Origin of the sequence: Marinomonas sp. UCMA 3892 (assembly GCF_012726345.1) — a bacterium.
GTDB lineage: Bacteria > Pseudomonadota > Gammaproteobacteria > Pseudomonadales > Marinomonadaceae > Marinomonas.
In genome coordinates, this window is the sequence record NZ_PTXN01000002.1 from 288,357 (window position 1) to 346,027 (window position 57,671).

The 57,671-nt window shown below is 41.5% G+C and carries 56 protein-coding genes (1 of these 56 only partly in view); 21 read left to right on the forward strand and 35 right to left on the reverse strand.

All coding sequences use genetic code 11. The features are described from left to right. Positions 1-425, forward strand: the 3' portion of a protein-coding gene (locus B6N13_RS04205) for a GNAT family N-acetyltransferase (RefSeq protein ID WP_169458587.1). 31 nt of this gene lie to the left of the window's left edge; only the last 425 of its 456 coding nucleotides appear in the window; its start codon lies beyond the left edge, outside the window; the stop codon is at positions 423-425. 316 nt (positions 426-741) lie between these two features. Next, positions 742-1,326 (forward strand): DUF6151 family protein, encoded by a 585-nt coding sequence (locus B6N13_RS04210; protein ID WP_169458588.1) that lies wholly within the window; start codon positions 742-744, stop codon positions 1,324-1,326. A gap of 1 nt (position 1,327) precedes the next feature. On the opposite strand, the gene B6N13_RS04215 is transcribed toward B6N13_RS04210, so the two are convergent. Next, positions 1,328-2,254, reverse strand: a complete 927-nt coding sequence (locus B6N13_RS04215) for a histone deacetylase (RefSeq protein ID WP_169458589.1) — start codon at positions 2,252-2,254, stop codon at positions 1,328-1,330. A gap of 88 nt (positions 2,255-2,342) precedes the next feature. Further along, complete coding sequence (locus B6N13_RS04220; RefSeq protein ID WP_169458590.1) at positions 2,343-3,443, reverse strand: HD domain-containing phosphohydrolase; 1,101 nt, start codon at positions 3,441-3,443, stop codon at positions 2,343-2,345. A gap of 150 nt (positions 3,444-3,593) precedes the next feature. On the opposite strand from B6N13_RS04220, the gene B6N13_RS04225 reads away from it, so the two are divergent. Further along, positions 3,594-4,052, forward strand: a complete 459-nt coding sequence (locus B6N13_RS04225) for an EVE domain-containing protein (RefSeq protein WP_169458591.1) — start codon at positions 3,594-3,596, stop codon at positions 4,050-4,052. An 85-nt stretch (positions 4,053-4,137) separates the two neighbouring features. On the opposite strand, the gene B6N13_RS04230 is transcribed toward B6N13_RS04225, so the two are convergent. Next, entirely contained in the window at positions 4,138-4,824 is a 687-nt protein-coding gene (locus tag B6N13_RS04230; RefSeq protein WP_012070595.1) for a hypothetical protein, read from the reverse strand. Between the two features lie 217 nt (positions 4,825-5,041). Here B6N13_RS04230 and miaB point away from each other — a divergent pair, with 217 nt between their 5' ends. From miaB to lnt, 5 genes are read left to right on the forward strand one after another with little or no spacing between them, the layout of a single operon-like run. Further along, a complete protein-coding gene (miaB, locus tag B6N13_RS04235) occupies positions 5,042-6,397 on the forward strand; it encodes a tRNA (N6-isopentenyl adenosine(37)-C2)-methylthiotransferase MiaB (protein WP_012070596.1) in 1,356 nt (451 codons plus the stop codon). A gap of 13 nt (positions 6,398-6,410) precedes the next feature. Next, entirely contained in the window at positions 6,411-7,457 is a 1,047-nt protein-coding gene (locus B6N13_RS04240) for a PhoH family protein (protein ID WP_012070597.1), read from the forward strand. Further along, positions 7,457-7,921: an rRNA maturation RNase YbeY gene (ybeY, locus tag B6N13_RS04245; protein ID WP_012070598.1), complete on the forward strand. Its 465-nt coding sequence runs from the start codon at positions 7,457-7,459 to the stop codon at positions 7,919-7,921. The genes B6N13_RS04240 and ybeY overlap by 1 nt, the downstream gene beginning before the upstream one ends. 12 nt (positions 7,922-7,933) lie before the next feature. After that, positions 7,934-8,800: a transporter associated domain-containing protein gene (locus B6N13_RS04250; RefSeq protein ID WP_169458592.1), complete on the forward strand. Its 867-nt coding sequence runs from the start codon at positions 7,934-7,936 to the stop codon at positions 8,798-8,800. Further along, positions 8,742-10,373 carry an apolipoprotein N-acyltransferase gene (lnt, locus tag B6N13_RS04255; protein WP_248280223.1) on the forward strand — a complete coding sequence of 544 codons (1,632 nt, stop codon included), beginning with the start codon at positions 8,742-8,744 and terminating at the stop codon, positions 10,371-10,373. The genes B6N13_RS04250 and lnt overlap by 59 nt, the downstream gene beginning before the upstream one ends. A 326-nt stretch (positions 10,374-10,699) precedes the next feature. Here the strand turns inward: lnt and B6N13_RS04260 are convergent, their stop codons facing one another. Beyond that, a complete protein-coding gene (locus tag B6N13_RS04260) occupies positions 10,700-11,146 on the reverse strand; it encodes a hypothetical protein (protein ID WP_169458593.1) in 447 nt (148 codons plus the stop codon). A 176-nt stretch (positions 11,147-11,322) separates the two neighbouring features. On the opposite strand from B6N13_RS04260, the gene leuS reads away from it, so the two are divergent. The 7 genes from leuS (at position 11,323) to B6N13_RS04295 (ending at position 21,745) form a co-directional block, all read left to right on the forward strand. Continuing rightward, on the forward strand, positions 11,323-13,770 hold the full coding sequence (gene leuS, locus B6N13_RS04265) for a leucine--tRNA ligase (protein ID WP_169458594.1): 2,448 nt from the start codon (positions 11,323-11,325) through the stop codon (positions 13,768-13,770). A 64-nt stretch (positions 13,771-13,834) separates the two neighbouring features. After that, positions 13,835-14,350, forward strand: a complete 516-nt coding sequence (locus B6N13_RS04270; RefSeq protein WP_169458595.1) for a hypothetical protein — start codon at positions 13,835-13,837, stop codon at positions 14,348-14,350. Between the two features lie 25 nt (positions 14,351-14,375). Then, positions 14,376-15,404 (forward strand): DNA polymerase III subunit delta, encoded by a 1,029-nt coding sequence (gene holA / locus B6N13_RS04275; protein ID WP_169458596.1) that lies wholly within the window; start codon positions 14,376-14,378, stop codon positions 15,402-15,404. Positions 15,405-15,535: 131 nt separating this feature from the next. Then, positions 15,536-17,545: a methyl-accepting chemotaxis protein gene (locus B6N13_RS04280; RefSeq protein ID WP_169458597.1), complete on the forward strand. Its 2,010-nt coding sequence runs from the start codon at positions 15,536-15,538 to the stop codon at positions 17,543-17,545. Positions 17,546-17,635: 90 nt separating this feature from the next. Beyond that, positions 17,636-18,295, forward strand: a complete 660-nt coding sequence (locus B6N13_RS04285; RefSeq protein WP_169458598.1) for a putative 2OG-Fe(II) oxygenase — start codon at positions 17,636-17,638, stop codon at positions 18,293-18,295. 197 nt (positions 18,296-18,492) lie between these two features. Then, on the forward strand, positions 18,493-19,101 hold the full coding sequence (locus B6N13_RS04290; protein ID WP_169458599.1) for a flavin reductase family protein: 609 nt from the start codon (positions 18,493-18,495) through the stop codon (positions 19,099-19,101). A gap of 28 nt (positions 19,102-19,129) precedes the next feature. Further along, positions 19,130-21,745 carry a cyclic nucleotide-binding domain-containing protein gene (locus B6N13_RS04295; protein ID WP_012070608.1) on the forward strand — a complete coding sequence of 872 codons (2,616 nt, stop codon included), beginning with the start codon at positions 19,130-19,132 and terminating at the stop codon, positions 21,743-21,745. 55 nt (positions 21,746-21,800) lie between these two features. Here B6N13_RS04295 and B6N13_RS04300 read toward each other — a convergent pair whose 3' ends face one another. Beyond that, a complete protein-coding gene (locus tag B6N13_RS04300) occupies positions 21,801-22,421 on the reverse strand; it encodes a LysE family translocator (RefSeq protein WP_012070609.1) in 621 nt (206 codons plus the stop codon). 367 nt (positions 22,422-22,788) lie between these two features. Between B6N13_RS04300 and dapA the strand changes: the two genes are divergently transcribed. Beyond that, entirely contained in the window at positions 22,789-23,661 is an 873-nt protein-coding gene (gene dapA, locus B6N13_RS04305) for a 4-hydroxy-tetrahydrodipicolinate synthase (RefSeq protein WP_012070610.1), read from the forward strand. A 70-nt stretch (positions 23,662-23,731) separates the two neighbouring features. On the opposite strand, the gene B6N13_RS04310 is transcribed toward dapA, so the two are convergent. Next, positions 23,732-23,971 (reverse strand): GlsB/YeaQ/YmgE family stress response membrane protein, encoded by a 240-nt coding sequence (locus B6N13_RS04310; protein ID WP_012070611.1) that lies wholly within the window; start codon positions 23,969-23,971, stop codon positions 23,732-23,734. A 237-nt stretch (positions 23,972-24,208) separates the two neighbouring features. On the opposite strand from B6N13_RS04310, the gene B6N13_RS04315 reads away from it, so the two are divergent. Further along, the gene (locus B6N13_RS04315) at positions 24,209-24,892 is read left to right on the forward strand and encodes a mobilization protein (RefSeq protein ID WP_012070612.1); all 684 of its coding nucleotides are present in this window, start codon (positions 24,209-24,211) and stop codon (positions 24,890-24,892) included. A 95-nt stretch (positions 24,893-24,987) separates the two neighbouring features. Here B6N13_RS04315 and B6N13_RS04320 read toward each other — a convergent pair whose 3' ends face one another. Both B6N13_RS04320 and B6N13_RS04325 read right to left on the reverse strand, forming a co-directional pair. Continuing rightward, entirely contained in the window at positions 24,988-25,851 is an 864-nt protein-coding gene (locus tag B6N13_RS04320) for an oxaloacetate decarboxylase (protein ID WP_012070613.1), read from the reverse strand. 285 nt (positions 25,852-26,136) lie between these two features. Beyond that, positions 26,137-27,876 (reverse strand): tannase/feruloyl esterase family alpha/beta hydrolase, encoded by a 1,740-nt coding sequence (locus B6N13_RS04325; protein ID WP_169458600.1) that lies wholly within the window; start codon positions 27,874-27,876, stop codon positions 26,137-26,139. A 342-nt stretch (positions 27,877-28,218) separates the two neighbouring features. Here B6N13_RS04325 and B6N13_RS04330 point away from each other — a divergent pair, with 342 nt between their 5' ends. The 3 genes from B6N13_RS04330 to B6N13_RS04340 all read left to right on the forward strand — a co-directional run bounded on the left by B6N13_RS04330 (position 28,219) and on the right by B6N13_RS04340 (position 31,961). Beyond that, positions 28,219-29,505, forward strand: coding sequence for a sodium:proton antiporter (locus tag B6N13_RS04330; RefSeq protein WP_169458601.1), 1,287 nt, complete (start codon positions 28,219-28,221; stop codon positions 29,503-29,505). 246 nt (positions 29,506-29,751) lie between these two features. Beyond that, the gene (locus B6N13_RS04335) at positions 29,752-30,615 is read left to right on the forward strand and encodes an alpha/beta hydrolase (RefSeq protein WP_012070616.1); all 864 of its coding nucleotides are present in this window, start codon (positions 29,752-29,754) and stop codon (positions 30,613-30,615) included. Between the two features lie 434 nt (positions 30,616-31,049). Then, on the forward strand, positions 31,050-31,961 hold the full coding sequence (locus B6N13_RS04340; protein WP_211172767.1) for a homocysteine S-methyltransferase family protein: 912 nt from the start codon (positions 31,050-31,052) through the stop codon (positions 31,959-31,961). A gap of 80 nt (positions 31,962-32,041) precedes the next feature. On the opposite strand, the gene B6N13_RS04345 is transcribed toward B6N13_RS04340, so the two are convergent. The 8 genes from B6N13_RS04345 to rluF all read right to left on the reverse strand — a co-directional run bounded on the left by B6N13_RS04345 (position 32,042) and on the right by rluF (position 40,245). Beyond that, positions 32,042-32,638, reverse strand: coding sequence for an ABC-type transport auxiliary lipoprotein family protein (locus B6N13_RS04345; protein ID WP_012070618.1), 597 nt, complete (start codon positions 32,636-32,638; stop codon positions 32,042-32,044). A gap of 20 nt (positions 32,639-32,658) precedes the next feature. After that, positions 32,659-34,305, reverse strand: coding sequence for an intermembrane transport protein PqiB (gene pqiB, locus B6N13_RS04350; RefSeq protein ID WP_169458602.1), 1,647 nt, complete (start codon positions 34,303-34,305; stop codon positions 32,659-32,661). Continuing rightward, positions 34,302-35,573 carry a paraquat-inducible protein A gene (locus B6N13_RS04355; protein WP_169458733.1) on the reverse strand — a complete coding sequence of 424 codons (1,272 nt, stop codon included), beginning with the start codon at positions 35,571-35,573 and terminating at the stop codon, positions 34,302-34,304. The genes pqiB and B6N13_RS04355 overlap by 4 nt, the downstream gene beginning before the upstream one ends. Before the next feature lie 181 nt (positions 35,574-35,754). Next, positions 35,755-36,255, reverse strand: coding sequence for a DUF2867 domain-containing protein (locus B6N13_RS04360; RefSeq protein ID WP_012070621.1), 501 nt, complete (start codon positions 36,253-36,255; stop codon positions 35,755-35,757). A gap of 113 nt (positions 36,256-36,368) precedes the next feature. Beyond that, positions 36,369-37,211 (reverse strand): LEA type 2 family protein, encoded by an 843-nt coding sequence (locus B6N13_RS04365; RefSeq protein WP_169458603.1) that lies wholly within the window; start codon positions 37,209-37,211, stop codon positions 36,369-36,371. 6 nt (positions 37,212-37,217) lie between these two features. After that, complete coding sequence (locus tag B6N13_RS04370) at positions 37,218-38,219, reverse strand: hypothetical protein (protein WP_012070623.1); 1,002 nt, start codon at positions 38,217-38,219, stop codon at positions 37,218-37,220. Positions 38,220-38,245: 26 nt separating this feature from the next. After that, positions 38,246-38,599: a DMT family protein gene (locus B6N13_RS04375; protein ID WP_012070624.1), complete on the reverse strand. Its 354-nt coding sequence runs from the start codon at positions 38,597-38,599 to the stop codon at positions 38,246-38,248. 575 nt (positions 38,600-39,174) lie between these two features. Beyond that, complete coding sequence (gene rluF, locus B6N13_RS04380) at positions 39,175-40,245, reverse strand: 23S rRNA pseudouridine(2604) synthase RluF (protein WP_169458604.1); 1,071 nt, start codon at positions 40,243-40,245, stop codon at positions 39,175-39,177. A gap of 246 nt (positions 40,246-40,491) precedes the next feature. Between rluF and B6N13_RS04385 the strand changes: the two genes are divergently transcribed. After that, entirely contained in the window at positions 40,492-40,977 is a 486-nt protein-coding gene (locus B6N13_RS04385) for a cytochrome b/b6 domain-containing protein (RefSeq protein ID WP_169458605.1), read from the forward strand. Between the two features lie 14 nt (positions 40,978-40,991). Here B6N13_RS04385 and B6N13_RS04390 read toward each other — a convergent pair whose 3' ends face one another. From B6N13_RS04390 to B6N13_RS04475, 19 genes are all read right to left on the reverse strand, one after another. Beyond that, positions 40,992-41,351 (reverse strand): ribbon-helix-helix domain-containing protein, encoded by a 360-nt coding sequence (locus B6N13_RS04390; protein ID WP_169458606.1) that lies wholly within the window; start codon positions 41,349-41,351, stop codon positions 40,992-40,994. Positions 41,352-41,499: 148 nt separating this feature from the next. Then, complete coding sequence (locus B6N13_RS04395; RefSeq protein WP_169458607.1) at positions 41,500-42,069, reverse strand: DJ-1/PfpI family protein; 570 nt, start codon at positions 42,067-42,069, stop codon at positions 41,500-41,502. Positions 42,070-42,446: 377 nt separating this feature from the next. Further along, positions 42,447-43,361, reverse strand: coding sequence for a mechanosensitive ion channel family protein (locus B6N13_RS04400; protein ID WP_169458608.1), 915 nt, complete (start codon positions 43,359-43,361; stop codon positions 42,447-42,449). Positions 43,362-43,803: 442 nt separating this feature from the next. Further along, on the reverse strand, positions 43,804-44,421 hold the full coding sequence (locus tag B6N13_RS04405; RefSeq protein WP_012070630.1) for a MarC family protein: 618 nt from the start codon (positions 44,419-44,421) through the stop codon (positions 43,804-43,806). Positions 44,422-44,745: 324 nt separating this feature from the next. Beyond that, positions 44,746-45,357: a LysE family translocator gene (locus B6N13_RS04410; RefSeq protein ID WP_012070631.1), complete on the reverse strand. Its 612-nt coding sequence runs from the start codon at positions 45,355-45,357 to the stop codon at positions 44,746-44,748. Positions 45,358-45,746: 389 nt separating this feature from the next. Then, positions 45,747-46,526: an alpha/beta hydrolase gene (locus B6N13_RS04415; RefSeq protein ID WP_169458609.1), complete on the reverse strand. Its 780-nt coding sequence runs from the start codon at positions 46,524-46,526 to the stop codon at positions 45,747-45,749. 153 nt (positions 46,527-46,679) lie between these two features. Then, positions 46,680-46,985, reverse strand: a complete 306-nt coding sequence (locus tag B6N13_RS04420; RefSeq protein WP_169458610.1) for an NIPSNAP family protein — start codon at positions 46,983-46,985, stop codon at positions 46,680-46,682. Between the two features lie 160 nt (positions 46,986-47,145). Then, positions 47,146-47,595, reverse strand: a complete 450-nt coding sequence (locus tag B6N13_RS04425; RefSeq protein WP_169458611.1) for a GNAT family N-acetyltransferase — start codon at positions 47,593-47,595, stop codon at positions 47,146-47,148. Between the two features lie 93 nt (positions 47,596-47,688). Further along, positions 47,689-48,120: an acetyltransferase gene (locus tag B6N13_RS04430; RefSeq protein ID WP_169458612.1), complete on the reverse strand. Its 432-nt coding sequence runs from the start codon at positions 48,118-48,120 to the stop codon at positions 47,689-47,691. A gap of 325 nt (positions 48,121-48,445) precedes the next feature. Beyond that, complete coding sequence (locus tag B6N13_RS04435; RefSeq protein ID WP_169458613.1) at positions 48,446-49,135, reverse strand: hypothetical protein; 690 nt, start codon at positions 49,133-49,135, stop codon at positions 48,446-48,448. A 223-nt stretch (positions 49,136-49,358) separates the two neighbouring features. Beyond that, a complete protein-coding gene (gene catB, locus B6N13_RS04440) occupies positions 49,359-49,991 on the reverse strand; it encodes a type B chloramphenicol O-acetyltransferase (RefSeq protein WP_012070637.1) in 633 nt (210 codons plus the stop codon). 103 nt (positions 49,992-50,094) lie between these two features. Further along, positions 50,095-50,544, reverse strand: coding sequence for a hypothetical protein (locus tag B6N13_RS23170; protein ID WP_211172768.1), 450 nt, complete (start codon positions 50,542-50,544; stop codon positions 50,095-50,097). 55 nt (positions 50,545-50,599) lie between these two features. After that, entirely contained in the window at positions 50,600-50,749 is a 150-nt protein-coding gene (locus tag B6N13_RS23175; RefSeq protein ID WP_211172769.1) for a hypothetical protein, read from the reverse strand. A 221-nt stretch (positions 50,750-50,970) separates the two neighbouring features. Further along, positions 50,971-51,543: a hypothetical protein gene (locus B6N13_RS04450; protein WP_012070639.1), complete on the reverse strand. Its 573-nt coding sequence runs from the start codon at positions 51,541-51,543 to the stop codon at positions 50,971-50,973. 168 nt (positions 51,544-51,711) lie between these two features. After that, complete coding sequence (locus B6N13_RS04455; RefSeq protein ID WP_169458614.1) at positions 51,712-52,092, reverse strand: VOC family protein; 381 nt, start codon at positions 52,090-52,092, stop codon at positions 51,712-51,714. Positions 52,093-52,206: 114 nt separating this feature from the next. Further along, positions 52,207-52,797, reverse strand: a complete 591-nt coding sequence (locus B6N13_RS04460; RefSeq protein WP_169458615.1) for a LysE family transporter — start codon at positions 52,795-52,797, stop codon at positions 52,207-52,209. Positions 52,798-52,931: 134 nt separating this feature from the next. Further along, positions 52,932-53,489: a hypothetical protein gene (locus tag B6N13_RS04465; RefSeq protein WP_169458616.1), complete on the reverse strand. Its 558-nt coding sequence runs from the start codon at positions 53,487-53,489 to the stop codon at positions 52,932-52,934. Between the two features lie 110 nt (positions 53,490-53,599). After that, the gene (locus tag B6N13_RS04470; RefSeq protein ID WP_169458617.1) at positions 53,600-54,073 is read right to left on the reverse strand and encodes a hypothetical protein; all 474 of its coding nucleotides are present in this window, start codon (positions 54,071-54,073) and stop codon (positions 53,600-53,602) included. A gap of 1,890 nt (positions 54,074-55,963) precedes the next feature. Next, positions 55,964-57,601, reverse strand: a complete 1,638-nt coding sequence (locus tag B6N13_RS04475; protein WP_169458618.1) for an NAD+ synthase — start codon at positions 57,599-57,601, stop codon at positions 55,964-55,966. Positions 57,602-57,671 lie beyond the last annotated feature (70 nt).

Genomic DNA, 57,671 nt, shown 5'->3' on the forward strand with positions numbered 1-57,671 from the left:
GCGTTAAACCGGAAGACTATACCCAATGGCTACCCTATTGGCTGAGCTACCAAGAATTTTACCAGGTCCAATTAGCTGATGAAGTGACTGCAGCTACTTGGAAACGCTTCTTTGATGAAAACGTGCCGGTGTATTGCGCAGTAGCAAGGGAAGGGGAAAAAATTCTCGGCTTTGCCCATTATTTATTCCACGATTCAACTTGGGGAATAAATAACTTCTGCTACCTCGAAGATCTATTCGTAGATCCAGCCACCCGTGGGAAGCACATTGGGAAAAAACTAATTCAATATGTAAAAGAAAAGGCACGGGCTAAAAACAGCGACCGCTTCTACTGGCATACCCAAGAAAGCAATAAAGTCGCGCAACGGCTTTATAATTGGGTTGCTGAAGAACCAGGCGTTATTGAATACAGAATGACATTGTAAGAGTCCATTACAGTAACAACTCAATAACACTTTTTAAATAAAGAGCCTCGGCTGAGTCTCTTTATTACTTAAAAACTCAATCTTATATATTAGAAACTACTTTCATGCTTCTCATAAAAAACTGACTTAAATTACACCTAACACTCATTAGATAATCTAGCTTGTTCGAAAAGCCCATTTAACTAACACAATTGTTAAATCAAAAATCATGATAATCCCAAATCGAGTCCTATTCACTCACTCGCATTTCCCATTTATTTTTAAAACGCTGCTAAACTGTGAACAATGCGTTTTCACAGCAAGGAGACTTAACCCAATGACTGAAATAAATTTGAAATGTGCCTGCGGAACCATAAAAGGCAAAGCCTCTGCGGAAAGTGCAAAAATTGGCACAAGGATTACTTGCTGTTGTGACGACTGCCAAGCATTTGCTCAATTTTTAGATCAGGAAGACAGTGTATTAGATCAATATGGCGGAACAGATATATTTCAAATACCGATCTCTTTCCTCACGATTAGCGAAGGAAAAGCAGAAATAGCCTGTATCAGGCTTAGTTCTAAAGGCATGTATCGCTGGTATGCGAAATGCTGCAATACCCCAATTGGCAATACGTTTGGCGTTGGTGGCCCATTTATTGGGGTGATTCATAGCTTCATGGACAATACGCAAACACGTGACGCTGATTTAGGAAAAAGCAGAGGTTACGTTCTTACTAAGTATGCCAAAACACCTATTCCAGAGAATCTCAAAGCTTCTTCGTTGAGCATTAACTTTAGAATGGTGACCAAAATCCTTTCATGGAAATTAAAAGGTCTAAATAAGCCCTCCGAGCTTTTTAATAACAATGGCACGCCAATTTGCTCCGCTCAAGTCCTAGAGAAAAAGCATCTTAAGATTTAGCCTACAGGAAGTATTTTTTCCATATTTGATTGGCCGCTTGGTGTAACAAGCTATGCCGCCAGGCAACTTTTTCTTCTTGCCTATCGTATCCACCACCAATAACACAAGCGGTGGGCAGTTTCAGGTTGACGCAGGTTTCTATCACGTAGCTATCTCGCTCTAAAATCCCTTGATCGGTAAGATTGACGTAGCCGAGCCGATCGTCTTGATGGACATCTACACCAGCATCGTAAAAGACGAAATCAGGTTGCTGTTCAGCCAGAATCGCTGGCAAGGTGCTTTTTAGGATGGAGAGGTATTCTTGGTCATTTGCACCTTTGGGGATGGCGATGTTGATGCCAGCAGTTTGTTTGATTGGCGGATAGTTTTCTTCGCAATGCCAAGAAACCGGAATAATGTCGACTCTGTCTTTGAAGAAAGCAATAGTTCCGTCGCCTTGGTGTACATCGCAGTCTAGAATAAGGATTTTTTTCGCCCTGCCCGATTCAATCAGGGCAAGTGCAGCGACGGCTAAATCATTGAAAATACAAAAACCAGAACCATGGGAAGGATGTGCATGATGCGTACCACCAGCAAGGTGACAAGCCAAGCCATGTTCGAACGCGAGTTCCGTGGTGAGCATGGTGCCAGAGACGGCGCGCAAGGTCCGTTCGACTAGCCATTCAGACCAAGGCAAGCCAATTTCTTTTTCTTCTCGTTTGCTCAGCTCACCACGAATAAAGCGTTGTACGTATTCTTTATGATGAGCAGCCATTAATACTTTAAGAGAAAGCGGCGCAGGCGTGTATTCATTTTCGTCCGTCAGGATCCCCTGCTCTCTTAATGACTCCGCTAATAAACCAAACTTACGCATGGGAAAACGATGCCCTGCGGGAAATGGAATGCTGTAATTAGGATGGAAAACGAGTGGTAACAAAGCGGCATTCATAAAACAGATTACTTAACTCTTAAGAAAGAGAGCCATGCTAGCAAGGGTTGCTTGGGGGATGCTACTACCTTTTACTATTCGATATTAGCTATTTGCTTTTTGCCACAAGAACTTTTCGAATTGCACCATTAAAAGACTCAATAAGATGTGGCGGGAAACCTTTGCCACTTTCGAAGTTCACCATTTGTACGGCGCGCATGGCACTTTTGTTGTAATCACTACCAGATTTACCCCAAACAGCATCAATAAACATAACAGCCATTGATAAAATAAAAGCACCTTGAGGAATCAAAGAGCCCACCAAACCTTCGGGGAAACCCGTACCATCAAAACGTTCTTTATGCGCCTGAACCATAGCAACCGCATCTTCCCAGCCTTCATGTTTGGAAAGAAGTTTAGCGCCAACCATTGGATGGTTGTGCTCTGCTTGGCGTTTTGCAGCTTCATCGTCTTTGCAGTTTAGAATCAGCGCCATACCCATATTATGCATATAAGCCGCTGCACTTAATTGAGCTGGATCTATAGAGCTTTTACATTCAGCATTGATCAATTGACAAAGCTTGAGGATACGCTCGCTCCGTTCTGATGAATAACCAAGTAAGCGGTTTAATTTTTGGCTAAACCCAATAAATGACTCAATGTCAGCCTTTTGTTCATCGGTATATTCAACTTTAACAATCACAGAAGTGACTGCCGGTTCTTCTTTTACTTCTTCTGTTATTTGGTTGCATTGCCTGAGTAAGGTTGCTGCCATTTCGGGGCGTTTACTATCATCTTCTTCAGCGTAAATCGCATCCAAGCCTACTTGTAATTGATCACGCACCGCTATTTCAGCAACATGAGATTGATAAACTTGTTTAAGCAAGTCATAAACTTTTTCAATAACCACAATGATCAGCTCACCCAAATTAGAGTGATATTGAATGTATCCACCACGCATACCATCAACGATCTCTTCTAGTTTGTGCAAAACGCCAACCAGAGGATCAAGAAAACAAACAGAGCAATTGCCTTTCATACTATGCAAAGAGCGAAAGAGCTTGTCTAATTTATCAAATGAAAACCCATCACTTTCAATGCTATTAATGCTTTCTTCAATTTCTTGCTGTGCTTCTACATAGCATTCTAGCAAATCATCCTTAAGCTCTTTTTCCAACGCTGAAAAGGCTTTACACGCAAAGTGGCTCATTTTTTTCTTCCATTACAAGGAACTTACAACCCTGACATATACTTAAGTTTGCCCAAAAAAATGGCAATTTATAGCATCACCCTCTTATTGTAGTTAGAATAATTGTAAGCGTGCACATAGAGTATGTTTCATTATGCAAACGAGGTATCCATGCCAAACTACTGGCTTATGAAATCTGAACCCGATGCGTTTTCAATAGATGACTTAAAACGACTAAAAAACTCACCTTGGGATGGTGTAAGAAATTACCAAGCACGAAATTTCATGAAAGAAATGAACGAAGGTGATTTGGTATTTTTTTACCATTCAAGTTGTTCTCCCGCTGGCATTGTCGGCGTAGCTAAAGTCTGTAAAAGCGCCTACCCAGACCATACTAGCTGGGACGCAAGCAGCCCATACTTTGACGCAAAGTCCACGCCAGAAAACCCGCGTTGGTATATGGTCGATGTGGAATTTGTTGAAAAGTGGCCGTCCATTCTGACGTTAGCAGAATTAAAGCAGAACCCTGAATTGACAGAGATGTTATTAACCAAAAAAGGCAGCCGTCTGTCTGTAATGCCTATTACACAAAGTGAATGGGAATACATCTCCACCATACTGAAAAAATAAATGATGACCTTTGCACAACTACTACGTTAGTAATTTTGTGAAAAGGTCTCAAATATTTAGAAAAAGTCCATGCTAAATTGGTGTTTTAATGGAACTCTCGATCCCGCTGCTTTAATGACACAGCATAATCAAAGTAATATTGAACAACCACACCTAAATAATCGTAATCATCCCCTGTTCTTGCAATAACACCAACACTTCCCACTCGACGATATTTTTTGGGTTGAAAATAGGTTTCAAGACGCCAACCCACTTCATCTTGATTGTACTTTTCCCGATACAGTGAAGTTCGTAGATCTTCATTGAAATAATAACCTATCCCGATACGGGAGCTAGTTACATTACTCAATGTTGTATCAGTGGATATATAGTTAGTCGTCAACGAAAAGGATCCTAAAAATGCCTCCCCAATAAACTGCCCGATAACATCCCGCTCACTTTCTAACTCCTCATCCCTTGGCTCTAGTTCAGAAATGCCAACTCCAAGCCCCAAACGACCATATTCGTTATGGAGAAACCAGTTCGAAGAAAGCTCGGATTGGGCAAAGCTACTTTTTGATGAGCCAGTGATAAGATAGTTGCTGTTTAACAATACTTGGGTGGATAAATAATCGTTAATAGGAATATTCACTTTAAAGTCAATATTCATCAAAGACTTCTCATCCAAAAGACCATAACCTAAACCAAAAGCAAAGTTAGGCGGCTCTCTCTCTGCATGAGCTGCACTACTAACAAGAAGACATGAGACAAAAATACGGGCTAATACAGTCAAAACACTCTCTCAATAAAAAGACGCTCGTAAAAACAAATTGTGCAATTATTGTGGCTGATGTTTCACAAAAGCTCCAGTAAGAAAACACGACTATTTCAACTTACTTTTTTACGTTAAATTACAGGGAATTCAGAACAGCTATGGGATTCGGACGCAAAGCCCAATATAATAGCTCCAAAGTCGATTAGACGAACACATTTTTAGGTTAATACGTTACATGGCAAAAAAACTTTTTATCCAGACTCATGGCTGTCAAATGAACGAATACGATTCCTCTCGTATGGCAGATTTACTTGGCGAAAGTCATGAAATGGAACTCACAGACAATGCAGAAGAAGCAGACGTTCTGCTGCTTAACACTTGCTCAATTCGTGAAAAGGCGCAAGACAAGGTCTATCACCAATTAGGTCGTTGGAAAAAACTCAAGCAGAAAAACCCAAACCTAGTTATTGGTGTAGGTGGTTGCGTAGCAAGCCAAGAAGGCGATGCGATTCGTAAACGAGCTAAACACGTGGATATGATTTTTGGCCCTCAAACTCTGCATAAATTACCAGAGATGGTCAACGCGGCCGGAAAACACATTCCGATCACTGACGTAACCTTCCCTGAGATCGAAAAATTTGATCACTTGCCAGCTCCACGCGTGGAAGGCGCAGAAGCCTTTGTTTCCATCATGGAAGGCTGTAGTAAATACTGTACCTTCTGTGTTGTACCCTACACTCGTGGTGAAGAAGTAAGCCGCCCATTCGACAGCATTTTGAAAGAAGTTGTACAACTTGCTGAGCAAGGCGTACGTGAAATTCACTTGCTAGGACAAAACGTTAACGCTTATCGTGGCGATACCGCTGAAGGCGATGAAGCCGATCTTGCAGACATCATTCATGCAGTTGCACAAATCGATGGTGTTGAGCGTATTCGCTTTACTACGTCGCACCCAGTTGAATTCAGCGATAGCTTGATTGAAGCCTTCCGCAATGAGCCTAAATTGGTCAGTCATTTACATCTACCCGTCCAAAGCGGTGCAGATAACATTTTGAGCGCAATGAAACGTGGTCATGACCGCCAATATTACATTGATAAGATCAATCGTATTAAAGAAGCGCGTCCAGGAATTAGCTTATCTTCTGACTTTATCATTGGCTTCCCTGGCGAAACGGATGATGACTTTGTTGATACCATGAATCTAATTCAGGAAATCGGCTTTGATCACTCGTTCAGTTTTGTATACAGTCAACGACCAGGTACGCCAGCGTCTAATCTAGAAGATGACACGCCAGAAGACGTTAAAAAAGAACGTCTTGCTATTTTACAACGTCGTATCAGCCAACAAGCCTATGACATTAGCTTGTCTATGGTCGGTGAAGTACAACGTATTTTGATAAGCGGTTATTCACCTCGCGATCCTGGACAACTTCAAGGTCGAACTGAAAACAATCGGATTGTAAATTTCCGTGCGTTCGATCCACAATTGATTGGTAAATTCGCAGATGTTGTTATCACAGACGCTTACCCTAACTCCCTACTTGGAGAGTTAGTAGGCTCTGAACTCGACTCTGACTTTGTACTACAATAATCAAAGGTAAATCTTGGAAATCACACAGACAACTCAACAAATCCGTTTAGTTCCAGCCGAAGCCGATGCTTTGGTTGAACTATGCGGTCAACTCGACGAAAACATCAAACTCATAGAAAAGAGACTTGATGTTTCTATTAAATACCGTGGCGAGCTATTCGACATTTCCGGTGAAGATTCTGAACATGTAGCTGCGACAAAAAAACTACTAGAAAGCCTCTACCGTGAAGCATTGGCGAATACAGAAATTACACCTGAAATGATTCATCTTTACCTGCAAGAGTCAGCGATAGAATCGTTGACGAGCAGTAAAAGAGAGAAAGCTGACCAGCTAGTGATTAAAACTCGCAAGGCATTTATCAAGCCAAAAGGTAAAAACCAGCAAGGTTACGTCAAACAAATTCGCAAACACGATATCAACTTTGGTATCGGGCCGGCAGGTACAGGTAAAACTTACTTGGCTGTGGCTTGTGCGGTCGAAGCACTAGAAGCGGACCGTGTTGAGCGTATTATGTTAGTTCGCCCTGCTGTGGAAGCAGGCGAAAAACTGGGGTTCTTGCCGGGAGATTTGTCACAAAAAATTGATCCATATTTGCGCCCTCTTTATGATGCCTTGTACGAAATGCTTGGTTTCGAGTTAGTCGATAAGTTAATAGAAAAAAATGTTATCGAAATCGCACCGCTTGCTTTCATGCGTGGCCGCACCTTGAACAACGCCTTCATAATTTTGGATGAAAGCCAAAATACCACGCGAGAGCAAATGAAAATGTTTTTGACGCGTATCGGCTTTGGTTCAACTGCAGTTATCACCGGCGATACCACTCAGGTCGATTTACCTCGCGGCACAACATCTGGCTTAGCGCAAGCAATGCACGTTTTGAAAGACGTAAATGGAATAAGTATGACTCTGTTTAGCTCCTCAGACGTTGTCCGTCATCCGCTGGTTCAGCGTATTGTTGAAGCTTATGATAAATTTGACGTTGAAGTGGAAGCTGAAAAAAAAGCACGCACTGAAGCGCGTCTAACTGCACAAGCAGAACAGTCTGCAGGTAGCAAATAATGGCGTATTTAGAACTTGATCTACAAATAGCAACAGAAGAAACAGCAAACTTACCAAGCGAAGCGGATTTTAGACTTTGGGTCGAAAAAGCCCTTCCAGAAGTAGATGAAGAGTTTGAAGTTACCATTCGCATCGTCGATGAAGAAGAAAGCCATGCGCTTAATCACGAGTATCGCGGTAAAGACAAACCTACCAACGTCCTATCTTTCCCATTCGAGGCACCTCCTGGGTTAGAACTCCCATTATTAGGCGATTTGGTCATCTGCGCTCAAATTGTGGCAAAAGAAGCCGCAGAACAAAATAAAGAGTTATTCCATCATTGGGCTCATATGACTATTCATGGCATCTTGCATTTACGCGGCTATGATCATATAAATGATGATGAAGCAGATGAAATGGAATCGATAGAAACAGAGCTACTAGCTTCCCTATCTATTTCTGATCCTTATTTGATTAAAGAGTGAGCTAATACCCTAATGAGTGACGACCGATCGAGTTTATCCAACGATCAACAAAAATCTTGGTTTGAACGTTTAACCCAAGCATTCAACGATGAACCACGCAGCCGTGGTGACATCGTTAAACTTCTAGAAGCTGCAGTGAAATCCGATGTTATTGATCGCGATGCTTTCACTATTGTTGAAGGCGCACTAGAAGTTTCTGAAGTTCAGGCACGTGACATCATGATTCCACCATCTCAAATGGTGGTCATTAAGTCCGAAGATGACCCCAAAACGTCAATCCGCAAAATAATAGATTCTTCTCACTCACGGTTCCCAGTTGTAGGTGAGGACTCCGATGAAATTCTCGGCGTCCTACTTGCCAAAGACTTATTGCCTTTATTATTTAAAGAAAGCGATATCACAATAGAAGATATCTTAGCGCGTTTACGCCCTGCTAATTTCATTCCTGAAAGCAAACGCCTAAACGTATTGTTGAATGATTTTCGCACCAAGCGTTATCACATGGCATTAGTTCTAGATGAATACGGCAGCGTGTCTGGCTTAGTGACGATTGAAGACGTATTAGAACAAATCGTTGGTGAAATCGAAGACGAAACCGATAAACTTGATGACGAAGGCATTCAAGTAACCACCGAACCCGGTGTTTATCTTGTGCCAGCATTATGCCCAGTTGAAGACTTTAATGAGTTCTTCAAAGTCGAACTAAACGAAGAAGAGTTCGACACCATTGGCGGAATACTTGTGCAACAGTTTGGCCATGTGCCATTGCGTGATGAAGAGCTTTTCTTCAACAACTTCCATTTCCGCGTGGTGAAATCGGATGGACGCCGTATTAAAACCATTCAAGTCACCAAACCTTCCATCAACACACCAGATTAATATGACCATGCCTCACCCCGACTTAACCAATACCAAGACGGGGTGGGAGCCTCTCTTAGTAGCAAAAATATCCAAACTCCCTCCCGCTTTTACTGGCCTTATAGGTATTATAGCTGGTGCTTTAGGCGTAACCAGTTTCTCACCTTTTCATTTTTGGCCAGGCTATTTTATTAGCTTAATCGTCTTTAGCCTACTCGTTTTAACAAGTACAACAGCAAAATCTGCCTGCTGGCGTGGTACAGCTGTCGCGTTAGGCTTTTTTGGCGCGGGCGTTTCTTGGGTTTATGTCAGTATTGCTGAATACGGGCAAGTTGGTAGCATAATAGCCGGACTTATCACCTTTGCATTTGTTGCTGTGCTCTGCATTTTTTGGGCTCTTTCAGCTTGGGCATCATGGAAACTCATTCAGCGCTTCCAGAAAATACCTGCGAGCCTATGGATCACACTAGGTTTATTGATTGGAGAGTTCGCCCGTAGCACTCTTTTTACTGGCTTTCCTTGGCTATTACCCGGCTATTCGATTGAAAACACTTGGTTATTTGAGCTTTTGCCCATTGGAGGAATTTGGCTCACTAGCGCATGTGTAGTATTAACCTCCAGCGTGATCGCCAGCATATTGCTTAAGCAAACCAATCAACTCATGCTAGTTTTCGTGCTCGTTATTGTCTGGTTAGGTTCGGCCTATTTAAGCTATTACCCGGTTTCATGGGTACAACAAACAGGCGTATTAAAAACCACCTTGGTGCAAGGCAATGTAAAGCAGGATGAAAAATGGCTAGCTGAAACAGCAGGAAAATCTTTAGCCTATTACCAACAAACTACCATCGAACATTTAGACAGTGAGTTAGTTGTCTGGCCTGAAACCGCAATCACTTATTCATATCCACGAATAAAACCCTATTTTGCAGGCTTCAGCAAAGAACTTAAGGACACTAATACGACTCTGATTACTGGCATTCCAGATGTTAGTGAAGACCATAAAGATTACTATAATGCTATTTGGGCAACAGGAAACGGTTTTGGGCTTTATTATAAACGTAGACTCGTTCCTTTTGGCGAATATATTCCGTTTGCGCAATACATAGGTCCGATCCTAGATGTGTTCGGTATGCCTATGTCGAGCTTTAAAGCCGGCGATGAAAACCAACCAGTTCTACAAGTCGGCGAATGGGGTATAGCGCCGTTTATTTGTTATGAAATTGTTTATGCAGAACAAGTAAGACGCATGGTAAGAGACAGCGATTTCTTAATCACCATTAGTAATGATGGCTGGTTTGGCACATCTTTTGGCCCTTGGCAGCACTTACAAATAGCGCAATTTAGAGCAAAAGAAGCGGGCCGTTATGTCATCCGCGCAACAAACACAGGTATTACGGCGTTCATCAATGAAAAAGGCGAAGTGGTCGCACAAGCGCCGCAATTTGAAAGAACAACGCTGACAGCTGAGGCAAAAGCCTTTACAGGTAATACACCATACGTGCAATGGGGTTATTGGCCAACACTTTTGCTAATGGGGATTTGTGTGATATTTGCTTATTTAAACGGCTTAATTCTAAACCGCAAAAACAGATAACCAATAACGAAATGAACCTTGGAATTTGATTCACGCTGACGCGTTGAGCTTGCGAAACAGGCGCAAGTATTTTTTATTTTAAGAACTGAATACCAAGGTTCATGGTATGCATTACTACGCAGGACACCTACAGGGATGTAGGTGGTAGAGTCAAGTCAGGAACAGAGACCGAGCGTGGGAACAAGGGTAAACAACGGATAAAAAAAGAGCCTTGGTATTTGATTCACGCTGACGCGTTGAGCTTGCGAAACAGGCGCAAGTGAATGGAATACCAAGGCTCATGCTATGCATTACCACGCAGGAGCGTGGGAACGAGGAACAATGAATTACTCAGTTTTATTGGTCTGATCATCATGGGTCGACATCAAACCATAATGGCAGATCTCACATGGCGCTAATGCTTGCTTGGTTTCGATAACGTTATCATGTCCACAAGACATACAACGATAGCTTCCTGGCTCTACAACCGTACCAACCACATGACACTCTTCAAGCGGCACAGGGTTATTATTGGCGTGATTTATCAGCCATAACAAAGCAGCATCCTCTTTTTCATCAAGCTCTTCGACCAATGCATGACTCTCATCGAGCACGTAATGCCAGTTCGCATCTATCCATGCTTCGGTGTAACCCATTTTGTCATGCCAATAGGCCGTCATTAAAGCAACGTCTTCTAAAAACCAATCCTTTGCTCCAACCAATGTCTTACGGGCTTCTTCAACCAAATTCGAATCGATTTCGTTTTTTGATGAATCTTTTTTCATAGATTTCATAACTCCTCCTCTATGCACCTTCTAATTAGGGCTCCATCTCTATAAAATAACGGATATTTTCAAACTCTACTGACCATTACACCATTATCTTGCGTTATGTCGCTATAATGGTTCTCTTTCATTAAAGAGAATACAGGTCTACCAACCTTTCGTCGATCACGGGATAAGAATACATCATGCAAGAGCAATATAATCCGCAGCAAATAGAACAAGCTGCCCAATCTTTTTGGGACGAGAACAAAGTCTTCAAAGCCATCGCTGATTCTAGCAAAGAAAAGTTCTACTGCCTTTCTATGTTCCCTTACCCAAGTGGTCGTCTACACATGGGTCATGTTCGTAACTACACTATCGGCGATGTTATTTCTCGTTACCAGCGCATGCAAGGCAAAAACGTTTTACAACCAATGGGTTGGGATGCGTTCGGCCTTCCTGCCGAAAACGCGGCAATCAAACACAAAACCGCACCTGCAAAATGGACCACTGAAAACATCGCCTACATGAAAGGCCAGCTTAAAGAGCTTGGGTTTGGTTATGACTGGGATCGCGAGATTGCTACTTGTACTCCTGAATACTACAAATGGGAACAGTGGTTCTTCACACAATTAGTTGAAAAAGGCTTGGCCTACAAAAAGACCGCTGCCGTTAACTGGTGTCCTGAAGACCAAACGGTATTGGCTAACGAGCAAGTTGAAGATGGTTGCTGCTGGCGCTGTGGCACTAATGTAGAGAAGAAAGAAATCTCTCAGTGGTTTATTCGCATCACAGATTATGCAGAAGAACTATTAAACGATCTTGATCAGTTAGATGGCTGGCCAGAAAAAGTAAAAGCCATGCAACGTAACTGGATCGGTCGTTCAGAAGGTCTAGAATTTAGTTTCGCGGTAGAAGGCAAAGACGAGCGTCTATCTGTTTACACTACTCGCCCTGATACTATCATGGGCGTAACTTACGTAGCTGTAGCAACTCAGCACCCTCTTTCTTTAGAAGCATCTGCGAATAATGCCGACCTTGCTGCTTTCATTGAAGAAAGCAAAAAAATGTCCACAACAGAAGCGGATATGGCAACCGTTGAGAAAAAAGGTATGGACACTGGCTTCAAAGCCATTCATCCAATCACTGGCGAAGCAGTTCCGGTTTACGCTGCTAACTTCGTATTGATGGATTATGGTTCTGGCGCAGTTATGTCAGTTCCTGCTCACGATCAACGCGACTTTGAATTTGCGAAAAAATACAACCTAGCCATCAAGCAAGTTGTCCAGCCTGCTGGCGACGAAGTGATTGATCTAGAAAAAGCAGCCTTCACTGAGAAAGGCGTACTTTGCAACTCAGGCGAATTCGATGGTTTAGCCTTCAAAGAAGCCTTCGATGCTATTGCAGCGTGGATGGTAGAACGTAACCTAGGCGAAGTAAAAGTCAACTATCGTCTACGTGATTGGGGCGTTAGCCGCCAGCGTTATTGGGGAACACCAATCCCAACCATCAACCTAAAAGATGGCTCTGTTGTGCCTGTGCCACAAGACCAGCTACCTGTTGAATTGCCAACGGATGTGATCATGGACGGTGTTAATTCACCGATCAAAAACAATCCTGATTTTTCTTCCATTATGTTTAATGGTGAAGAAGCAGAGCGCGAAACAGATACTTTCGATACCTTCATGGAATCCTCTTGGTATTTTGCACGTTACTGCTGCCCAGATTCTACTGATGCCATGTTAACTGAAGAAGCGAACTACTGGCTTCCTGTTGACCAATATGTTGGCGGTGTTGAACACGCGATTCTTCACCTATTGTATTCACGTTTCTTCCATAAGTTGCTTCGTGATGCGGGACTTGTAAACTCTGATGAACCATTCAAACGTCTATTGACACAAGGTATGGTAAACAAAGATGGCACCAAGATGTCTAAATCCAAAGGCAACACGGTTGACCCTCAAGAAATGATTGAGAAATACGGTGCCGACACTGTTCGCTTGTTCATGATGTTCAGTGCACCACCAGAACAATCACTTGAATGGAATGATGCTGGTGTAGATGGCGCTTCTCGCTTCCTACGTCGTTTATGGGCGTTATCTTACCGTCATACCAATGCGGGTAAAGTTGGCGAACTAAACATTGCCGAATTGAACGGTGCTCAAAAAGCTTTGCGCCGTAAAACACATGAAACTATTCAGAAAGTATCTGACGATATCGAACGTCGCCAAACTTTCAACACAGCTATTGCGGCAGTGATGGAGCTTTGTAATGAGATCAGCAAGTTCGAAGACTCATCTGAATTGGGTCTTGCTGTAGAGCAAGAAGCACTAGAAGCGGCGACATTGCTGTTGTCTCCTATTGTGCCTCACATTGCTCACCAGTTATGGAGCGAGCTAGGTCATAGTGACAACATCGTTAATACACCTTGGCCAACGCTAGACGAAGAAGCCTTAATCAAAGACGAGCTAACCATTGTTGTTCAAGTACTTGGTAAAAAACGTGCTGAGTTGACTGTGTCCGCTAATGCTGACAGCAAAACAATTGAAGCGGAAGCACTTGCTCACCCAAGCGTCGCCAAGCTCCTTGAAGGCAAGACAGTGCGTAAAGTCATTGTTGTTCCAGGTCGTTTGGTTAACATCGTTGCAAACTAATTGAAGCACTCTAAGGGATGGCTCTACCATCCCTTTTCCTTCACACAAAGTAGAGATCACGGATATGATAACCGCACTTACACAAACAACTCGTCTACTATTATTGGCATTACTGACCATGAGTATTGTCGCCTGTGGATTCCATTTACGTGGCCAAACTAACATACCAGCAAAGCTTAAAGTCATAACACTAACGTCAGAAAGTGGCTCAGATAGTTTTGATAGAGCATTGCGCATAGCACTGACTAAAGCAGGTGTTGTTATCATCGATAAAAACAATGCTAACCAAGACACCCTCAATCTAAAAATCAATAAAATCACAAAGATTGATATTGAGCTGGCTCGTGATAAAAACAACGATCTATCACAATTACAACGCAGCTTAACAAGTAATTACTTTGTCCGCCAAACTGATGGAAAATCCCTCTATGGCCCTAGAACCATCAACACAACAAAAACACTGACCAATCAAAATGCGGAAGAAAGCGCCAAGTTATCTTATAACCAAGCGCAAGAAGAAAGCATGAATGAAGATCTAGCTAATCAACTAGTTTACGACTTAAGTTATGCCCCATTCTAACTCGCATCACTTTTAGGCGGACATCATGAAAGTCAGAGCTGACCAACTAGAATCTCAGCTTAAAAAAAGCTTGGCGCCTATTTATATTATTTCTGGTGACGAAGTTTTATTGTGCCAAGAAGCGGCAGACAGCATTCGTAAAGCGGCCCAACATCATAATATTGATGAACGTTTGCGTTTTGTTGCTGACGCTCAGTTTGATTGGCAAGATGTCATCAACGAAAATCAAAGTTTATCGTTGTTTTCCACGCGTAGAATGTTCGATATTCAAATAGACAAGATGGGCGAAAAGCACAGCAAAGCGCTGGCTCAATTAAGCCAATCACTTAGCGAAGACAATATCATCCTGCTCACCTTGCCTAAAATTGACGCTCGAACTCAAAAAGCCAAATGGTTCACGCAATTAGAATCGCAAGGTGTTTTTGTGCAAATCTGGCCAATAGACGCAAACCGACTTCCTGCTTGGGTGCAGCAAAGAGCGCAAACGCTAGATTTATCTCTCACTCGTGATGCTGCCAGCATGATTTGTGAACGTGGAGAAGGTAACCTACTGGCACTTTCTCAAGAACTAGAAAAACTAGCCCTCATGCATGGACAAGGCGTACAAATTGATGCCGAAAAAGTTGCTGAATCCGTGGCTGACAGCAGTCGCTATTCAATTTACGATTTGAGTGATCGCCTATTAATGGGCAAAGCCAAAGACTCAATGCACTGCTTACATCAGTTGCTAGGCGAAGGGGTTGAAGCCAGCATCATTCTTTGGCTATTTAATCGTGAAATCCAAACCTTAGCGAACCTACTACAAAGCATGCAATCCTCTAGCTTTAAACAAGCCTGCCAAAGTGAAAAAATTTGGGACAAGCGTGTACCCTTTTATGAAAGCGCGATGTCACGACACAACAAAGTCACCTTGCCTTACATGCAAAACTACTTAGCCTTGATTGATAAAAGCATCAAGGGATTAGAAGGCCCAGACAGCGAAACAGGCTTTCGCAACCTAGTGATGATGTTTTGTGGCTACAAACCTGTAGTGACTGAATTGGACTTACCATAAATAATATTTATTAAAATATTATTTATTATCAATAAGTTACATATTTAAACTAATACAAACATAAAGCCGATATTGTTCTATCCTTAATGATGGGATGATGAGAAAAACAATTTAGCTTTATGGAGACATCTATGTCTTGGTTTAAACGAAAAACATTAGCGCCATCTGATAGTACCGGTAAAAATCAAGATGTTAAAATCCTTCAGTTAACTCACGCTGAACTGTCTGAAGCCACTCTGGCTGTATTAAAATTTCCAGAAAAGAAAACACAATTAATCCTCGCCTTTGTGTCTTCCAATCTCGACTTTGAAAGTACTGTTGAAAAAATTCAGCGATTCACGCCTTTCTGTGAAAAAGTCATTGCTGTGATGACATCTGGCGAACTTAACAGCCAACAAGCAAATTTTTATCAAACGACCGATGGAAAATGGGACTCGATTGTCTTACAAAGCTACAGTGAAGAGCTGCTAGCATCCACTGAAATAAAAACTATCCCGCTGCATTGCGAAGATTTAAAGCAAGGTAAAGTAACCAAAAATAAGCAAGATAGAATTCGCACTATTCAGTCCGAGATAGAAAAAATAAATGTGAAAATGGCCATCAACTACCAAGATACCATTGCCATTACATTTATTGACGGGCTGTCGTCTAGCGAAAACTTCTTTATGAAAGCCTTGTACGATAGCCAGCGCTTTCCTTGTCATTTCATTGGTGGCTCAGCGGGAGGGAAGCTAGACTTCAAACAAGCGTCTGTCTACGACGGCAGCAAAGTTGCTCACAATTGCGCTGTGGTTATTTTTACTAAGTTAGCAGACAATATTCGCTACGGCATACTAAAAACACACAATTTCCAAAAGACCAAACGCTCTTTTTATATTGCAGAATCAGACCCACAAAGACGTACTGTTACTACAGTAATTTCCAAATCTACTGGTAAAATAGTCAACATTGTCGACCACCTTTGTGACTATTTTAAATGCCAGCCAAACGATCTAAATACAAAATTAACAAACCACTCATTTGCCGTTGAAATTGGTAGTGAATTATTTATACGCTCCATCGCCAGCATTGATTTAGATAACAAGATCATTCATTTTTTCTGCGACCTAGATTTTGGCGACGAGCTTATTCTGGTGGAAGCTAAAGGCTTTGCTGATAGTACCAAACAAGCCTTTGACGAATTTATGAAAGGCAAACCTCAGCCAATCGCAATGCTAGCTAATGACTGTATTTTACGTCGTTTAAATAATGCAAAAGTACTCAAAGAGCTAACAGCCTTCCAGAACGTTAAAGCCGCGGGCTTTTCTACTTTTGGCGAGCTATTAGGCGTACATATGAACCAAACACTCACTGCATTATTTCTATTCAAAGTGTCAAAAAACGAAACATTTTCGGACCCTATTGTTGATAATTTTCCGATTCACTACAGTTATTTCAAAGAATTTTTTACGTTATCTAGATTGAATAGTTTAATGCAAATCAATCGCTTACAGGCAGACCTTATTAACTATCTATCTGAGTACCGCCCTTTACTTGAACAAGTGGTAGTCAGCTTTAACAAAATTACAAAGTACTCGCAGCAGACAGAAGCGATTATTAGCGATGTAAGTGGCACCTTCCATGACCTAAGAAATGACATTAATGCACAGGAAGATGGCCGCAAGGCGCTGAATGGAAACGTAGCTCAGCTAAAAAACAATTCAGAGCAAGTACTTGCCATTTTAAAAGTTATTTCCGGAATTGCTGATCAAACCAACCTTCTCGCACTTAACGCTGCGATTGAAGCGGCGCGAGCAGGCGAAGCTGGTAGAGGGTTTGCGGTGGTTGCCGATGAAGTTAGACAACTATCTAAAAACACTCAAGACAGCTTAAATAAAACGGGAGAAACGATCTCATCTGTCACCAAATCAACTGGCTCTATCAGTCAGTCGATCGAAAGTATTGAACAGTTCATGTCTCGACTCACCAATAATACGGGCGAGTTAACGGCACAAATTCAATCCCTAGGTGATGCTTCCAATATGGCAAGTAGAGATGTCAGCGAAAACATACGAGCGATTCAAGATATGACTGCTCGCATGTCTGAAATAGATAAAGAAGTCAAAGTAATAGAGAGTCTAAAGCAGGCTAACAACCTGTAACTCGATAAAGTGAAGTTTACTTTGCTAGACTTCACTTATTCTCGCAGCCTGTTATTATGCGGCCTCATCATGCCTTAGGTAAAAAAATAAATGAATAATGAATCCGTTGTCTTGGAAGAACTCACAGTCTGGAGCACACCACTTTTCGTCACCCAAATGCCAGATCATGACTTTTTAAAAGAGGCATTACTCGCAGCGGTATACCAACAAAAAGCGACTCAAACCACTGCAATTGAGAGCCAAATTGCTCCAAAAGCAAAACATGCACTCCACGAAAGTACATTGGATTTTCTGGATCTCGCTGACGCCAATGTCATGGAAGCGAAACGTGCTTTAGAAGAATTGATATTAGAAATTGCCGGATCGGTAAACCAAGCGTTTTGGCCTGAAGACATGGAAGCAGACGCACATATTATTGAGTCTTGGTATCATGTTACCCAAAAAGGCGGCTACCATGACGCTCACTCTCATCCAAATTGCTCTTGGTGTGGGATTTATTATTTAGAGCCCGGTGATGCCAATGTCGAAGGCAATGGTGGCCTCAATCGTTTTTACGATCCAAGAGTCAACGCGGAACATTATGCTGATCCGGGCACTGCTTACTTAGGTGGACATGGAGTCTGGGACTTCACCCCTACAGATGGGCAAGTGATCATTTTTCCGTCTTACTTAAAGCATTCTGCTTTGCCGTATTTTGGTGATAAAGATCGAGTTGTCATTGCTTTTAACGCCATTATCGAAGCCTACTGACCCACCAGCATAAAACATTTCTATTAATTACGAGCCTTCTAGCTTTCATAAAGGATTGAGTTGGCTCGTATAACCACTTCCCCATCCAAAACTCTGCTTTTTTACAATAAATTTCATAAGTTTCTACTCAAAGATTCACAATGGATTGGTATTTGTAGTAATTTAACAAGTAATGTTTCATAACCTCGGGGTAGTCTATGCGTTTCCAGTTTGATCAACTAAGCGGTAATCAACGCTACCACCTGATCACTCAGACAATTACACCACGCCCTATTGCGTGGGTCATGACGAAAAATGAAAACGAGAGCTTCAACCTCGCCCCATTTTCATATTTTGCTCCTATCTCTTCAGACCCTGCTCTCTTAATGGTATCCATTGGCAACAAAACTACCGGTATCGCCAAAGATACAAAGTACAACCTACTAAGAGAAAAGGAATGTGTTTTGCATATTCCAAGCGGGGATTTAATAAATGCCGTCAATGAGAGCTCGGCAAGCTTATCTTATGGTGAATCGGAACTAACTAGAACATGCTTGTCACTGACTGATTTCACCGAAACATTACCCCGTATTGCAGAAGCAAAAGTCGCTATCCACTGCAAATTGTTCGACATACATACATTAGGAAACGCGACGTTCAATGCGATTTATTTGGAAATACTAGACTTATACGTGGATGAAGATCTTGTAACTGAAGACAAGTCTCGAATTTTCATCGACAACAAAAAACTCAACCCTCTTGCACGAATTGGTGGCGACGACTATGCACTTTTAGGCGAGACTGTGACGATCAAGCGCCCTAACTAGGGCAATATAGATTTGAGGTAAAATAAAGATGGACATCACAAAACACATAAATACATTTCCTTTCATGGCAGATATTGATGCTGAGTTAGCATCATCCTTAACCGATCTCGCGTCTATTAAAACACTAAAAGCTGGTGACATTCTGGCCAAACAATTTGAAATTGGCCAGAACATTTATTTTCTTCTAGAAGGCGAAATCGCCATTTCCGTTCCGTTGCAAGATACCGGGAAATCTTATAACGTCGGCATGATCAGCAACCTCCTCTCCCCTATTGGATGGTCTGCTTTTCGTCATCCTTCTCGTTATGCGACCACATTCACAGCAACTAAGTCTTCTAAATTATTCTATTGGCCGATTGTTGAATTACAAAAAATTCTCGATGCTAACTTACTTTTTGCTAGCCAATTTCTGCAGTTTGTTTATCAAGAATCCTTACCTGTTCTCACCAACGTACAGAATCAAACACGTCCTTTCTTTTCTAACGAATCATTGGCTTTTGAAGAAACGCGCCCTTTAATCGATTCTGAAACGCAAGTTCATGCACTAAAAGATGCCATTAGTCTTCTAAACTACGCCCCTTTTTGCGAGACATTTACTCAAGCTGAGATACACACATTAGCCAAAAAATCGTCCATTTTATTAGCACATCAAGGGGATATTTTAAGCCAACAAGATCAACCAGCTAATGGCTTATATATTCTCATCAAAGGTAAAGTTGTCATCAGTTATCAAACAGACACTGGCGACATTATTACCACCAGAACGATTTCCCGTACCGGAACCGTACTGGCTTGGGCAACCCAAAATAAAGAAATGAAAAATCGCACTTCGATCATTTCATCCAGAGACAGTAGCGTTTTGTTTATCAAACGCGATGATTTGTTAGAAATTTTCGAAGACAGTCCTAAGTTTTCAGTTAAATACTTATATCGACTCATTTGGTTGATTGGCGCACATTTATTAGCGGCTAGAATGCGCTACCTTTCACAGATAGCAAATGATGAAGTATTAGCAGTAAGTAACGTAATAGATCAAAATGCTGCGCTTTTACCCGTTAGCTCGCCTCTGTATAAAGTCAGCGAATTACTGAAAAGCGCGATTACTACCGACGAAGCATTCGGTGTACTTTATAAATGCCTACACTTTGGCTGTGTGCTAGAACGCACCATTTCAGGTATGTGCTTGGACATTCTAAAAGATTTACAGCGCGAAAATGCTTTTTATCGCCATCTACAAAATGTCTATGACACGATAAATAATTTGCCAAAAGAGACTCCGGCTTTAGATGCAAGACGTTTAGGCACAGAGCTATTCAAACAAGCCTTCCAACAAGTTCCCTATGTCATTAAAGGACTAGAGAACTTACCCAAGAAAGCTGGCTCTCTATTCATTTATAACCATTTATTAGGCTCTCCTACGAACCGCCTACCAAATGGCTTCCGCTTTTCTATGGATGCGCAATTTATTAGCGCCATGATTATCGACAACCAATATGGTATTTCTGGCCAACGTGTCGTACGTCGCAGCAAAGAAAGCGAATTTTGGCGTGACGATTTTTATGGAAAGTTTGGCAATATATTTATCAATAGCTGGGAAGATCTAACCAAAGACACCCCAGAATACGATGAATTTATCAAACAATCTCAAGACACCTTGCGCCAAAACTTCCCGCTCATGATTTCACCAGAAGGACAAAGCTTCAGTACGCAACAATCCCCAGGCACCTTGCTCCCCCACGCCTTTGAACTTGCAGGCTCAATGGGAAGCGAAGAGCCGTGGATTGTACCAATTGTTGTAGCGAACTTTGATAAGCGCGCCGATCACAACCTTTATACGGTCATCATTAAGCCTGCATTTAAATTGTCCAGTAAAGTCGACTACACTGATAAAAAAGCTTTGGCTAAATTCTTAGCTTCTTATCAAGAAGAGTATAAAAGTCATGTGAACGAAGCGGTTGAGCTATCAAGAGAGATTCGCCAATACCCTATATTCAGTGGTAAAAATGGCTATCGCTCTAACGTAATGAGCCTGAATCAAATCGATGTGGAATTCGAATCAGATGTGCGAAAACTGGAATTCCACCTAGCCTATCAAGAATATAAAGAGCAGCCAGTCGCATTTTATGGTTCATCTACTGTGCGTTTATGGCATGATTTCACCCATAATTTTCGCGACAAGAATGCAATTAACTTAGGCTTTAGCGGCGCAACATTAGAAGCTTGCGTTTATTATTTTGAACGCATCATCTTGCCACACAAGCCTCGCTCGTTGGTTATTTATGCTGGTGACAATGACATTGGCAACCACTGTGACAGCAATAAGGTTGTTGACCTGTACATTGAGCTACTGCAAAAAATAGATCGCCACCTTCCAGGTATTCCGGTTACTCTAATTAGTATTAAATGCAGCCCAGTTCGATTAAAAATGCGCAAAACGATCGAACAAACCAACGCACAATTAGTGCGACTTGCCAAAACACGTCCCAACACTCAATACGTTGATTTATTCTCCACCCTGATCGACAAACATGGAGAAATTAAAGACAACCTATTTGAAGGCGACAGACTGCATTTAAACTCAAAAGCATACGAACTTTGGACCAAAAAACTGCTTGAAACAGAAAACTTTATCTTTCAAAAGTAAGATCTTTAACTAAATAAAAGCATAAAAAAACGCTCCTAGGAGCGTTTTTTTATGCTTAAGCAAATACACCAATCACCACTTTCAATCCAAGCAATATTAAAATGCTCCCCATGCTTCTATCTACCCATACCGTATGACGACGCAACCAGGAAAGCACAGGGCCACCCGCTAATAACAAAGCCACGACTACATACCAGCCAGTATCAATCACCACAACCGTTGCCCATAACTGAAACTTAATCAAGGTGTTTATTTCTGTAGGAATCAACTGGCTAAATAAAGCTAAGAAAAATAACGCAGCTTTGGGGTTCATCAAAGAAATCATCATGCCATCACGAGCAGACTCCCAATAGGAAGACTTTTGGCCTTCAACTTTGATGTCATGACCTTGTCCAGCATAACGCCATGCTTTAAATCCTAACCAAGCTAAATAAAGTCCACCTAAAACAGTCAATACAGAGAATATGTTTTGGTGCTTGGCCATCAAAATGGCGAGCCCTTGCAGAGTCAAAAAAGCCCAAAAACCAATACCTAAACCATGTGTTATCGCGGCCAAAACACCATGAAGCGGTGATTGAGAAACTGATACACGCAAGATGACAGCTAAGCTTGGTCCAGGAGAAATTGCTCCCATCACACAAACGGCAACCAAAGAAAGCCAAGTAGTAAGATCCATATTTTTCTCTTATTTGTATTATTAAAAGCGCATTTAATTGCGCCGGTATTTTATCCAATCTATCACGAAAAAACGAACACCCCAGAGCTAAAAACAGTTCGAATAAAAAACACACTAGTGTATTGACCTTTTTGATAAAAAACGTCAGCATAGAAAAACTAACTATTTATATAATTGAATAAAGATTTTCTATTACCCTATGAATAACAATATCTTAAATAAACGCAACGGCGATAAACGTAAGGCTAAGAAGCTTTGCGGCGCTGACGTGTGGAATTAAGATTTAAACAACTCCCCGGCAGCATTCTAGCTGACGGACTACTTATCTTTTCAGCAGAATGCATACCGGCCCAAATGAGGCAAAAGTATGTTCTACGGCGCAATCACTGCATTAATCACTCCTTTTCGTAACGGTCAATTAGACGAAGACGCTTTACGCAATATCGTCCGCTGGCAAATCGATCAAGGTATCAATGGCTTAGTACCCGTTGGCACAACTGGTGAATCCCCTACCTTAAGCGAACACGAACATAAACGAGTTATAGAAATTACCGTACAAGAAACCAATAAAGCGGTACCCGTTCTGGCAGGTGCAGGTTCGAATAACCCAGTGGAAGCAGTGAATTATTCTGAATACGCTTATCAAGCTGGTGCTGATGCAACCTTACATGTAGCTGGTTATTACAACCGCCCAAATCAAACTGGCTTATACGAACACTTCAAATATGTACACGACAACAGTAAATTACCTATCATCCTTTACAACATTCCACCTCGCTCGGTTGTCGGTTTAGAAGTTGCTACATTGGCTCGCCTTGCGGAACTACCAAGAGTAATTGGCGTAAAAGATGCGACTGGCGACTTAACACGTCCTATTCGTGAACGCGCCTTAATTAACAAACCTTTCAATTTCTTAAGTGGCGACGATATCACCACCGTTGCTTATAACGTCGGTGGCGGTAACGGTTGTATTTCGGTTGCGTCAAACGTAGCGCCAAAACAAGTCGTGGAATTGCAACGTCTATGCCGCGAAGGCAAATACGTTGAAGCTGCGCAATTGCAGGACAAGCTATTTGCGCTGCATAACGCGCTCTTTATTGAGCCAAATCCCGCGGGACCAAAATACGCCATGTCATTATTAGGTCTTTGCACCGAAGAATGCCGTTTGCCTATGGTGCCACTACAAGACAGCACAAAAGCGACCATCCGCCGAATTATGGAAGAATTAGAACTTATCTAAGCCCTAGCTTAAAAACACACATAAAAAAGCCCGCATTTCAGAGCGGGCTGATTTATTAAAAAGTCTAAAACTAAGATTTAGCGAGCCGTACAACATAAAGCAGGATAATAGCCCCCACCGTTGCCGTAACAAGAGAACCCAAGAAACTACCTGAATACAAGCCGAGCAGTTGAAATGTGAATCCGCCGACAAAAGAACCAACTACACCGATAACAATATTACCAATCAAACCAAAGCCGCCACCTTTTACTAGCTGACCAGCCAACCAACCCGCCAAGGCACCAATAAACAAAAAAGCTAAGATCTCCATAAAATGATCCTTATATTATGTAATTTACAGTTATTCAGACTAGCACCTATTTGTTTAAGTACCTAGAAAAGTCACTCAATCCCCTATACTACTAACCCATTTATTCTTTTTTCTGTTACTTTGTCATGAAAGCGCCAAGCTTTTTCAAAAAATGTTGGTAGCATGCATTTGATACAAAAAATGTTTTCAGTAAGCCTTTAAAACATGGTCAAGTTAATCTTCAATGAGGAAATCTAGATGGGTAAGGTACATTTTGTAGGCGGTGAAAAAGGCGGTGTCGGAAAATCTATGACCGCTCGTGTCTTGGCACAATTCTATATTGACAACGATCAGCCGTTTCTAGGGTTTGACTGTGATGCGTCGCACGGTACTTTTTCACGTTTCTATAGCGAGTTCGCTTCTCCCATTTTAATTGGCGAAGAAGACAGTTTAGATGGCATGTTAGCGGCCATTGAAGAATACCCAGATCGTGATTTAATTATTGACCTAGCAGCTCAAGCATCTCAGCCGTTGGGCAAATGGATTGAAGAAACCGATGTATTTGGTTTACTAGATGAAATGGGCTACCAAGTCTGTCTATGGCATGTCATGGACGATGGTGCTGATTCAGTGGCGCTACTAGATGATTTACTTGACCGCTACACTCAACCATCAGTTGATTTTGTAGTGGTACAAAATCTAGGTCGCGGTACTGATTTTTCTCGCTTTCAAAAATCTGACACTTTTAAGAAAGCCGTTAGCCGCGAAGCCTTAATCATTGAACTACCAAAATTACAAAGTAAGTTGACTCAAAAAATCGATTTTAATAACAGCAGTTTTTGGGCAGTGGCAAATGATAAAGGCATTATGAACATTGCTGAGCGCCAACGTATGAAAGTATGGCTACGTAATACATATGAGCAATTAGCTCAGCTTGGTTAATCCTATTATTCTTAGTCGCTTAAGCACTTAAGTAACCTAAAAAGTATAAAAAAGGCCAGCTACATAAGCTGGCCTCATTTTTTGGATCTTAGTTATTACTCTTGAACATCCATATACTTATTCGCCCATACACGGTTTTCTTCTAACGTCGAATAGCGCGTAGACAGTTCAGAAGCATCCAAGGTACCTTCCGCAATGCCACGTTGCTCGCGCAAGCAATCATACGTAGCTTTAATCGCAGCAAAATAAGCAGCATGACCATTTACAACAATGCGTACACCGTTAGCAGCAAGACGCTCACGGTCACGTAGTTCAGGATTATCGTAAGCCACAAGCATGATTGGAATAGAAATATGTTGGCTAATCTCTTCTAGATGAGCGAAATCACGAATACCAACCATGCAGATGCCATCCACACCAACGGCTTGATAAGCTTTAACTCGCGAGATGGTTTCTTCGGTACTCAACTGACCAGCATTAGTACGAGCAATAATACTCATAATGGGGTCAATACGCGCTTCTAAAGCCGCTTTCAATTTACCAACAGCTTCTTCTACTGGAATCAAATCTGTAGATTTATGCCCGTATTTTGCTGGCAACAAAGTATCTTCAATCGTTAATGCCGCAACACCAGCACGTTCAAGTTCAACAATCGTACGCATCACATTCAATGCATTACCATAGCCGTGATCCGCATCAGCAATAATTGGTAAACGTGCTACACGGCCAATACGTGTTGCTTGCTCCGTAAACTCACTTAAAGTAATCAAAGCAAAATCTGGCGCAGCTAAAACCTGCAAAGATGCAACAGAGCCACCTAAAATCCCTACTTCAAAGCCAAGATCTGCAGCAATACGAGCCGACATTGGATCAAATGTCGAAGCGGTGTAATAACATTTACCGCTTGCTAGTAATGCTCGAAAGTCATTACGCAAATCATGTTGGGAAGGTGTTGCCATAATATACTCCTAAAAGATGTCACTAAATTTCATATAGTGGAAATGCTCGGCATTATACGCCCCTTGTGCATTTGCTTCATCTGTAACAAACCGATTGGTTAGGTTTTGTAAGTAAATTACGACTAAAAAGACTAAGTTTTTGATGAAATGAAAGGGATTTACAAACTATGAAAAAATCATGAATGCCATTATGACTTACTGGAAGCTACACACAACATACTTAGCCACACTTACACATAGAAAGGGCTTGCTTAAAATAAGCAAACCCTTCTCTTTCTGGAAAAATCACATCTCTTTTGGGACATCACATATGAAGCTTTTTGCACTTTCTACATCACCCTTGCCGTCGTAGGTCGCTACACTTGGATAAGGACAAAGTGGTCGGGTACGAGTCGCGCTCCAAGAAGTTGGTATTTCTTCATTTACACCACCAGGATTCCCTTCGCCGCGGGCTGTAGCAATAACTTGCCTAGGTTTCTGCCCTTTTTCTACCCAAGCGACAAGAGGCGTTAACATATCAAACTGATCGGTTGATTTACCTCCACTACAATGCCCCATACCTGGCACAGGATAGAACTGAGCAAAATCGCTAGCATGGCCATTATTTTTGGCGTCTAGAGCCTTATACCAAGCTTCGGTATCGTCCACAGAAAATATTGCATCGGACACACCGTGATAGACCATTATTTTGCCGCCCTTATCACGCAAAGAAAACATATCTTCTGGCGAAGGTGGTGCCATAAATGACATGGCAGATTCTTTATACACACCAGAAACGGCATTTACTTTTTCCACCAGTTCATCAATATTGGCGTTCCAAACAAAGTCTGCACCACTAAAGTTTCGAATATTGTAGTCTGTGAGCGCTACAGGGGGCGTACTAAAAATCATCGCCACAGCACCAGAATCTCGTTCAATCGGTGATGTATACTCCCAACGGATATGGTCGGCATCATTAATACCCGCATCATATGGAAAAGATGAATAGATGCGCTTTCCATCATTGGCTGTTACACCTTGGTAAATACTATCTACTGCGTCTTTCTGTGGTTGAGTAAGACAAGAACCGTCTCTATCTGATTTACAGGTAGGAACATCTTTTTGAATACTAAAAGCAGTTTGGCAAGACTTAAAATCTTGAATCAAACCATCTTTCAGACCATCAAGGACATCACATTTCGCCAATATTGAGTTCGAAACCATTGTCCGTTCAGCAAGCGTAAAAGAGGTTTGCAGATCTTTTTTATCCGTATTAGGAACCGAAGCATAAGCATGAGCGCCAGCAATACTGGCCACAGCAGACAGTGGTAAACGATAACCAGGCGCACCGACCAAGATTCCATCGTAATCATCAGCATATCGCGTTGCTGCGATCATGGCATGACGACCACCATTTGAACAACCAGCAAAGTAGCTACGATCAGGGTTTCGACCATAAACTTGGTGAATCATGGTCTTTGCCATTGGAGTCAGCTTGGCAACAGCCTGATAACCATAATCAAGTCTCGCTTGCGGATCATAAGCAAAAGTAGGAATTGGCTTACCGTGACCAGCATCTGAACTAATAACAGCAAATCCCTGCATCAAAGCACTGGTTAATGGGCCACCGCCCACTTTACCCTCTGCAGTTCTAACTGAGCCATCTAACCCACCGTTTGCTTGATAAAGAAAACGTCCATTCCACTTTTTCGGTAATCGTAACTCAAATCCAATTGCGTAGGGCTTTCCATCTATTTCGCCAATACGTTCATGCATTTTCCCTTTTACCAAACAGTGTTCTTCTACTTCATTATCGCCTAATTTCACCCCCCCTTTGGCAATGGTTTCAACAGAATCAATCGACGTATTACTTGCGGTTAAAAGAGAAGATAACCCCTCACAACTAGATGCGAGCGCTGATGGCTTTGCTTCACTCAATTGCGGTAAAGCTGTCTGGGATACGGCAGCGTTAGCTAGGTTGCCATACACAAGACAACCTCCTATCGCCAAACTAAGTAAACTCGGTTTAGACAAGCCTTGATACATAAAAAACCTTCCATATTGTTTTTATATTAATTGTTTACAACCTAAACAGAATAGGAGACATAAACCGAAAAGAAGAATTATTTTTTTGCTCTAGCTATTCAAATGATGCACAAAATACGTTTAAAAAGTTGTAATTTTCCTACACAAACATAAGAAAATCCCATCTAAAAGGCGTTTTATGAAATAAACTTTCCTATTTTTTGATAAAAAGCAGCTTTTAGGGCTGTTTTTTGTACAGGTAAACAGTGACAGAGAGAAATTCTAGGGATAACATACTGCCTCAGCATCCCCCTTGCACCCTTTTATGACTCTCACTCTTTTGATAAATGTTAAGGTTCTCGAATGAACGCTTGGTATCTCATCTGTTTTCTATCGGCATTAGCGGTTTTTATCGCTTTTACCAACCAGTACATACTTAAAATGCAAACTACGATAGCCATTACTACAGGCTCTGTCGTAATTTCACTACTCCTGATACTTGCAGTAAAAATGCTTGGCGATGAAACCGCAGTATTTATCACTCAAGTTGTTTCCGGCATCGATTTTAATCAGCTGTTATTAAAAGGCATGTTAGGCTTTCTATTATTTGCTGGTGCATTAGAGATCGACCTCGCTGCCTTAAAAAGACAGCGTTGGGAAATCACTATATTAGTGCTGTTTTCGACGTTAGCGTCGACCTTCATTGTCGGTTACCTAAGTTACTACGTATTTGCCTTACTCAACTTTCCGATACCTTTTATCTACTGCCTGTTATTTGGCGCGTTGATCAGCCCTACTGACCCGATTGCAGTACTGGCTATCATCAAACAAATGAGCGCACCGCAGGGAATTTCGATCCAAGTAGAAGGAGAATCCTTGTTTAACGATGGTGTTGGTTTAGTTATTTTCACCACCATCTTTGCGGTCGCATTTTATGGTACTGAAGCCAACTTCCAAGACGTCGCTGAACTATTTTTAGTCGACGCGATTGGAGGTATTATATTTGGTCTTGTTATCGCCCTAGTTGGCCATTTTGTTATTATCAATTGTAAGGATATCAATACACGCCTGTTGGTTACTCTAACCATTCCTTCAGCGGGTTTTGCCTTGGCTAATATCTGGGAGATTTCCGGCGCGCTTGCAATGGTGACCAGTGGTATTCTTCTCGGCAATATCACGCGAGCAAAAGCGTCCAAAAAAAGCGGCCCAGATGGCACCCGTTATGTAAAAGATTTTTGGCATGCCACAGACAGCTTTTTAAATGCGCTACTTTTCCTAATCATAGGTATGTTGATCGTTACTATGCCTTTAACTTGGGAAATTATAGGAGTGGGTTTAGTCATGGTACCTGTTGTACTACTGGCACGTTTTATTAGTGTGGGCAGTCCTTATCTGATTTTTAAACGCTACCGTGAGTACGATAAACATTCCGTAAAAATCCTAACTTGGGGTGGTTTACGAGGTGGTTTAGCACTTGCTATGGCGGCGGCCATTCCAACGAATAAAATGATGATTGAGGGTTTAGACTTGCACGACATCATGGTCATTATTACCTATGTTGTAGTTATCTTCTCCATCATAGTGCAGGGTCTAACTATTTCACCTTTGATTCAAAAAAGTATTCAGGCAGCAAAAGACAAATCAAAATAACCACTTACCCCATTCAGCTATAACAGCTTTTATAGAACTAATATAGAAAGCTTCATTGTTAAAATATAAAACGCCAACCCAGTGTTGGCGTTTTTTTTAAGTCCAGTACGATTCATTCACTCCTTAAATGAACCTTGCTGTAGATCATAAAAACAAACGAGCAGGCATTATAAAATAGCATTATACCTATGATCTAAAACCTAGATGATAGATAGGATTGAATCAAATAAAGAACGGAGCACTTTAATGCTAAAAACACCGCAAGCAGAATGCCAGTCAGAAGACATTATGCTTCGTAATAACATCAAACTAAGAGGCAAAGGTGAAAAGACTATCATTTTGGCTCACGGTTTCGGCTGCAATCAAAATATGTGGCGTTTTATACTGCCTTTTCTTGAAGATACATATCAAGTTCTACTGTTCGATTATGTTGGTAGTGGCAATTCAGACTTTTCAGCATATGAAAAAAATCGCTATCAACAATTAGAGGGCTATGCGTTAGATATCATTGAAATATGTGATGCTCTAGAACTTAAAAACGTCATATTTGTCGGCCACTCGGTGAGTAGCACCATAGGCTGGATTGCCTCTAAGCAACGCCCTGAGCTTTTTTCTAAGATGGTAGCTGTTTGCCCTTCTCCTTGTTTTTTAAACCTAGACGAAGACTACCAAGGCGGTTTTGATAGACAAGATTTGGAAGGACTAGTCCAGTTAATGGAGAAAGACTATATTGGCTGGGGGAACTATTTAGCACCCATTGTTATGGGAAGCGACTTATCTCCTATTGGCCCTGGAATGTCAGAAAGCGATACATTAGTACATGAGTTACTTAGTAGTTTTTGCGCTACTGATGTAACTTATTCTAAGCCTTTCGCTGAAGCGACTTTTTTCTCCGATTATCGATCTTTATTGCCTGACATATCTCACCCATGCTTAATATTACAAAGCTCAAACGATACTTTGGTTGCTGTTAGCGTAGGCGAATATATCAAGGATAATTTACAAAATGCCAAACTAGAAATAATAGAAGGCAATGGACATTGCTTACATATGACTCATCCACTGCATGTTTTTAATTCAATGAAGGCTTTCTTACAAGAAAACGAATAGCAGGAACAGCTACTCTCGATGTACCGAAAAAATAGCGCCATTTTCGTGAAACTTAAGCAATTCCCGAATGTTAAATGGCGTCACTTCATCCACATAATAAAATGCTTCTTTTTTCACTCTAGCCAGTTACAACACCGAAGGTCATACTGATTGTTCACCTCGTGGAGGAAAACCAAGCTTTGTAAAAATCATTAATGAGCAATGTATCGTTATTCCTAAATCAAAGGGCAATAATCGAACGAACCTCTCTACCCTCTATGGGCGTCATGATTAATGATCAACTAGACAGTGACGAGAAGCCTGAAACTAACACGGATATACTTAAACGCTATACAAAAGACCTCTAGTTTCACTTAGATAATGTGTTTTGCCATTGAATACTTTAAAAATCTGTCTAAAATCGCCGCATACACAAATATACAATAGGATTTTTTATGACTTCATTCACTATTCTTGATGGTGGTATGGGCCGAGAACTTGAACGCCGCGGCGCACCATTCAAACAACCAGAATGGTCAGCCTTAGCTATGATGGAAGCACCAAACATTGTGAAAGAAGTGCATCAGTCTTATATCCAAAGCGGCTCACGTGTCATCACTACCAATAGTTATGCTTTAGTACCCTTTCATATAGGCGAAGAGGCCTTTAAAAAACAAGGCCGCGCACTGGCGGTACTTTCAGGCAAAGTCGCTCGTGAGGCCGCTGACGAAAGCGGCACAAACACAAAAGTAGCAGGTTCTCTTGCACCATTGTTTGGTTCTTATCGCGCAGATCTTTATCAAGCAGATCGCGTAGAAGAATTAGCAGTTCCGCTCATTGAATCGCTCAATCCTTATGTGGACCTTTGGTTATCAGAAACACAAAGTTTGATCGATGAAGTGACTCGTGTAAAAGCCCTTGTCGATAAAATTGATACCGATAAAAAACCTTTCTGGGTATCTTTTACTCTTGAAGATTTAGAGCCAACCACGGAACCTTTATTACGCTCAGGCGAAACCGTCGCTGAAGCCGTAAAAGCCATGCAAGCCATTGGTGTAAATGCAATTCTGTTTAATTGTAGCCAGCCCGAAATTATCGGTAAAGCCATTCAAGTCACCCAAACAACATTGTCTTCTTTAAATGCTAACGGCATTCAAATCGGTGCTTACGCCAATGCTTTTCCACCACAACCTAAAAATGCCACTGCAAATGATGGCCTTGATGAGATACGTACTGATCTAACGCCTCCTGCCTACCTAGCATGGGTTAAACAATGGGTAGAAGACGGAGCAACATTAATTGGCGGATGTTGCGGAATTGGGCCTGAACACATTACTGCTATGAACGAATTCAACAAGGCAAACTAATCAGCACTATTAATACTTAAATCAAAAAGGGACAGCGAATTTATTCACTGTCCCTTTTTGATTGTAATTTTTAATGACTTTTAGTTTTTAAACGACTGGGCAATCTCTTTAGCCATGGGGCCAATCACCTGATCAAACCAACTGGCAGAAAGTGTTTGCACCATGGTTGAATAGCCATCGGATTTTAATTTACGCTGAACTTCAAACGTATTAGAAGCAGACAGCTCCCCCGTTGCAGAAATAACCTGCCAGCGCCCAGAAATATGTATCATCCCCTCTAAATCCGCGTAAAAATCATCCACCTCAATATTCAATAAAGCAATCGCATAAGAAGGTAATCGCTGACCACCAAACCAAGTAATATTAGGCAAAGCCTTCTCTAATCGCTGTTGCGTTAGACGAGTTAATTGAGGCGACAAAGACTCAGCCCACAAATTGCTCTGGGAGCGATGAACATCTCCCTGTTTTGTTACCAATACAATTTCATTACCAGCCAAGTAATTGGCTACTACGATTGGCATCAGCTGCACAGATATTTTTTTCGTCACTTGGACTTGGGTATTATGCAATCCTGTATCCATTAACAGATATTCTTTGCTAGGTGGTGTCGGTGTAGCACAGCCAATCATCATCCAACTAATCAACACTAGCAGAAATGTCCGCCCATAAATCATCATGTTTATTTTATTCCCTTCAACTACTTCGCCGCTTTCGGCTCAACATCTGCCCGTGGTTTACTATCAAAGATCAAAGTGTTTGGATTCTCTCTCAACTGTCGAAGCAATGGCTGCAATTCATTTAATGCTCGCCCTAACGACACCATATTTTCTTTCAATGGGCGACCTATTTGACCATTTGCCTGATAAGTTTCCAATGTTAAATTCAACTCATTAATCGTTGCTGCAAGGTCTGCAGGCAGCTGTTGAGTCTCTGATTTATCAATCAGCTGTTTGACACTTTTACTCAGTTCTTGCAACTGGCGTAACGTTTCATTGGCTTCATTCATCGTTTGACCAAGCTGTTCAAACGTCTTATTAAGAGGTACTTGAGACACATTATCTAAAATGGTACCCACTTTTGTTTCAATATTAGCGAACGCATCCGGTGCCGTCGGAAAAATCTGATAGCCAGCAAATTCCTTTATTGTCACTGGCGGTGGGTTTTTCATAAAATCAATATTAATAACTTTTGCGCCATTCAAGTAGTTACCAATTTTTAAAGAAGCCCTAACCCCTTTATTAATACGGTCTTCGATTAATTCATTCCATTTCTGCAATGACATCGCACCAGAAGTATCTAAAGAATTCAAACGCTGGGGCTCGATGCGTGCACGAACAGGAATTAAAGGTGTATCAAGGGAAGTCAACGAATCCATTGGGATGCCGTTAAATGGCACATCAAGCACAGTACCAATTCGTACACCGCGAAACTCAACCGCGGCACCAGGCGTTAAACCACTAATATTGCTCTCAAACAAAAAGACATAGTTAATAAATTCACTGAACATATTATTAGCAGCACTTTCTTTAGAAGAGAACAGGCGAAATGGAGCCATATCTTTAACGGGTTGTCCTGCGGTTCTACCAGGAGGTAACCCAAAGGAAATACCACCCGCAAAAAATGTCTCTAATGAATCGAGTCGAACTTCAAAACCACTTGCAGAGCTCTTAAATGATAACCCAGGCGTCATCCAAAACTGAACATCACTATTTACCAAAGCATCATAAGGTGAGCGAATTACAACACGATAAGTAATGGCACCTTTTTCTGTGTCAAAGCCGACTTTTTCAACATAACCGACTTCGTAACCACGAAAATGCACCAAAGCACCAACGTCCAGTTTCGACCCTTCAGTACTAGATAAAACAAGACGTACACCTTCATTTTCAGTCGAAAGCGGCGGCTGACTTAAAAGAGTAAAATCCGTTTGTAATCGCCCTTTCACACCAGGAGTCATATCAATATAAGCCCCAGATAGAAGAGTACCAAGTCCACTCACTCCTTCTTTACCAATTCGCGGTTTGACCACCCAAAATCTTGCATCATCGCGCAACATTTGCTCTGTACCGTGGTTCATGCGAACTTTAATAATAGCATTCTCATAATCTTCACTCAGGCGGATGTCGATCACCCTACCCACATCTACGTTACGAGATTTAAGTTTTGTCTTACCTATTTCTAATCCATCAGCATTGGCTGCTAACAAAGTAATAACAGGCCCTTGACTGGACCAATTTTGATAGAGCATCCAACCTGCAACCAAAAGCGCAATTAAAGGCACAAGCCAAATAGAGTTAAATCGGACTTGACGCATATTTTCTACTTGCTTGTTCGGATCACTCACTCTTCACTCCTTGCTAAAGAGGAGGCACTAGGTGCATCGTCTTTATCCCATAGTAATCTTGGATCAAATGTCATTGCCGCTAACATAGTTAAAACAATAACAGCCGTAAAGGACAACACCGCAGGACCCGGTAAAATTGACATGAAATTCCCCATCTGAACTAAACTGGTCAATATAGCTACCACAAAAACATCAATCATTGACCAACGCCCCACCAGCTCAGTAATACGATACAGTTTCATTTTTTGCTCGGTCTGCCTATGGCTTGGAAAATAACTTTGCCAACATAACCAACTCAGCGCCAACACTTTAGCAAGAGGAATCACCACACTCGCGAACAAGATAATCAAGGCAACAGGATAGGACTCTAGTGACCAAAGCAACAATACGCCTCCCATAATGGTCGAGGGTTCGGTGCTACCCAAAAACGTGGTCTGCATAATAGGAAATACATTCGCAGGTATGTACATAACTAAAGAAGCAATTAACAAGGCAACAGTTGTCATGATACTTTTCGGACGCCTACTACTAATAGAATGGCCACAGCGGTCACAATGCTTCGCATTACCTAACTGAGTTGCACCGCAAAAATGGCAACCAATTAACCCTTGCTGCTTAGCCGTCGCATTAATCATAAGGTGATCAGCCGCCTTACCAGCGACCTGATTCCAAAACCAACGCTTATCTACTAAAGTGACCGTTTTTAACAAGAAAATGACGTAACCACAAAACGCCCAGAAAGACAGTTCCAATGAAATATCAGCCAAGCTGCTCATCTTGACTAATGCCACTAGAATACCAACTAAAAAAACATCGACCATCAACCAAGGCTGAATAACCACAAGCCAACGAATACAATAGCGCCGAGCAAAATCCAGCACCTCTTTATGTTGAGAAGACCAAACTAGAAATAAAACCGAAAATAAGTAAACAAGAGGAAATACAAACAGCGCTAAGCTAATGATAGCCCCTAGCACAAGATAGCCATGACTAAGCAAAACACTCAAGGTATCGAACAAAGTCACACTGCGTTCAATACCGTTGGTAGAAAAACCAAGAAAAGGAAAGCTCATAGCTAACGCCAGCATCAACAAAGCAGACAAACCAGCCCCCATAATTCGTGCTGCAACATGTTTATGAATACTCACTAAAACATGGCCACAATGTTGACATCTAAAACGTTCACCACTCTGCAGCGGCGGTATACTGTTAACGAAATCGCACTCTTCACAAGTCGTTATATTTTCGTGAAACACGTAATGACTCATACCAAAACCACGACTCAATAAAGCCCCCTAACAAAACATCTAAGAACCTATCTAACACGAGAACACAGACAAGAATCAAGCTATCTAAGATATAACATTCTAAATCAATTTATTCATTGATAACCTACCTAGTTAACCATCCACGCTAACAAGGTACTATAAAAAGTAAAAGACACTCTCATTAAACCTTCGGTAGCCGAGACAAAATCGCTGGCACAATTAATTTGTGGACAGGTCCAACAAATAGCATGTAAGCCTTACCTAAGCGGTTATTCACATGCACAACCGTTGTGATAGAAACTTTTTGAACGTCATTTTCCGACTCTAGATACACAGACAACCTAACATTAAGATGTTTATCCTTGTCCTCCAGAATAACTTCGTTTGCTTCATTCATAAAAACAGAGAAAATGCCGACTCGGTCTCCTTCTAGATAATCATCAGCTTGTTTTGAAGAAATAAAATTTCCCAATGCCCCAAGGTTCTTCAAGCCCAGACAGCTAACAATTCTGTTACGTAGAGACATGAGGAAATTAAACCACTCTGGGGCTTCTTTCGCCATCGACAACCAAATTTCCATGGCAGTCTGATTTTTATTTACGACATAACCAACAAAGCAATCCATAAAATACGCATTGTCAATCATCAACGAAATAGCGGCTTTTTGAGGGGGATTATTCATATTTTTATTCCTTTAAATCCTTTTCCTTTAACCTATTTACTTTTGTTTCCATTGTTTAAAGAAAGACGTCATATCTAATCTTACGAACACAAAAAAACAAAAATCAATCATCGCTAACGATTCAATATCTGCTTAGTTTCAAATGACAACGGGGTTGACTTCCAGCCGTCAATATTTGTATCCACATCGGCACCAACACTCACATCTACAGCTATAGGATCAGAACTTGTCAAAAGGCGATACAAACTAGAACCCATATCACTCATAGCGATAGAAAGTGGTATCGAAAGGTGCTGAGTCTTACCTTCCAATAAGTCGATGTTTTGAATCCTACCTTCACCTAGTGATTTACCCTCCGTCTTTAACTGATAGCGAACGTTACTCAAGTTCACATCAAAGCGGTTAGGATTAACAATCTCCAAGTCGACACTAAGCTTAACGCCACTTAAACCAATTGAATCTATATTTAAGTTTTTAAACGTAATGTCCGGTTGCTTAGGAATAGGGAGAACACCTGCAAAATCAACTGGCATATCAAAGTCACCTAATACAGGTAAATTAATCACCACTTTGCCTTCAACCGCGTAATCCAATTCTGTTTTGTTTGCCAACCCACCTACGCTCTTAATCACTTGATCAAACGTCAATGTTACAGGCAACCGTACACTATTACTGCCTTTTGCAGGCAAAGATAAACTGCTATCTGGCTGATTAAGCGTCGCTATATTGTGTTTATTGACTAACAGATCCAAATCAAAACCTGCTGTCTTAAGTGCAAAAGAATTAGGGTTAGTAACTTTTACATCAACCAACAAAGTCACGGCCTCGGTTGATAATCCCTCAATCGAAGCACCCGTTACCGATGCCGTTGGCTTATGGACATCCATCGTCTTCTGTAGAGCGCTACAGCCAGACAAAAGCATAATGAGTGCCATTCCTATAAAACGATAAAACATACTACCCTACCTTCTTTTAATCACTGGAAGATAGCCTTGTATGCGTTCAGGCAATCGTTGCACAAATACAAACCGAACCGCATGCCAATAAATAGATAGCAACAGCAAAGATGCCCCCATCACAATACCAGTAATCGCAAAGCTATAACCAACACCGCCGTAATTTTCAATCAGACTCGTCAAAGCGTAAATCACATACATCAATGACGACACCATGAACGCGCGACGATCAATAGAGATAGACACCATCGTCATCAATAAATACAGAAGAACAATCAATAACATATTACCCAAGCTTTCATTACCATCCAGCACCCCAAGGCTTGAAAAAATAGGATGGATAATCAAAGGCGCTGACAACAAATGCAACCAAAAAGCCACATCAGATTTGCGTGTTGTTCGGCTCGTGTCGCCCGCATCCCAATACATAGCAAAGGCAAATGCCACACACCCGCACATAAATAAGGTCACCATAAGAAGCCCTGTACTATCAGGAAAAATACTCAGTACAGTAGAACCTAATAACGCCAACCCAGTTCCTGTTCCAACAGCGACGGTAATGGGTACACTGAAGCGACGCCAATGAAAATAGGCAGCCAGTGTTGAAAACGCTGTTGCAAAAATCACCGCATAACTAGACTCTGCACCAAATAGAGAACTAGCTAAACCAAAAACGCCACCAACAAACGTCAGCAGTAACACGATAGCTGGCAAGGCCAATTTTCGACGCTTTACAAATACCTCTGCTAGCCCCCAAGATAAGGCAGAAAACACCAAATAGCCTAAGCTTTCATTAATCGACATCAACACCCAAAGCGATGAAAACAACAGCAAAGCACAAGCAATCACAATAAAAATATCGTTAAAACCACCTACTAAACGAAAGTTCTCTTCATCTACTGCCGAGGAGCCATTTGAGGACGATACAAGCTGGCGAAACTCCTCTACCGAGGTAGCAGAAAAGACACCATTCTTGACCGCTAAATTTAAATCTTCGTCTGTGTACATAACCATCCTTAACAATACAATTTGTGTTACACGCTAAACTTACTGCGAAAAGCAAAATAAACCGCGCCAACTAAACATAACCCAGCCCAAAGATAATCCAGTTTTAAAGGCTCTTTTAGGTAATAAACCGAAAATGGTACAAAGACCATCAAGGTTATCACCTCTTGCATAATTTTTAACTGTCCAACATTCAGTGCAGTGTAGCCAATACGATTAGCGGGCACCTGCAACAAATACTCGAACAAAGCGATGCCCCAACTGATCAACGCGGCAATAATCCAAGGCTTATTATTCAGCTCTTTCAAATGAGCATACCAAGCAAAGGTCATAAAAATGTTGCTACAAATTAGCAGGGAAACACTTAACGCAATAGGATTCATATATTGCTCTCAACAACACATATTAAAGTAAAAAAACCAACACCAAGCAGTCACTTTGCCCACATAACAGCCCATTATAAGCAAAATAAAACCAACTGCTTCAAAACTTACAATTACCAACCACAAACACAGCTAGTCACCGACACTTTCCAGTAACTCCTCCATCAAAAAGCCATTAAGCTGACAAAAAATAAGCGTCTAGTGCCAAGGAAAACCCTTTACTTGCTCTACAATAAGAACATACTCAGTTTGCTACGGAACAAATTTCACGGCGTCTATTACAACCGTGCGCAGCAACAGCCCTTAAGTTGGTGAGAACCGACTGAGGTTATACAGTGATGACTAATGGTGAATATCATGAGTAAGGGTCAAAACAGTAAAAAAGAGACAAAAAAGAAACCGCTTTTAACGGCAAAAGAAAAGAAAGCTGCGAAGGTGACCAAAAAAGCTCCAACCAATGTATTAGGTAATTAATCCCTCCAGCTAGCCACCATATTGGCATGGTGGCATTAAATTCGAATCATCTAAGCCCTAATTTGATTAGGGCTTTTTTATATAATAATGCATACCAATTACTATGGGCGCGAAGACCTCTGCGAGCCTCTACCAGCTGACGGACGTTTACCATTTGTAGTCGGCTTCTTGCCATTACCCTTGGGAGATCCCCCCGGTTTACCTGTTGGTCGTTTACCAGCACCGTTTCCAGCAGGCTTTTTACTATCACCAAAAGGACGTCTATCTTTACCCTTAGAACCTGCTGGTTTTCTAGCGTCATCTTTAGGGTGTTTAGTATTCCCCTTTGCTGCGCCCATTGGTTTAGACGGCGCTTTAGGCTTTGAGGATACTTTCGGCTTTGAAGAGCCGTCAGTACGAGTATTTTTTCGCGGCGCATTGCGAGACTTCTTCGCTGGCGCACTGGCTTCTGAAGACGAATCTTCAATAGACTTCAGCAACACAGACAATTCTTTGGGTGTTAAATCTCGCCACTCCCCTACAGGAATGCCTTTTAGGCTCACGTTCATAATTCGTGTGCGCTCTAATTTAACGACCTCATAACCGAAATACTCACACATACGGCGAATTTGACGATTCAAACCTTGCACCAAGGTAATATTAAATACTGTAGGCGACACTTTCGTCACTGGGCATTTCTTCGTCATGGTCCCCAAGATAGGCACACCACCGGCCAAACCAGCAATAAAATCATCCGTGATCGGCTTATTAACCGTCACCAAATATTCTTTCTCGTGATTATTGCCAGCACGCAGTACTTTATTAACTAGGTCGCCATTGTTGGTCAAAAAAATCAAACCTTGGGAGTCTTTGTCTAAACGACCAATTGGGAAAATTCGCACCCCATGGCTAACGAAATCAACAATATTATTTTTTTCAGAACTTTCCGTGGTACTCACAATGCCAACAGGCTTATTCAGCACAATAAAAACAAAGTCATCTGCATCCTGCGGCTCAATGATCTGCCCATTAACTCGCACCGTATCACCGGCAACAACTTGATCGCCCACCGAAGCACGCTTGCCATTGATGAACACATTGCCTTGTTCAATAAAGCGGTCAGCGTCTCTTCGAGAGCAGATACCGCTTTCGCTGATGTATTTATTTAAACGAGTAGATGAAGCGTTAAACATAAAGTGCCATTTTTACCTAATAAAAAGCCTTTCTTATTAAAAAAAGAGCCTAAACTGAATGAATCGTCAACAACGAGATGGCGCCTATTATATAGGAAACGCAGTGAGCATTTTAGGAGAGAAAGCCAGAAACCTAGAAATATATCCATAATCGTATAACTGTTAAGAAAGTCTTAATCTTACATCGCTAGAATTGATGAGCAAAAGTGGTGGCACCACCTCAATCGGTTATCTATGGAGATTCAAATGCAAAACCAAGAGCGATCTTACAACACAGCGCAAATTTTACTGCACTGGGCCATTGCGGCTTTGATTATTTTTAACTACTTCGTTAGTGAAGGAATGGGGCGCGCTTTTCGTCAACATCTAGACGACAGCAACACTGGTTATAACTTAGTGTCATCACTACATGTATATGTCGGTTTGGGCATAATTGCTCTGGTTGTGATCCGCATTATCGTTCGCTTCATGTCTAAAAAATTCAAAACAAACTCGAAGAGTTTACTCGACCGCGTCTCTCGTATCGTCCATGAATTCTTATATTTACTGATGTTTTTAGTGCCAGTATTTGGCGCCATCGCTTGGTATTTAGGCATTCACATCATGGGAGATGTGCACGAAATAGCGATGAACATCATGATGTCGTTAGTCTTGCTACACGCCGCAGCTGCCCTATTTCATCAATATGTACTGAAAGACGGAACACTACTAAAAATGTTTGGACAGAAATAGCGACCAATAAATTGTTACTGATGCGTCTCTAGATAGTATCTCTCCTGTTCAAGAATACGATCTGAATTAAGAGACGCAATGCTCACTTCATGGGAGTGAGGCAGCATACCAATGGTTTGCAAATGCAGATAACGCATGGCACAAACTCGTAAGAAAGAAGTGAAATTATCCAAGTTATGACCGGCATCTAAAGCTTCATGATTGAGCTTGGCAATCATCTGCGACAAAGACAACTTGTCGCGCTGAGCTATCTCTTCCAGCGTAAACCAAAAGAAACTTTCTAGCCGAATACTGGTAACCATGCCATCAATACGCAAAGAACGAGTGACATTTTGCCATAGGCTAGGATCTGAATTCACGAAGAGCTTACACATTGTATTTTCCTTACTGAATGACGTTTTTTTTATTATTGGAATGAATGGCTCACTGCAAACAGTCTAGCCCAAGATATAGGAAAATAGTCGGGTGAGTTCATACTTTTACACTTACTAAACTCACCCGAATTCACTCAGTAAATTTAACTTAGCTTTCCAATAACGCATAAAACTGAGCAAGCCAAGCTGGATGTGCAGGCCACGCTGGCGCTGTTACTAGATTACCATCAGTCACAGCTTGATCTACTGGAATATCCATAAACTCACCTTTCGCAAGCTCCACTTCCGGCTGACAAGCAGGATACGCAGAACATTTTCTGCCTTCCAACACACCTGCTGCTGCAAGCAACTGCGCGCCATGACAAACCGCCGCTACAGGTTTATTGGTATCAAAAAAGTGCTTCACCATCGCAACTACGGTTTTATTCAAACGAAGATACTCAGGTGCTCGACCACCTGGAATAACCAAGGCATCGTAATCTTCCACCTTGATATCAGCAAAGGTCGCATTCAAGGCAAAACGATGCCCCGGCTTTTCTGTGTACGTTTGATCTCCCTCAAAATCATGAATAGCTGTCGCTACCATATCGCCCGACTTCTTATCAGGACACACCGCATGCACAGTATGACCGACACTCATCAGCGCCTGAAACGGCACCATAGTTTCGTAGTCTTCCGTGAAATCACCTGTGATCATTAAGATTTTTTTATTCGACATGACACCTTCTCCTGTTTTGGTTAAAACGTCCTATGTTGTAACAGCTAGAGAAAGGAAAAAGGTATTAAGGGGTTATTACATTCAGCCCCAGCCCCTTTTGGGGACCAAAGAACGTAGGTCAGATAAGACGAGGAACGAGGCGTAATCTGACGCTGAAAACGAAGTTTTCATCCTGTAAGCCACGTACTTAATATTAAAAAAGGCGAACTATAATTCGACTTTTTAATATTAGCCTCTTCCATTTTTTTATGAGCATTATCCAATGTATCTTGAAATAACAATTTACACTCCTTGTAATTAACTTCTTGCATGAAGGGCGCATGTGGATTCTAGCCCGAAGGGCTGATTGGAAAATGCCGTACCACCCCATGCAATTGTTATGTTTCGTTTTTAGAGGCATCATCGGTGAGAGTTTTGTTCCGCATGATCTGTACCGACGCATTTTCCGCAAAAGAAATCGTTGTTTGAGGAAATGGAATGTCTATGCCTGCTTGGTCAAATCGACGTTTTATATTCACATACGAGTCGCACTGCAAAATAAAACCGTTACCTGAATTTTCCGCCCAAGCCCAAGCTTTTAGCGTGATGGAGGAATCACCAAGGCTAGTGAGGCGAACGACGACAACCGGAACACCATCTCGTTTTTGTTCCTCTGTGCGTTGATCTATTAAAAAAGGATGTCCGCTTATCTCTTCGGTCATTATTGTCATTGCCAGATCAAGATCGGATGAGTAGCCGACACCAACTTCGATAAATTTACAAACGCGGTTGTCAGTGTGGTTTGTATTAACAATTACTTGGCTGCTTATTTGTGAATTGGGAATGATTACACGGTTGTTTTCGAAATCCCTTATGATGGTTTCTCTTAGCGTAATGTCTTCGACGACTCCTGTGTAATTCCCTGATAGCGTGATTTTGTCCCCGATACGGAATGGTCTAAAGAAAATAATCATAAATCCGCTTACAATATTTCCCAAAACCTGCTGAGATGCCAACCCGCCCACAACGGTTAGAATGCCAGCTCCAGTCAGCAATGAGTGCCCGACAATTTTTAACTCAGGGATATGTGTTAAGGATGCCCCAATGCCCGTGCCATAAATAACAACGGTTATTAATCTTTGCGCAAAATTAAGGACAGTAGTATCTACGGAATCTCGCGCTATTTTTGACAACGACGCCCTTTTAACTGCAACGTGGGCAACCCAATTCAGCACTACCGTAATGACTAAAATCACCCCGACAACAGCCAATTGTCTAAACTCTGCAGGAACATAATCGTAAATTGATATCATAGGGATCCTTTTGGGTTAAGAAACATAACATTTTGTTAATGCACAGGCGTGTTTACACATATTTTCTTAACATCACTATTAAGTCGCTGACTCTAAAGCCATTAATAGAACTACCAACTAAAGCTAAAACGGGAAAGCGAGCATGAGTGTTATTTCATTTATTCCCAGCACGTTATTCTATCAACCTATCTGCCGATATTCTTATCACTTGATACTAAAAGACTTTCTTACTTCCTACCATCACAAAACACGCACAATGGGCTTATTTAAAAATAAGACCTAAACCCACCCATTATTTGTATTTAAACCCTAAAGAAATCCATTCGACAAATTCACTATGAAAGAGTCGATATCACTACTTTATGAAGCATCAAAGCCAGTTAAAATTTCCTTCCTAGCAATAGAAAAACCAATCTAAACCTTGCGATTTAACGCTATATTTTTAACTTACTTTATTGACGAGTGCCATCAACCCAACAATCAGCATTTGCACCCCGATAACAGCAAGAATTAATCCCATCAATCGAGTCACTATACTAAGTCCGCTTTTACCTATCAGCGATAAAATATTTGAACTGTAAATAAAACAGATAAAGGTGATGAGGCATAAAACAGCAAATACAGAAACAGTCGTTAATATTCCCATGAAACCACCAGTTGCAGAGTAGTTCATTGCTGTTGCTATGGTTCCTGGACCGGCAAGAAGCGGAACCGCTAAAGGAGATACAGCTAAATCGTCTTCGTCGTCACCCTCGGCAGAATGCAACTTTGAACCATGACCATTCAACATGTGGTATCCCACTACAAAGACTAAAATTCCCCCTGTTATCCTCAGAGCATCAATGGTAATACCAAATAAATGAAAAATAGCTTTTCCAAGAACAGAGAATGCTAGAATGATAAAAAAAGTAATAAGAAGCGCTTTAGTCGCTACTTTTCTTTGTTCTGATTTATTTCTATCACCAACTAAACCGGAAAATGCCGCCGTATTAGCAATAGGATTCATAATCGCAAAAAAGCTCATAAACACGGTAATAATCTGTGTATATAAATCACTCATATCTTTTTCCTTTTATTGAAATAGCCCTAAGTGCTACTTTTTCGAAATCGTGCCATGATAGTTTATTGACCTACAATCTATTGCATCTAAACTCTTCTGCTAATCAACTGATACTAAACCCTTTTGTATTATCTATCCGCTTTATAAACGGTCAAAAGACGCAATCTACTGATAAAACGGACACCATCAAGAACACAGTACACTGCATTTATAATGCACTAAGGTCCTTAGCTTTCCATCATGACTAGAAACTTTGCGACTTTGGTTACTCGCATCATCTGTTTCTTCGCAGACTGAAGCAGGTAGTAGTGAACTTTCCACAGATTACTTACTCGCAGCTGCAAGCGCTACGCCAAAGCCGATGAAAGTGCCGCCGCCAAGACGGTTGACAATTCGACCGCCTTTTTCAGAAGAAAGCCAGCCACGAGCTGATTTTGCTAGGTACGCATAAAGCAAATGAATGATGACAACGAGACTGCTGTAGCTGACAACTAGGAGTGTAAATTGCCCAACGTAATTCGAGGTGAAGTCGATAAACTGTGGGAATACTGACATAAAAAAGAACACTGCTTTGGGGTTTGTTAATTGAATGGTTAAACCTTCTATAAACTGTCGTTTTTTGCTTCTGATAGCAGAGCCGTTACCTTCAATTTTTCTAGCCGGAGAACGCCATAGTTTAATGCCAAGATAAACAAGATAAGCAGCACCAACAAATTTCATGATACTGAATGCAAGTGTCGATGTTGCCAATAAAAGGCCTAAACTAGTGGCTGATACACCAGCAACAATAAAGGTCCCAAAGGAAATCCCTAGAATCCCACCAATAGCGCCAGACATACCATAGCGAATCGAGTTAGTAAGCGTCAAAATCACACCTGGTCCAGGACTTAAAACTGTTGCTATTGCAATGATTAAAAATAAAGCATAACTGTCCATTCACGTCTCCTTCATTACATCAACTTGTCTTAGTTTATCCAACCAATCATCCACACTTTACATCCTCTTATTCTTCGAGAAAAACAAATATTAGGAATACAAAACGCTAGAATAGAAATTTATCTCGGTTTCAGTTCCGCCAAAACTTCAGATAACTATTTGGCTGTAACAATAGAGTTGACTTATAAGTAGGTATAAATAAAGTAAAGCCGAGAAAGCTTTTTATCATCAACACTCATGGCCATAAACTCTGGCGAATTGGCTTCAAATGAAAAACGAATCTATTTTTCACCTGAAACCAATTTAATGATTAAGCTTTTTTAGTCATTATAAAATGAGCATTACAAATCAATAATAGTGATCTTTGAAAATCAAACTTACCTGATAAATTAACACTCTGGTGAAAATATGTTCTTAATATATTGTGAGAACTCTTTTGGCTTCTCTTGCGGCATCATGTGACTTTCACCACGTAATTCTTTTAATTGGCTATTACCTAATAACTCTGACGTTCTAACGGTTACCAACTTAAAAAGGTCACGAGTGTTCTCACCATAACCAAAAACAACAGGAACATTGATTTTTGACACAGTTTCAGCATTTATCAAAGGTTGCTCTTTTTGATTGAGCTGATAAGACAAAGTATATTTTTTAGCAAGCTGAAGAGCCTTCACCGCTTCACTTTGACTATGAAAATAGCCTTGCTCATTTCCTGAGCCATCAATCAAAGACTCCACCGCTTGCACAAGATTGCCTTGAGAGAAATGTTCAAACACAGGACCAAACATCTTGTTAGCATCCCACTGCCATTTTCCCAATTCTGGTTCTTGTAAACATCCGGGATAACCAAGCTCATAGAGAAAAACCTTAGCAACAGACAAGTCGTGCTTTACTAAAGCATTCAAAACCACATCTGCACCATACGACCAGCCAACTATGTTGACTGCTTTATCCTTGGAAAGCTGATTAACCAACTCAGCTAAATCATCAGCGTGAGTATTTAAACCAAAACCTTCTACATCACCTTCATCAAAACAACGTAATGTAATAGACACTACTTCAAAATCAGCAGCTAAATACGCCAAGTGATCATTCCACATAGAGCTATCAGTCAATGCTCCATGAACCAAAACAAGGTAATCTCCGTTACCTTCTCTTTTGTATTTCATTATAAAATCTCGTTAAATTATTAACACCAGCTAAAGTGGCTGACAACCTACTACCAAGAGCTTCCTCTTAACAGAGTAAACGCAAAAGCCAAATCCAACCAAAACGGCCAAACTTTGCGAGTCAATCTTAAAGCGCTTGTTATCCGTAATTTTTTAACCAAGTACAGGCCTAAAAAAACTACGCTCATAACTGATAATACAGTCTACTTTATCGGCAAATTCGAAAGCTTTAATACACTCAGCGTCATTCTGAGACTTAATGCGATAATCCTCGTAAGCAGACAAACTTTCAAATGTAAAAAGAGCCAAAGCGATATTATTTGCACTTTCAGATGGTAGAAAATAGCCATTGTGTTGGCCACCAAATTTCTCAACGAGAGGAATCCACATTTTCGCGTATTCTTCGAACTCCCTAACCATCTTGGGATCTATTACATACCTGACATAACAAGTAATCATAAACACTAATTCCTTCTAATTACTTGATTTTGTGGGCTAGGCAACACCAAATTAAGGTGAGCACAACGCTTACATCTTGTCTAAAACATTATGTCATAAAAACTAAACTAGTTTGGAGTGAAAGCACCGAGCGTTTTGTGAATCAATCTTAAATTGTTTGTTATGTGACAAGTGCCTTAGATAGGCAAATTGAGCGCCATACACCAACGTACTTACCATATGCGTCCGACTCTGAATAAGTGTTACGCAGATAAAAATTCACTGCCTTTAAATTAACTCTTCGTGTGGACAGTACGGCATTTTTGTAACCTTTTTCAATCGCATAACTTTCGAGTTGTTCAAGTAAATAAGTTCCTGCACCTAGTGTATTTGAGTACATTCGCTTGAGTTCACAAACTTCACTTTGGTGGTACCTAAAAACCCCACACGCTACTGCAACTTTATTTAGATACACCACAATACATCCATCTTTCGACGAATCAAAAGCATCAGGTGAAAACGAGCTTTCGCCAGAATCATTAGTGATCTGGCTAAGTGATGAGTTCAATTCAGCCACGAGTGACTGAAAATCAATATTACTTGGTTCTACTCTCTTGTGTTCGAATCTCATATCTGTCACATAACGCCGCCAGCACGCGCGGCTTTGTAGTGAAAGCAAAGCCGCAACGAAAAAGACGTCGCAGTGCCTGGCCTTGTTAAATTTTTATAGCGCCATATGCAACAACGGATAAGGCTTACCCTGCCCATCTACTGGTGATCGACCTGTCACTTTAAAGCCAATATGCTGGTAAAAACCTAGCGCCTGTTCATTCTGCTCGTTTACATCAACCTTTGATGCTCCCTGCTCTTTGATAGCATGGGCCGCTAACATGGCACCAATGCCTTTGCCACGTGCATCAGGTGATATGAACAACATCTCAATATTACCGTCATGTACTCCGCAGAATCCCTGAATTCCACCGTTACCGGTTTTAACGCACCTTAAATCAACTGCGTCAAAATACTGTTCCAAAATTAACGGCTTTAACTCCTTTAGATCATCTTCAGCCAGAAAATCATGCGTTGCCCTGACCGACGCTTCCCAGACTTCTATAAGCTTAAGGTGATCTGCTTTTTCTACGATCTCGATATTCATCACTAAACCCGATTGAAAATTTAACAATTAAGGGTTATACGACAGCATAGCTGCGGATATAACCCACTGTTGAACGGCTGCGTTGTCTATATAGGGGATTTGCTTTTTTCATGGAGGGACTTCCCTGTTATATAACTCGCTCAATACCAACGTCTGTCTGGACTATGCCGCTTCAGATCGTCTTTGATCGCTGCTATGTTGATTCTTTATTTGCTCTTTTGTAGCGCGATTTGCCCCGCGAGGTAAGCGATTCCCTCAGGCTTTATGATCCAAACAATGTAGTTAAAAGACATTTTACAAATAAAAACACACTCTTCATATGCCACTAATTATTCATACCAGGTATTGATTTGCATTCTTTTGGTAACGAAAGGGCTTTGGCATCGAAAGATGTAGGCTGACCATTAAAAACTACTTCAAGAGTACTAAAACTAGACTTATTTGCAGACTTTCGCGCCTGATTGACTAAGGGAAGCAACATGTTACTCAAGGATACCTTAGAGTCACTCCACAAATTCTCATCCGCTCTTAGGCGAAAATTACCGGTGTATTCGACCCATTCTTTCGCAACCTTAAGCGCATCGTAATACATACGCTCCCAGCGATCACCGCTGGCTTCATTGATCTCATCAAAATCTCTGAACTCAACTTTGGCTGGTCTTAATTGCTGTAAACTCGGAGCTAACACTTGACCAACACCATTACCAAGATCTTTTACTTCCCAATCATAATTGGGTGGCACAATAATTCCATATGCATACTCAAAATCCCAAAAATAGCGAATAACCCCTTTAAACCTAGGAAAACCACCATCTTGCAGTTTGCAACTAAATGGACTGCTTGCCTTTTCTAATTCTACTCTGTTAACCCTTGATAGAATTCCATAAGCAGGCACTTGCCCAGTGATAAGCGCATCAATTCTCGCTTCTAGCTGCTTAATTTTGCTATTTTGGAAAAAGTAAGCGCCACCAGCCCCAATTAAAAGTGCCACTATTCCGGCAATGATTTCTTTCATCTTAGATCTCTCCTTATTATCCCTAACGCCTGTGTTGGCAGTTAGTTCAGAACGCAACGGAAAAACCATCCGACAACATGCATTTGTTATACGTTTATCCTAGTAGCTTGAAAAGAAACTTGCTCACTTTTCAAATAATCCTTCATTCGTGCCACCGCTTATCTTCAGGCTTTTACAAAAATCGTCAGTTAAGATGCGATATGGCAAAATGCATGCACCTAGCTTATATCTTTGAACGCTGCCATACACGATAGAGCTCCGCAATGTCAGACGAACACAAAAGAGGCATTGCCTCTTTAATCTGCTCCAATGACCAATCCCACCACTGCATTTCTAGCAACATTGAAATTTGTTGCTCTGAGAACCGCTTTCTTATCTCTTTTGACGGATTGCCACCAACAATCGAATAAGGCTCTACATCTTTGGTCACCAAAGCCCTACTACCAATAACCGCACCATGACCAACCTTTATACCCGGCATGATCATAGCTTCCGAACCGATCCAAACATCGCTTCCTATAACGGTATCACCTGCACTCTGAAAAGCATCAATGGACTCTGAAAACGCAGGCTCTTCATTCATGTAAAAAAAAGGAAATGACGTAGCCCAATCATATCGATGCCCTTGATTACCAGCCATGATAAAAGAAGCGCCCGAGCCTATGGAACAAAAGCTCCCTATAATCAGTTGATCAACGTCGTCACGATCAGGCAGAAGGTAGCGAGCACAATCATCAAATGAATGCCCGTGATAATAGCCTGAATAATAGCTATAGCGACCCACCTGAATATTCGGATTCTTAACCTGTTCAGTGAGAAGTTTTCCTTTAAACGGACTCTCGAAATAGTTATTCATATAATTTTACACCAAAAATTTGCAACAACATCGTAGCTTACGCTTCAATAACCGGCGCAGCTTTGCTGCGTTCGGCGCCGTAGGTACGAAGTTGATTGATTTGTTAAATGTATGTCGCACCATTATTAGACCTAATAACGTGATAATACTGACTATCAAATGGATTACTAAACCCTATTGCTTGGATAAACTGCACAGCTATGAGTGTTGCTTCAATTGGTGTGTCTCCCCAATAATCTGATGAGAGCAACCTCATTCCTTTCAATTCTTCTAATTGTGCTGCAACAACATGAGATTTATCAGCAATAGCATTAAGGTAACCCCACATCCACTTTGAACTGCTACCTAATAGAACAAATTCATTTAGAGTTTCTATGTGAGAAAATGTTAGCTTATCCAAAACAAGCATAAACCAAGATACTATATCTGCGGATAACGCTTCGTCAAAACAAGCGTTTGCGAAAAGATTGGCGTAAAAATGGACTTTATGCTCTTCGTATTGATTATTAGATTTGAGCATCATTGCTTCAAATAGATCTTCGGCTTGTGGCATATAGCCAATTCTCAACCGAAAAAAGTCATCGTCCCTAGGCTCTAGGCTCTAGGCTCTAGGCTCTAGGCTCTAGCCCAGCACCATATTTTTCTTGAATTTTTTCAAGTAATAATGAGACTGCACCAGCTGCTCTAACGGTTTCTCGATGAGATAGAGTCCGCTCAACAAAATCAGCAACTAAATACGCCAAATGATCCTTCCACATAGAGTTATCAGTCAATGCACCATGAACCAATACAAGGCAATCTCCGTTACCTTCTTGGGATCTATTACATACCTGACATAGCAAGTAATCATAAGCACTAATTCCTTCTAATTGCTAATTTTGTGGGTTAAGCATGACGCCTAGCACAGGGGCGGAGCATAGTTTAGCTCCTTGCTGCTGATTGTTATGTGGGGCGCGCGGAAATATCAATATCTCACCAACTATATTTTCCAAATCCTGACGCTGAAATGATCATCCGGATACTCGCGTTTAACATGAATACTCGATATTTCTACACCAAACAGAGCTTTCTTTAGATTGACGTTCACTTTGTAACTTTCATATTCGGGAATTACAAGAATCATGTATTTTTCAATATCTTGAACCGATATGCCTTTCAAACGCACAACATCCTTTAGCAAAGACCCTTCTTTATGATTCACTGAGTCTAGATGAGACTGCGTGATGATGGTCTTGTCACTCTTTATGAATTCAGAAAGGTCATTTTTTCCCGCTATATTTTTATTCTGAAAGGAAGTTGCGATTATCTTTATTTCCCCAACCATAGTTTGAGGTGACGAACTACTTCTTGGTCTAAACCCATGCAAGTCAAGAGCTTTACCTCTGCTACCTATCTTGTATGAATTTACCATAAAATCTTCGTCTTCAGATTGGCGAAACATCTCTCCCTGGAGCCAACCTTCTCTGCATCCTTCTGCGTACATTACCGCACCTATTTGCGATGCATTTCGATCAAAAAATTCGCAAAATACTCTCATCCACTCGGTTAACATGTAGTCTCCTCAAAACTAGCCGTCATATATTTCAATGTTGCACGCACTGACCCGAGACTCACCCGATCCCTTAACACCCGCATCAAGTCGATAACACATGGGCTCAAATTAGGAACGAAGTAACGCAGCCCATGTGTTATCGAGCCTGCGAGCGATTTAATACGTTTGTTATATGCGTTTCTCGACTTTCCAAGGAGGGCTTAAACGATTCTCACCTGCCCAGTAAAGTTTGATTTTATTACCAGACGGATCTTTAAGAATGGCCTCTTTCCACAGATATCTTTGTTCTGTCGGTAGTTGTTCAAATTGAAAACCTCTTTGAGACAAATCAGCACACAGTTCATCAAGTTTTTCATGCTCGAAGTAGATTACAGAACTATTTTCGAACTCAACGGATTCGAGAGATAAGGAGAAAGTAGAATTCCCTTCTGGGCAAGAAAATCTAGAGTAATGCGGCGTATCGACAATTTGAGTGAAACCAAGTTTTAGATAAAAGTTAACAGCATCATCCATATCTTTTACTGGCAAAGTAATCTGGTTCAATTCCATTTAAACTCCTAGCGTATAACGTTTTTGTACACTGGCGAAATTGCGTGCAGCGTGATTGAGTCGACAGCCCGCCCTAGCAACGCGAGGGTTGTGCGGGCTGGGTGCCACTGTTTGTTAGTTGAATAGGTTGCCTGCTGTACTTATAGTTACTACAGCTAAAAATGCACCACCAACAGTATTTATAATGCCATTTAGAATGTTTAGTCTCAATTTTGACCTAGCCACCAAAACTAAAATTCCTGTAAATAGAATCCAAACTGACATGACCGCCACATGTAAAGAAGACAGAAAAAAATAATTAACAAGCTCCTTACCTGCGAATATTGGAACAACAGTAAGATAGAGGATAATAGCTTTCGCGTTGAATAGGTTTAGCAGCAAAGCTTCTTTGAACCCTGCAAAATTGCTGTTTAGTTTCGCTTTATTTTTAAAACTTAAAACTCCATTCAATAGCAGCCTAATGGCCAAATAGCCTAAAAATAGTACACCGGTAATTTGAAGTGCAATCATCGCAATAGGACTATCGGCAATAAAGTTCGATACGCCAATACCAACCAAAAAACCATGAATAAGAATACCAACACCAGTTCCGAGAATTATACTAAACACGCTGCGTAAACCTGATATTGAAATATTTGATACGGCTAAGGTGAAGCTCGCGCCAGGTGACAATGCTATCGGGATGATTGCGAGTAAAAAACCCATAGTGTCTAGCAAAATAGATTCACCTCAATAAGTACAACTAACGCCGCCAGCAACTGCCGGAGTAAACTGCCTTCTTTTTTGCGTATTTTTGCAAAAAAGAAGGCAGTTTACGGAGGTCATATTGACTGGCCTTGTTACGTGTTTGCACTATATATTTCACCGTTGCTTAAATTTATACTGTGCACATCACCCTTAAAATCCGTTACGGTGGCAATGTTTTCCTGCAATTCTAGCCCCTCGGTAAATATGTCTGGGCCAGATGAACTCCAAATTTTTTCACCCGTTTTGGTATAACATCCAATCTCTAGCTCGCCCCACGTAAGAAGGCAGCTCCTCTCTTTAAGCCAGAAAACACCGAAGCATGTAGCGAAATCGACTTTCACACACCAGTTCAATTCAAGCGAAGGTAAGGAAAGTGAATATAAAGCATCACCCGAAGTCATATAAAGCGATTCTCCATCAAATGCAACTGAGTTTTCATTCACTCCTGTAGCACCACCAACCCCCAGCAATATTGCGGAAGCTAACGTCTCGTCGTTTTCCCTTACACTTACACCGTGTGCTGATACATGTCGATATTCATCACTACGACAGTATTCGTGAATATAGGCTCTCGGGTTGTCAGCCGAATTACGAAAGTAAACTGGCTCATCCCTTAAAGTAACTTCGTAATTTCCAAATACTCGATTCATGGTTCTAGTACACGTAACGCCCCTAAACTGCGGCGCAATGAAGCGCAGCGTAATGGAGTCCGATGCCCGCCGCGGAGCGGTTGTTAGCGGGAATGAACAGCTTTGGCTTGTTAGCTCTCGAAGGGCCACCCCCTCCCCTCTACATAGCCAGACTGTTGCTGAAGTACATTAATTAGATTTTTAGCATTTTCGAAGTCTGATGGGTGCTTTAGCCGTATTTGGCCGCGAGACTGTATATAGTCAATTTCTCTCAACGGTGCTTTGTATCTAGATGCCCATTGAATAAACATTGAAAGCCTATCTAGATATAGTTTCAAATCATCCGTTAAATTCAAATCAAGCTTCATGGCTACATCTTTTAGATCATGAGAGTGCTTATGGAAGTGCTTTGAATTTACTTTACCATTTTTAACTTCAGGCTTTTCAATATGAACGTATGCTCCTTTTAATGCATTTTCAACTGCAAGTGCTAGAAACAGCATTGCACCCTTCATCAAACCTACGGATCGTTGACGGTCTTTGTCAGTCTGCTGCGAACTATAAGATTGGAAGGAGTCATATGTAACAACTGATGCTTCAAACATTTCCCATGCCTGATGAAACCATATCTCAGGTGTTTCAACAGTTTCTTTAAAGTTGATAGTACTACCCTCTATGAGCTAATATTTTAATAGTGCGCATGCGCGTTTACACATTTTTAAATTCACTCAAAAATCCTTTTAACTTTCTGAAAAATAATACTTTTTAACTGATCTCCACAAAAATCAAAACTTGAAAAACGAGCATGCGTGTTATTCCTATCATCCACAGCACGTTATTTCTGCTCTGTGAATCCTTAATCATTGATATTAGGAGACTTTCTTTATTTCTGCTAGTACAAAACACGCACAATTGGTTTTATTTAAAATGGCTAAACGCGCAAGAAAGGGATTATTACAAAAATAAACTGTATATCCACCCATAAATTGCGTTTTGGTTTTCCCCTTAATAAGTCTGTTCGACGCGACGAAGTTGCGCGACTTTATGGAGTTTCAGGGGCAGTTAAAAATACCTTTTCTAAAATCATCAAAAACAATCTATGCCTTACGACAAAAATCGTCTTGCTAAACGCAACATAAAAAAGCAAATGAGACGTTTGGGCGATAGCCCGATAAAGCGAATTTTTGGTTACTTTTTGGGCGCTTGCAAAAAGTTACCCGCTCAGCAGAGCGGAAAAAAGGTCGGGAATACAAAGCGTTTGAATGGAACATAAATTCCGCGTCGGGCTGAAGCCGCGACCTACAATGAAAGCTTCGCTTTCAGCGTCAGATCACGCCTCGTTCCTCGTCTCATCTGACCTACGTTCTTTGGTGTCTATTATTGAATTCACTATGAAGTCAGTTCGACGCGACGAAGTTGTGCGACTTTATGGAGTTTCAGGGGCAGTTAAAAATCCCCTCCCCTCCACCAACAAAAACAATCTATGCCTTACGGTAAAAATCGTCCTGCTAGACCAATCTTAAACAAAGTGAATGAGACGTTTGGGCGATAGCCCGATAAAGCGACCTTTTGGTTACTTTTGTGTCGCTAGACAAAAGTAACCCGCTCAGCAGAGCGGAATAAAGGTTAGGAATACAAAGCGTTTGAGTGGAACATGAATTCCGCATCGGGCTGAAGCCGCGACCTACAATGAAAGCTTCGCTTTCAGCGTCAGATTACGCCTCGTTCCTCGTCTCATCTGACCTACGTTCTTTGGTGTCTATTATTGAATTCACTATGAAGTCAGTTCGACGCGACGAAGTTGCGCGACCCTATGGAGTTTCAGAGTCATTAACAGAAAGACTCTCTCGAACAGCAAGGCCAATCTATGCCTTACGATGTAACGAGCGTAGGTAGCAATCATGGGCCTATGAAAAAAATCAGGCATTAAAGATCTTAAAGCGAATTTTTGCTTTCCTTTGAACTGAAGTTTTTGGGCGCTTGCAAAAAGTTACCCGCTCAGCAGAGCGGAAAAAAGATCGGGAATACAAAGCGTTTGAATGGAACATAAATTCCGCGTCGGGCTGAAGCCGCGACCTACAATGAAAGCTTCGCTTTCAGCGTCAGATTACGCCTCGTGCCTCGTCTCATCAGACCTACGTTCTTTGGTGCCTATTATTGAATTCGCTATGAAGCCAGTTCGACGCGACGAAGTTGCGCGACTTTATGGAGTTTCAGAGTCATTAACAGAAAGACTCTCTCGAACAGCAAAACCAATCTATGCCTTACGATGTAACGAGCGTAGGTAGCAATCATGGGCCTATGAAAAAAATCAGGCATTAAAGATCTTAAAGCGAATTTTTGGTTACTTTTTGGGCGCTTGCAAAAAGTTACCCGCTCAGCAGAGCGGAAAAAAGGTCGGGAATACAAAGCGTTTGAATGGAAACCAAAGAAAACGCCTTCCCTTTCTTCAAAGAGAAGACGCAAAACAAGTTTTGAACGCTTTTTTAAAAGCCCTACTCCCCGATGTGCCAACCATTGGTAATCGGATAACGACGATCTCGCCCAAACCCACGAGCGGTGATACGCACACCAGTGGGTGCTTGACGACGTTTGTATTCGTTCACGTCGACAAGGCGAAGCACGCGATAGACGGTTTCTCGGTCAAATTGATTTGTCGCTAAAATGGCTTCGGCGCTTTGGTCTTCTTCGATGTACATGCGCAGAATTTCATCGAGGATGTCGTAGCTTGGTAAAGAGTCTTCATCTTTTTGATCTGGAGCCAGTTCTGCAGAAGGCGGACGTGTAATAACGCGCTCAGGGATCACGTAGCCCAAGGTGTTGCGGTAACGACAAAGCTTGAAGACTAAGGTTTTGAAGACATCTTTTAGGACGGAATAACCGCCGACCATATCGCCATATAGAGTGGCATAGCCAACGGCCATTTCGCTCTTGTTGCCTGTGGTTAAGACCATATAGCCTTTCTTGTTAGAAATCGCCATTAAGGTTACACCACGGGTACGAGCTTGAAGGTTTTCTTCTGTGGTGTCTTTGCCGTAGCCTTCAAATTCTGGCGCGAGCACGTCGGTGAAAGCGGACACCATGGTTTCAATCGGCAAGACGCTGTATTTCACACCCAGCAAGTTGGCTTCTTCTTCCGCGTCATGCAAGCTGATGGAAGAAGTGTAAGTGTAAGGCATCATGACCGCTTGAACGCGATCAGCACCAATCGCATCGACTGCGACCGCCAAAGACAAGGCGGAGTCGATACCACCACTCAAGCCAAGTACAATTCCTTTGAAACGGTTCTTGGTGATGTAGTCTCGTAGGCCAAGCACCATAGCTTGATACACGCTGGCTTCCACACCCAATGCAGGAGCAATGCTACCCGCTACCGGTTCAACCTTATTCGGCTGGCTGTCGTCGACAATCATATCTATGCTGTACAGCCCAGCTTCAAACCAAGGAGCTTGTAAAACTTTCTCGCCTTTGGCGTTGACCACGAAGGAGCCACCTTCGTATACCAATTCATCCTGCGCACCCATGTAGTTCACATAGACAATTGGCAAAGTGACTTCAGTGGCACGCTGATGAAGTAGTTCTTCACGCTCGCCCATTTTTTCAATGTGATAAGGCGAAGCATTCAAGTTCAGAATCAGTTCTGCCCCAGCCGCTTTGGCTTGTGCGATAGGTCCTGGATGCCAAATATCTTCGCAGATACTTAAGCCAACTTTTACACCTTTGATATCAACAAGGCCCGCTTCACGACCTTCGCTGAAGTAACGTTTATCATCAAACACTAGGAAATTAGGCAGTTTTTGCTTGGCGTATTCCACCAGCAATTGACCTTGGTAAATCACGCCAGCGCAGTTAAATAGTTCCCCATCAATACGACGTGGATAACCAACAACTACGTATATATCGTGAACCTCGGCTAATAATTTTGCCAAGGCAGATTCAATACGTGTATCCAAGCTAGAACGTAATAATAAATCTTCTGGAGGATAGCCAGTTAAGGTTAATTCTGGAAAAACCACCACATCCGCGCGTTCTTCATCACGGGCTTTGTTCGCCGCATCAATAACGGATTGGGTGTTTTTTGTAATGTCGCCGACCAGCATATCCAGCTGGGCCATTGCAATTCGTAATGTCATACAGTTGCTATCTCGTGAACTCTGTTAGAATATGCCCGTTATTGTCTGGAATAACCCAAGCTAGGTAAAG

Bases quoted from the DNA above. Each gene is read 5' to 3' on its own strand.
- B6N13_RS04210 (WP_169458588.1), top strand. From the start codon at position 742: ATGACTGAAATAAATTTGAAATGTGCCTGCGGAACCATAAAAGGCAAA.
- B6N13_RS04215 (WP_169458589.1), bottom strand. From the start codon at position 2,254: ATGAATGCCGCTTTGTTACCACTCGTTTTCCATCCTAATTACAGCATT.
- B6N13_RS04220 (WP_169458590.1), bottom strand. From the start codon at position 3,443: ATGAGCCACTTTGCGTGTAAAGCCTTTTCAGCGTTGGAAAAAGAGCTT.
- B6N13_RS04225 (WP_169458591.1), top strand. From the start codon at position 3,594: ATGCCAAACTACTGGCTTATGAAATCTGAACCCGATGCGTTTTCAATA.
- miaB (WP_012070596.1), top strand. From the start codon at position 5,042: ATGGCAAAAAAACTTTTTATCCAGACTCATGGCTGTCAAATGAACGAA.
- ybeY (WP_012070598.1), top strand. From the start codon at position 7,457: ATGGCGTATTTAGAACTTGATCTACAAATAGCAACAGAAGAAACAGCA.
- B6N13_RS04250 (WP_169458592.1), top strand. From the start codon at position 7,934: ATGAGTGACGACCGATCGAGTTTATCCAACGATCAACAAAAATCTTGG.
- lnt (WP_248280223.1), top strand. From the start codon at position 8,742: ATGGACGCCGTATTAAAACCATTCAAGTCACCAAACCTTCCATCAACA.
- B6N13_RS04260 (WP_169458593.1), bottom strand. From the start codon at position 11,146: ATGAAATCTATGAAAAAAGATTCATCAAAAAACGAAATCGATTCGAAT.
- leuS (WP_169458594.1), top strand. From the start codon at position 11,323: ATGCAAGAGCAATATAATCCGCAGCAAATAGAACAAGCTGCCCAATCT.
- B6N13_RS04270 (WP_169458595.1), top strand. From the start codon at position 13,835: ATGATAACCGCACTTACACAAACAACTCGTCTACTATTATTGGCATTA.
- holA (WP_169458596.1), top strand. From the start codon at position 14,376: ATGAAAGTCAGAGCTGACCAACTAGAATCTCAGCTTAAAAAAAGCTTG.
- B6N13_RS04280 (WP_169458597.1), top strand. From the start codon at position 15,536: ATGTCTTGGTTTAAACGAAAAACATTAGCGCCATCTGATAGTACCGGT.
- B6N13_RS04285 (WP_169458598.1), top strand. From the start codon at position 17,636: ATGAATAATGAATCCGTTGTCTTGGAAGAACTCACAGTCTGGAGCACA.
- B6N13_RS04290 (WP_169458599.1), top strand. From the start codon at position 18,493: ATGCGTTTCCAGTTTGATCAACTAAGCGGTAATCAACGCTACCACCTG.
- B6N13_RS04295 (WP_012070608.1), top strand. From the start codon at position 19,130: ATGGACATCACAAAACACATAAATACATTTCCTTTCATGGCAGATATT.
- B6N13_RS04300 (WP_012070609.1), bottom strand. From the start codon at position 22,421: ATGGATCTTACTACTTGGCTTTCTTTGGTTGCCGTTTGTGTGATGGGA.
- dapA (WP_012070610.1), top strand. From the start codon at position 22,789: ATGTTCTACGGCGCAATCACTGCATTAATCACTCCTTTTCGTAACGGT.
- B6N13_RS04310 (WP_012070611.1), bottom strand. From the start codon at position 23,971: ATGGAGATCTTAGCTTTTTTGTTTATTGGTGCCTTGGCGGGTTGGTTG.
- B6N13_RS04315 (WP_012070612.1), top strand. From the start codon at position 24,209: ATGGGTAAGGTACATTTTGTAGGCGGTGAAAAAGGCGGTGTCGGAAAA.
- B6N13_RS04320 (WP_012070613.1), bottom strand. From the start codon at position 25,851: ATGGCAACACCTTCCCAACATGATTTGCGTAATGACTTTCGAGCATTA.
- B6N13_RS04325 (WP_169458600.1), bottom strand. From the start codon at position 27,876: ATGTATCAAGGCTTGTCTAAACCGAGTTTACTTAGTTTGGCGATAGGA.
- B6N13_RS04330 (WP_169458601.1), top strand. From the start codon at position 28,219: ATGAACGCTTGGTATCTCATCTGTTTTCTATCGGCATTAGCGGTTTTT.
- B6N13_RS04335 (WP_012070616.1), top strand. From the start codon at position 29,752: ATGCTAAAAACACCGCAAGCAGAATGCCAGTCAGAAGACATTATGCTT.
- B6N13_RS04340 (WP_211172767.1), top strand. From the start codon at position 31,050: ATGACTTCATTCACTATTCTTGATGGTGGTATGGGCCGAGAACTTGAA.
- B6N13_RS04345 (WP_012070618.1), bottom strand. From the start codon at position 32,638: ATGATGATTTATGGGCGGACATTTCTGCTAGTGTTGATTAGTTGGATG.
- B6N13_RS04355 (WP_169458733.1), bottom strand. From the start codon at position 35,573: ATGAGTCATTACGTGTTTCACGAAAATATAACGACTTGTGAAGAGTGC.
- B6N13_RS04360 (WP_012070621.1), bottom strand. From the start codon at position 36,255: ATGAATAATCCCCCTCAAAAAGCCGCTATTTCGTTGATGATTGACAAT.
- B6N13_RS04365 (WP_169458603.1), bottom strand. From the start codon at position 37,211: ATGTTTTATCGTTTTATAGGAATGGCACTCATTATGCTTTTGTCTGGC.
- B6N13_RS04370 (WP_012070623.1), bottom strand. From the start codon at position 38,219: ATGTACACAGACGAAGATTTAAATTTAGCGGTCAAGAATGGTGTCTTT.
- B6N13_RS04375 (WP_012070624.1), bottom strand. From the start codon at position 38,599: ATGAATCCTATTGCGTTAAGTGTTTCCCTGCTAATTTGTAGCAACATT.
- rluF (WP_169458604.1), bottom strand. From the start codon at position 40,245: ATGTTTAACGCTTCATCTACTCGTTTAAATAAATACATCAGCGAAAGC.
- B6N13_RS04385 (WP_169458605.1), top strand. From the start codon at position 40,492: ATGCAAAACCAAGAGCGATCTTACAACACAGCGCAAATTTTACTGCAC.
- B6N13_RS04390 (WP_169458606.1), bottom strand. From the start codon at position 41,351: ATGTGTAAGCTCTTCGTGAATTCAGATCCTAGCCTATGGCAAAATGTC.
- B6N13_RS04395 (WP_169458607.1), bottom strand. From the start codon at position 42,069: ATGTCGAATAAAAAAATCTTAATGATCACAGGTGATTTCACGGAAGAC.
- B6N13_RS04400 (WP_169458608.1), bottom strand. From the start codon at position 43,361: ATGATATCAATTTACGATTATGTTCCTGCAGAGTTTAGACAATTGGCT.
- B6N13_RS04405 (WP_012070630.1), bottom strand. From the start codon at position 44,421: ATGAGTGATTTATATACACAGATTATTACCGTGTTTATGAGCTTTTTT.
- B6N13_RS04410 (WP_012070631.1), bottom strand. From the start codon at position 45,357: ATGGACAGTTATGCTTTATTTTTAATCATTGCAATAGCAACAGTTTTA.
- B6N13_RS04415 (WP_169458609.1), bottom strand. From the start codon at position 46,526: ATGAAATACAAAAGAGAAGGTAACGGAGATTACCTTGTTTTGGTTCAT.
- B6N13_RS04420 (WP_169458610.1), bottom strand. From the start codon at position 46,985: ATGATTACTTGTTATGTCAGGTATGTAATAGATCCCAAGATGGTTAGG.
- B6N13_RS04425 (WP_169458611.1), bottom strand. From the start codon at position 47,595: ATGAGATTCGAACACAAGAGAGTAGAACCAAGTAATATTGATTTTCAG.
- B6N13_RS04430 (WP_169458612.1), bottom strand. From the start codon at position 48,120: ATGAATATCGAGATCGTAGAAAAAGCAGATCACCTTAAGCTTATAGAA.
- B6N13_RS04435 (WP_169458613.1), bottom strand. From the start codon at position 49,135: ATGAAAGAAATCATTGCCGGAATAGTGGCACTTTTAATTGGGGCTGGT.
- catB (WP_012070637.1), bottom strand. From the start codon at position 49,991: ATGAATAACTATTTCGAGAGTCCGTTTAAAGGAAAACTTCTCACTGAA.
- B6N13_RS23170 (WP_211172768.1), bottom strand. From the start codon at position 50,544: ATGCCACAAGCCGAAGATCTATTTGAAGCAATGATGCTCAAATCTAAT.
- B6N13_RS23175 (WP_211172769.1), bottom strand. From the start codon at position 50,749: ATGTGGAAGGATCATTTGGCGTATTTAGTTGCTGATTTTGTTGAGCGG.
- B6N13_RS04450 (WP_012070639.1), bottom strand. From the start codon at position 51,543: ATGTTAACCGAGTGGATGAGAGTATTTTGCGAATTTTTTGATCGAAAT.
- B6N13_RS04455 (WP_169458614.1), bottom strand. From the start codon at position 52,092: ATGGAATTGAACCAGATTACTTTGCCAGTAAAAGATATGGATGATGCT.
- B6N13_RS04460 (WP_169458615.1), bottom strand. From the start codon at position 52,797: ATGGGTTTTTTACTCGCAATCATCCCGATAGCATTGTCACCTGGCGCG.
- B6N13_RS04465 (WP_169458616.1), bottom strand. From the start codon at position 53,489: ATGAATCGAGTATTTGGAAATTACGAAGTTACTTTAAGGGATGAGCCA.
- B6N13_RS04470 (WP_169458617.1), bottom strand. From the start codon at position 54,073: ATGTTTGAAGCATCAGTTGTTACATATGACTCCTTCCAATCTTATAGT.
- B6N13_RS04475 (WP_169458618.1), bottom strand. From the start codon at position 57,601: ATGACATTACGAATTGCAATGGCCCAGCTGGATATGCTGGTCGGCGAC.